Annotated in this window: 44 protein-coding genes and 1 pseudogene; 32 read left to right on the forward strand and 13 right to left on the reverse strand. The window is 42.3% G+C overall.

Going from position 1 to position 49,204, the window contains the following annotated elements; genetic code table 11:
- The 20 genes from J7K40_07385 to J7K40_07480 all read left to right on the forward strand — a co-directional run.
- On the forward strand, positions 1-256 hold a 256-nt coding region (locus J7K40_07385; protein MCD6162220.1), incomplete at its 5' end, for a sulfite exporter TauE/SafE family protein.
- Between the two features lie 693 nt (positions 257-949).
- On the forward strand, positions 950-2,308 hold the full coding sequence (locus tag J7K40_07390) for an NAD-dependent succinate-semialdehyde dehydrogenase (protein MCD6162221.1): 1,359 nt from the start codon (positions 950-952) through the stop codon (positions 2,306-2,308).
- A 377-nt stretch (positions 2,309-2,685) separates the two neighbouring features.
- On the forward strand, positions 2,686-4,548 hold the full coding sequence (uvrC, locus tag J7K40_07395) for an excinuclease ABC subunit UvrC (GenBank protein MCD6162222.1): 1,863 nt from the start codon (positions 2,686-2,688) through the stop codon (positions 4,546-4,548).
- Complete coding sequence (locus J7K40_07400; GenBank protein MCD6162223.1) at positions 4,541-5,167, forward strand: MBL fold metallo-hydrolase; 627 nt, start codon at positions 4,541-4,543, stop codon at positions 5,165-5,167. Before uvrC ends, J7K40_07400 begins: the two co-directional genes overlap by 8 nt.
- Positions 5,155-5,349 carry a hypothetical protein gene (locus tag J7K40_07405; GenBank protein MCD6162224.1) on the forward strand — a complete coding sequence of 65 codons (195 nt, stop codon included), beginning with the start codon at positions 5,155-5,157 and terminating at the stop codon, positions 5,347-5,349. Before J7K40_07400 ends, J7K40_07405 begins: the two co-directional genes overlap by 13 nt.
- On the forward strand, positions 5,336-5,962 hold the full coding sequence (locus J7K40_07410; protein ID MCD6162225.1) for a DNA-3-methyladenine glycosylase: 627 nt from the start codon (positions 5,336-5,338) through the stop codon (positions 5,960-5,962). The genes J7K40_07405 and J7K40_07410 overlap by 14 nt, the downstream gene beginning before the upstream one ends.
- A 264-nt stretch (positions 5,963-6,226) precedes the next feature.
- Complete coding sequence (locus J7K40_07415) at positions 6,227-6,868, forward strand: site-2 protease family protein (protein MCD6162226.1); 642 nt, start codon at positions 6,227-6,229, stop codon at positions 6,866-6,868.
- 16 nt (positions 6,869-6,884) lie between these two features.
- The gene (locus J7K40_07420) at positions 6,885-7,583 is read left to right on the forward strand and encodes a hypothetical protein (protein ID MCD6162227.1); all 699 of its coding nucleotides are present in this window, start codon (positions 6,885-6,887) and stop codon (positions 7,581-7,583) included.
- Between the two features lie 154 nt (positions 7,584-7,737).
- Positions 7,738-10,968, forward strand: a complete 3,231-nt coding sequence (locus tag J7K40_07425; protein ID MCD6162228.1) for a T9SS type A sorting domain-containing protein — start codon at positions 7,738-7,740, stop codon at positions 10,966-10,968.
- A 188-nt stretch (positions 10,969-11,156) separates the two neighbouring features.
- Positions 11,157-12,044, forward strand: coding sequence for a tyrosine recombinase (locus J7K40_07430; protein ID MCD6162229.1), 888 nt, complete (start codon positions 11,157-11,159; stop codon positions 12,042-12,044).
- Complete coding sequence (locus J7K40_07435) at positions 12,044-13,024, forward strand: diguanylate cyclase (protein MCD6162230.1); 981 nt, start codon at positions 12,044-12,046, stop codon at positions 13,022-13,024. The genes J7K40_07430 and J7K40_07435 overlap by 1 nt, the downstream gene beginning before the upstream one ends.
- A gap of 329 nt (positions 13,025-13,353) precedes the next feature.
- Positions 13,354-14,406: a hydroxymethylglutaryl-CoA synthase gene (locus J7K40_07440; protein ID MCD6162231.1), complete on the forward strand. Its 1,053-nt coding sequence runs from the start codon at positions 13,354-13,356 to the stop codon at positions 14,404-14,406.
- Positions 14,407-14,439: 33 nt separating this feature from the next.
- Positions 14,440-15,600, forward strand: a complete 1,161-nt coding sequence (locus J7K40_07445; protein ID MCD6162232.1) for a thiolase domain-containing protein — start codon at positions 14,440-14,442, stop codon at positions 15,598-15,600.
- Between the two features lies 1 nt (position 15,601).
- On the forward strand, positions 15,602-15,994 hold the full coding sequence (locus tag J7K40_07450; protein ID MCD6162233.1) for a Zn-ribbon domain-containing OB-fold protein: 393 nt from the start codon (positions 15,602-15,604) through the stop codon (positions 15,992-15,994).
- Positions 15,995-16,075: 81 nt separating this feature from the next.
- Entirely contained in the window at positions 16,076-16,663 is a 588-nt protein-coding gene (locus J7K40_07455) for a hypothetical protein (GenBank protein ID MCD6162234.1), read from the forward strand.
- Between the two features lie 137 nt (positions 16,664-16,800).
- Positions 16,801-18,408 carry a methylcrotonoyl-CoA carboxylase gene (locus tag J7K40_07460; GenBank protein MCD6162235.1) on the forward strand — a complete coding sequence of 536 codons (1,608 nt, stop codon included), beginning with the start codon at positions 16,801-16,803 and terminating at the stop codon, positions 18,406-18,408.
- A gap of 150 nt (positions 18,409-18,558) precedes the next feature.
- A complete protein-coding gene (locus J7K40_07465; protein MCD6162236.1) occupies positions 18,559-19,359 on the forward strand; it encodes an enoyl-CoA hydratase/isomerase family protein in 801 nt (266 codons plus the stop codon).
- 252 nt (positions 19,360-19,611) lie between these two features.
- Positions 19,612-20,331, forward strand: coding sequence for a hypothetical protein (locus J7K40_07470; protein MCD6162237.1), 720 nt, complete (start codon positions 19,612-19,614; stop codon positions 20,329-20,331).
- Between the two features lie 66 nt (positions 20,332-20,397).
- Positions 20,398-21,903: an acetyl-CoA carboxylase biotin carboxylase subunit gene (accC, locus tag J7K40_07475; GenBank protein MCD6162238.1), complete on the forward strand. Its 1,506-nt coding sequence runs from the start codon at positions 20,398-20,400 to the stop codon at positions 21,901-21,903.
- A 27-nt stretch (positions 21,904-21,930) separates the two neighbouring features.
- Complete coding sequence (locus tag J7K40_07480; GenBank protein ID MCD6162239.1) at positions 21,931-22,458, forward strand: acetyl-CoA carboxylase biotin carboxyl carrier protein subunit; 528 nt, start codon at positions 21,931-21,933, stop codon at positions 22,456-22,458.
- 126 nt (positions 22,459-22,584) lie between these two features.
- On the opposite strand, the gene J7K40_07485 is transcribed toward J7K40_07480, so the two are convergent.
- Complete coding sequence (locus J7K40_07485; protein ID MCD6162240.1) at positions 22,585-23,514, reverse strand: hypothetical protein; 930 nt, start codon at positions 23,512-23,514, stop codon at positions 22,585-22,587.
- 538 nt (positions 23,515-24,052) lie between these two features.
- Between J7K40_07485 and J7K40_07490 the strand changes: the two genes are divergently transcribed.
- From J7K40_07490 to J7K40_07500, 3 genes are all read left to right on the forward strand, one after another.
- Positions 24,053-24,583, forward strand: coding sequence for a M4 family metallopeptidase (locus J7K40_07490; GenBank protein ID MCD6162241.1), 531 nt, complete (start codon positions 24,053-24,055; stop codon positions 24,581-24,583).
- Between the two features lie 61 nt (positions 24,584-24,644).
- Positions 24,645-25,304 (forward strand): hypothetical protein, encoded by a 660-nt coding sequence (locus J7K40_07495; protein MCD6162242.1) that lies wholly within the window; start codon positions 24,645-24,647, stop codon positions 25,302-25,304.
- A gap of 28 nt (positions 25,305-25,332) precedes the next feature.
- Positions 25,333-26,292, forward strand: coding sequence for a hypothetical protein (locus J7K40_07500; GenBank protein MCD6162243.1), 960 nt, complete (start codon positions 25,333-25,335; stop codon positions 26,290-26,292).
- Positions 26,293-26,381: 89 nt separating this feature from the next.
- On the opposite strand, the gene J7K40_07505 is transcribed toward J7K40_07500, so the two are convergent.
- From J7K40_07505 to alaS, 5 genes are all read right to left on the reverse strand, one after another.
- Entirely contained in the window at positions 26,382-27,719 is a 1,338-nt protein-coding gene (locus tag J7K40_07505) for a flippase (protein MCD6162244.1), read from the reverse strand.
- Positions 27,677-27,826: a hypothetical protein gene (locus J7K40_07510; GenBank protein ID MCD6162245.1), complete on the reverse strand. Its 150-nt coding sequence runs from the start codon at positions 27,824-27,826 to the stop codon at positions 27,677-27,679. Before J7K40_07510 ends, J7K40_07505 begins: the two co-directional genes overlap by 43 nt.
- Position 27,827: 1 nt before the next feature.
- Positions 27,828-28,400 (reverse strand): SIS domain-containing protein, encoded by a 573-nt coding sequence (locus tag J7K40_07515; protein ID MCD6162246.1) that lies wholly within the window; start codon positions 28,398-28,400, stop codon positions 27,828-27,830.
- 163 nt (positions 28,401-28,563) lie between these two features.
- Positions 28,564-29,301: a geranylgeranylglyceryl/heptaprenylglyceryl phosphate synthase gene (locus J7K40_07520; GenBank protein ID MCD6162247.1), complete on the reverse strand. Its 738-nt coding sequence runs from the start codon at positions 29,299-29,301 to the stop codon at positions 28,564-28,566.
- The gene (alaS, locus tag J7K40_07525; protein MCD6162248.1) at positions 29,298-31,940 is read right to left on the reverse strand and encodes an alanine--tRNA ligase; all 2,643 of its coding nucleotides are present in this window, start codon (positions 31,938-31,940) and stop codon (positions 29,298-29,300) included. Before alaS ends, J7K40_07520 begins: the two co-directional genes overlap by 4 nt.
- Before the next feature lie 130 nt (positions 31,941-32,070).
- On the opposite strand from alaS, the gene J7K40_07530 reads away from it, so the two are divergent.
- Positions 32,071-33,465: an MBL fold metallo-hydrolase gene (locus J7K40_07530; protein ID MCD6162249.1), complete on the forward strand. Its 1,395-nt coding sequence runs from the start codon at positions 32,071-32,073 to the stop codon at positions 33,463-33,465.
- A gap of 227 nt (positions 33,466-33,692) precedes the next feature.
- Here J7K40_07530 and J7K40_07535 read toward each other — a convergent pair whose 3' ends face one another.
- On the reverse strand, positions 33,693-34,544 hold the full coding sequence (locus tag J7K40_07535; protein ID MCD6162250.1) for a pantoate--beta-alanine ligase: 852 nt from the start codon (positions 34,542-34,544) through the stop codon (positions 33,693-33,695).
- A gap of 284 nt (positions 34,545-34,828) precedes the next feature.
- Between J7K40_07535 and J7K40_07540 the strand changes: the two genes are divergently transcribed.
- The 4 genes from J7K40_07540 (at position 34,829) to J7K40_07555 (ending at position 38,408) form a co-directional block, all read left to right on the forward strand.
- Complete coding sequence (locus tag J7K40_07540) at positions 34,829-35,647, forward strand: ZIP family metal transporter (GenBank protein MCD6162251.1); 819 nt, start codon at positions 34,829-34,831, stop codon at positions 35,645-35,647.
- A gap of 82 nt (positions 35,648-35,729) precedes the next feature.
- A complete protein-coding gene (locus J7K40_07545; protein MCD6162252.1) occupies positions 35,730-36,401 on the forward strand; it encodes a hypothetical protein in 672 nt (223 codons plus the stop codon).
- Positions 36,402-36,546: 145 nt separating this feature from the next.
- Complete coding sequence (locus J7K40_07550; GenBank protein ID MCD6162253.1) at positions 36,547-37,182, forward strand: MBL fold metallo-hydrolase; 636 nt, start codon at positions 36,547-36,549, stop codon at positions 37,180-37,182.
- A 56-nt stretch (positions 37,183-37,238) separates the two neighbouring features.
- A complete protein-coding gene (locus tag J7K40_07555; GenBank protein ID MCD6162254.1) occupies positions 37,239-38,408 on the forward strand; it encodes a pyridoxal phosphate-dependent aminotransferase in 1,170 nt (389 codons plus the stop codon).
- A gap of 230 nt (positions 38,409-38,638) precedes the next feature.
- Here J7K40_07555 and J7K40_07560 read toward each other — a convergent pair whose 3' ends face one another.
- From J7K40_07560 to J7K40_07575, 4 genes are read right to left on the reverse strand one after another with little or no spacing between them, the layout of a single operon-like run.
- Positions 38,639-40,312, reverse strand: coding sequence for an FAD-binding protein (locus J7K40_07560; protein MCD6162255.1), 1,674 nt, complete (start codon positions 40,310-40,312; stop codon positions 38,639-38,641).
- A 34-nt stretch (positions 40,313-40,346) separates the two neighbouring features.
- Complete coding sequence (locus tag J7K40_07565) at positions 40,347-41,102, reverse strand: 4Fe-4S dicluster domain-containing protein (GenBank protein ID MCD6162256.1); 756 nt, start codon at positions 41,100-41,102, stop codon at positions 40,347-40,349.
- Positions 41,103-41,148: 46 nt separating this feature from the next.
- The gene (locus J7K40_07570) at positions 41,149-42,039 is read right to left on the reverse strand and encodes a CoB--CoM heterodisulfide reductase iron-sulfur subunit B family protein (GenBank protein ID MCD6162257.1); all 891 of its coding nucleotides are present in this window, start codon (positions 42,037-42,039) and stop codon (positions 41,149-41,151) included.
- A gap of 8 nt (positions 42,040-42,047) precedes the next feature.
- The gene (locus J7K40_07575; GenBank protein ID MCD6162258.1) at positions 42,048-42,455 is read right to left on the reverse strand and encodes a 4Fe-4S dicluster domain-containing protein; all 408 of its coding nucleotides are present in this window, start codon (positions 42,453-42,455) and stop codon (positions 42,048-42,050) included.
- A 485-nt stretch (positions 42,456-42,940) separates the two neighbouring features.
- Here J7K40_07575 and J7K40_07580 point away from each other — a divergent pair, with 485 nt between their 5' ends.
- Together J7K40_07580 and J7K40_07585 are read left to right on the forward strand one after the other, a co-directional pair.
- Positions 42,941-43,309: a DUF1573 domain-containing protein gene (locus tag J7K40_07580; GenBank protein MCD6162259.1), complete on the forward strand. Its 369-nt coding sequence runs from the start codon at positions 42,941-42,943 to the stop codon at positions 43,307-43,309.
- Positions 43,310-43,336: 27 nt separating this feature from the next.
- On the forward strand, positions 43,337-43,852 hold the full coding sequence (locus J7K40_07585) for a DUF1573 domain-containing protein (GenBank protein MCD6162260.1): 516 nt from the start codon (positions 43,337-43,339) through the stop codon (positions 43,850-43,852).
- Between the two features lie 719 nt (positions 43,853-44,571).
- On the opposite strand, the gene J7K40_07590 is transcribed toward J7K40_07585, so the two are convergent.
- On the reverse strand, positions 44,572-44,790 hold the full coding sequence (locus J7K40_07590; protein ID MCD6162261.1) for a NifU family protein: 219 nt from the start codon (positions 44,788-44,790) through the stop codon (positions 44,572-44,574).
- A 24-nt stretch (positions 44,791-44,814) separates the two neighbouring features.
- Positions 44,815-45,882, reverse strand: a pseudogene (locus tag J7K40_07595) (Mrp/NBP35 family ATP-binding protein).
- 368 nt (positions 45,883-46,250) lie between these two features.
- Here J7K40_07595 and J7K40_07600 point away from each other — a divergent pair.
- On the forward strand, positions 46,251-48,392 hold the full coding sequence (locus J7K40_07600; GenBank protein MCD6162262.1) for a DUF1926 domain-containing protein: 2,142 nt from the start codon (positions 46,251-46,253) through the stop codon (positions 48,390-48,392).
- 167 nt (positions 48,393-48,559) lie between these two features.
- Positions 48,560-48,910 (forward strand): VOC family protein, encoded by a 351-nt coding sequence (locus J7K40_07605; GenBank protein ID MCD6162263.1) that lies wholly within the window; start codon positions 48,560-48,562, stop codon positions 48,908-48,910.
- Positions 48,911-49,204 lie beyond the last annotated feature (294 nt).

Genomic DNA, 49,204 nt, shown 5'->3' on the forward strand with positions numbered 1-49,204 from the left:
TCCCATGCGTATTGCTGTGGGGACAGCGTCTGCGATGGTGGCGGCAACGGCGTTCACTGGTTTTCTAGGACATGCATTGCATGGGAGTTTCAATCCTTCTTGGGCTATACCAATTGCGGTTATAACGATATTTGGCGGAGTGTTAGGAGGTAAAACTGCTCTTAAAACAAAACCGAAATACTTAAAAACACTTTTTGCCGTCACTACTCTAATTGCAGCTTTACTCATGATTCTAAATTCTGGTATTGGTAATTGATTAGTGAGTTGTATAAGGAAGGACTTGAGTTGGTTGAAAGTTTGCTGAGAGTGATAAAAGGTGTACAATCAATTTTGTAACTCATTGGTCATTAAGGGGATATAAAAAGCGGGGGTTGGCTGCGCAAAAGACAAAACTTTTAAATTAACGTTCAGTTTATAGTTGTAGATTTTGGCGTATAGTTGATTGTTGTTGCAACTTCAAGCAGCCTTTTTAGCCATACTCATCTTCTACAGTTCGATTTGTTAAGCAATTTACTATAAGCAGGTTACAAAGCGCAAAAAAGTGTAGTGCCTCACTTTTTCAGCTTATTACAACAAATTCAGACTGTCTGTTTAACGTTTTCCTGCCTGCCGGCGCCCGCCTGTCTGCGGACATGGGGCATGGCGTAAAGTTGGAGGCATCGCCACGCCGCAAACCTGGGCTACCTTGCCTATAGTTCCTTTCGTTTCATTACGGATGATGTAACCTTTGTCGTTGATGGTTTATTATGTATCAGGATGGAGGCTTTGCGACATCCTGATACCAAAGGTACCCTCAGGATGTCACTTCGTTTCCATCATGAGAGATAAGAAAAACTAGTAGATTGTTTTAGATAAAACCTGATATATCTGCTTGATTTTAATAACCAAATATCACTAAATATATCAATAAAACTGATTAATGGACAATAAACCCTAACGAGGTGAAAATATGAAAGCCATCAACCCTGCTACTAATGAACTCATAAAAGAGTATAAAGAACATACCAAAGAAGAAGCCAGCCAAATTATAAATGCCTGCCATAATGAACATCTATCTTGGCGGAAAATACCCTTTGGCGACCGGGCACAATTGATGCATAAAGCGGCGGATAACCTTCGCGAAAACAAAGAGGAATATGCCCGAACAATGACACTCGAAATGGGGAAAATCATCGCCGAAGCGCGCGCCGAAATCGAGAAATGCGCCTGGGTGTGCGATTTTTATGCCGGCAACGCCGAGCGATTCCTTCAGGATGAGATTATCGAAACCGATGCCAGCAAAAGCTTTGCCGCTTTCGAGCCGCTTGGCGTAGTGTTGGCTGTGATGCCCTGGAATTTCCCGTTCTGGCAGGTGTTCCGTTTCGCCGCGCCGGCCCTGATGGCTGGCAACGGCGGCGTTTTGAAACATGCTTCGAATGTTCCCGGCTGTGCTCTTGCTATCGAGAGGGTTTTTCATGAAGCGGGATTTCCGGAAAATATATTCAGAACGATGCTGATAGCCTCCGGCAAAGTGGCTGATGTAATCAAGAACAATCGTATCAAAGCGGTTACTCTTACCGGCAGCGAACCGGCGGGCATGCAGGTGGCATCCATAGCCGGGCAGGCGCTTAAAAAGACAGTCCTTGAGCTTGGCGGCTCCGATCCGTATATCGTGCTGGAGGACGCCGATATAAAAGCCTGCGTCGAGACCTCAGTTACAGCCCGTATGATTAACGCCGGCCAGAGCTGTATCGCCGCCAAGCGGTTTATTGTAGTCGAATCGGCGGCAAGGCAATTCGAGGAGGAGCATACCCGGATAATGAAATCGCTAAAAATCGGCGACCCGCTTTCGGATGATACACAGGTTGCCCCGATGGCGAGGATGGACTTACTCGAGGAGTTGGACGGGCAGGTTCAAAAATCAATCAAGCTTGGCGCTAAGCTTCTCTGCGGCGGTAAAAAAGCTGAGGGACCCGGAGCTTTCTATCTCCCTACTGTTTTGTCTGATGTCAAAAAGGGAATGCCGGTTTACAATGAGGAAACATTCGGTCCGGTAACCGCGATTATCAAAGTGAAAGATGCCGAAGACGCTGTCGAGGTTGCCAATGATTCGGAATTCGGGTTGGGGGGAAGTCTCTGGTCGAAGGATTTGCGCAAGGCTGAATCAATCGCTCGCAGAATCGAGACCGGGTCGGTATTCATCAACGGCATGACTAAATCCGATCCCCGTTTACCATTCGGCGGCATAAAAAAATCCGGTTTCGGACGGGAGCTTTCGCATTATGGCATAAAAGAATTTGTCAATATCAAGACGATTTGGATTGCCTGAGTCAAATGATTTGAAGCATATTTACATAGATAATCATTATTTAATTTAGGCAAGCCGCAGCGAAATATAGCCTGTTAGTTTTGCCCGCATTATTCAAAAAAAATATAAGAAAGTCATTGCTCCGCCTATGGCGGACGACGCGGCAATCTCCTTGTTGCCATGCAAATTAGGGCATACAGATTGCCGCGCTCCCTTTGGTCTCCGCCGTGGCGGAGCAATGACAGATTGGCATGCTGCTGCATTACCCTATAGAGTTTATGAATAATGCGGATTAGAGGAATTTACATAATTTTGTATCGATACTGGAGTTTATGAATAAAACAGGTTTATTTACGCTAATTATTGACTTTATAGCATCTTAAAGCTTAATATTAAGCATGAGCGATTCAGAAAAGCAAAATTTGCAGAACGCCGCCGGCGTTGAATTTTCAACCAAATTGAAAAATATTTCCGATTCACCCGGAGTCTATCTTTTTAAAAACGCCGAGGGAAAAATAATCTATATAGGCAAAGCCAAATCGCTTAAAAAACGCGTAAGATCATATTTTTCAAGAACAATAGCTCATCCGCGTACCCAGAAGCTTGTCTCATTAATTGCAGACATCGAAACGCTGGCTACCGATACGGAACTCGAAGCGCTTATCCTTGAATCTAATCTTATTAAAGAAAATCAGCCGCGCTATAATGTAAACCTCAAAGATGATAAAAGATACCCTTATATAAAAATTACCAATGAAATATATCCCCGACTGCTGGTTGTCCGTCAGGTTAAAAATGATAAGGCGAAATATTTTGGACCATACACGCAAGCCAAAGCGATGCGTTGGACCCTGAAGCTTATTCGCAAAATTTTCCCCGTGCGTTCCTGTAATCTGGCAATACCATCGCCGCGCAAGTATAAAGTCTGCCTCGATTATTTTATAGGTAAATGTCCCGGATGTTGTGAGCCGGGCAGGACAACGCCGGATGAGTATAATGAAATAATCGAAGGGGTTATATTGATGCTTTCCGGCCGCTCGGATGAGGTTGTTGAAACATTAACTGCCAAAATGATGGAACATTCCGATAGACAGGAATTTGAAAAAGCCGCCGCTGCCCGCGATCAAATTAGAGCCTTGCAATCGATAATACAAAAGCAAAAAGTTGTTTCGGGTGATTTAATCAATAGAGATATAATTGTAGTTGCCCGCGCGGTAGCTGATGTTTGCATTGTTGTTCTGCAAATTCGCAAAGGGATATTAATTGGCAGACAGCATTTCTATCTTACCGCCCCTGAGGAGGCTCAAACAGGCGAGATACTATCCTCATTTATAATAAGATATTATAAAACCACGTCATTTTTGCCCTCTGAGATATATACTCCGGAAGAGCTTGAGGAACCGGAATTGATTAAGCTATGGTTTTTATCAAAGAAAAGCTTCGGCATTAAAATGATTCAACCAAAAAAAGGTGAAAAATTTAAACTGATTAGATTAGCCGAGAAAAATGCCAAGCTGCTTTTAAATGAATTGTTGGCGGAAAAAAGCACCATAAAGAAGAAACCGCCGGCAATACTGTTAAGCCTTCAAAGAGACCTTTATCTCAAAACCATTCCCCGCACTATTGCCGCCTGCGACATATCAAATCTTGGCGATAGCGATGCAGTAGGCTCGGTAATCTTTTTCAGCGAGGCAAAACCTCTTAAAAAAGGCTACCGCCGCTTCAAGATTAAAACCGTTGAGGGACAGGATGATTATTCAATGATGGCTGAAGTAGTCGGCCGGTATTTCAATCATCTCGCTGAAAATAATATGGATTATCCTGATTTGCTGTTAATTGATGGCGGGAAAGGCCAATTGGGAGCCGCTTTAAACGCCTTAAGCGAGCTGGGAATAACCTCACAGCAATGCGCCTCGCTTGCCAAGCAATTCGAGGAAGTGTACCTTCCCGGACGACCGGAACCGATTAGCATACCGCGAACATCATCGGCATTGAGGCTCCTTCAGCATGTGCGGGATGAGGCTCATCGTTTTGCGATAAATTATCACCGTAAACTGCGGTCAAAAAATGTTGCGGCATCGGAGCTTGACAATATTCCGGGAGTAGGCGATAAGCGGAAATATATTTTGCTTGGCGCCTTAGGCTCGGTGGAGGCAATAAAAAATGCCCGCTTGCAGGATATTTTAAACATTAGCGGAATTCCAAAGACATTAGCAGTTAAAATATATGAACATTTTCATTCGGGAGATACAGATGAATAGTATTCTAAAAGTTGATTTTATTGAAGTTGGACCGTTTCAAACAAACTGTTATTTAGTGAGGGGTAATAATAAGGCGATTATTATCGATCCGGGCGATGAATTTTTTAGAATCGAAAAGCTGATTAATAAGTATAATGCGGAAGTGGAAAAGATTATTCTAACTCATGGTCATATTGACCATATCGGGGCGGTTTCTCAGGTGAAGAATATCACTAATGCCCTTGTTATGATTCATCCTGATGATGCCGGGATGCTTACCGATGCCAAAGCCAATCTATCGGCATATCATGATACGGAGTTTACTATCGATGCCGCCGATGAATTTATAAATGACGGCGACATTATCGAAATTGGCGGGATTCAGCTTAAAACGCTTCATACTCCCGGGCATACTCCCGGCGGGATTTCCCTTCTAACTGACGGTATAGTATTTACCGGCGACGCCTTATTCTGGGGTTCTATAGGACGCACTGATTTACCCGGCGCGAATCATGAAACATTAATAAATGCCATAAAGTCGAAATTGCTGACTCTTCCCGATGAAACCATTGTTTATCCGGGACATGGACCGCAAACTACAATCGGCAAAGAACGAGAAATAAATCCATGGCTGATATAATACCCTGCGATTTACATGTCCACCCCGATTTTGTGAAGAAAACAGTTGAAATGGGCGCCGCAATTAATGCCATCGGTTCGGGTGCGCATCATGCTGACAGTCTTGGCGCAAATATAAATTCGACGCTTGAATTAATCGGTAATTTCAATATTTCTGTTAAGCCATTTTATGAAAACAAGTAAACTGAATCGCTCATTCTATAAGCGGCCGACTCTTGAGGCAGCTGTAAATCTTCTTGGCAAGATTTTGATATACAATATAAACGGTGAGCAACTTGGGGGACGGTTAGTTGAGCTGGAGGCATATATCGGCGAGGATGACCCTGCCTGTCATGCCTGCCGGGGGATGACGCCGAGAAATGAAATCATGTATGGAAACGCCGGCTATTTATATGTATATTTTACCTACGGCAACCATTACATGCTAAACATCGTAACAGAGAGAAAAGGGTTTCCAGCCGCCGTGCTGATTAGGGGTTTGGAACCGCTTTATGGTATTGAAGCTATGAAGCGAAACAGAGGAGTTAAAAAACTGTCGGATGTAAGCAGCGGACCTGGCAAGCTGGCTAAAGCATTAAATATAACCACGGCGCAAAAAGGCCTTGATGTTGCCGGAAATACGATATATGTACTTGATGATAAGAAGCATATTGATAATATCTGGCATTCGACACGCATCGGTATAGGAGATAACGGCGCCGATAAGAAATGGAGATTTTATATCAATGGCAACCCGCATGTCTCAAAAATGGCGCGTTATGTGAAAGAAACGGCGAAACCTTATGCGGATTGTTGACAGATGGTTATTGACTTGAAAAATTTTATCGATTTTAAATGGTATAAAATCGCTGCCCGTAGGGGCTTATCCTCCGAAGCGGATAAGCCCTCTGGTTGATGATAAAGCAACAAACAACTCTGGTTGCCAAGCGCCGCTTGGTAACCAGAGTGGGAGTATGCAATACGCCCCTACGCGCGGTGCATTTATTATCTTAATACTTGAGATATTGTTTAATAAGGATGGTTTTATTAATACTATTAAAGATTCATTTCGGAGGACAGCTTGTTTAATCTTGAACGCTTAGTTTTATTGGCGCCGGCATTTCTTTTGGCGATAACCGTTCACGAATTTTCTCATGGCTATATCGCCTACAGGCTTGGCGACCCAACCGCCAAGGATATGGGGCGGCTAACATTAAATCCCTTGGTGCATCTGGATTTATTTGGCTTATTGGCACTATTATTTATAGGATTTGGCTGGGCTAAACCGGTTCCGGTTAATACTGCCAACTTGGCAAATCCTCGACGCGATAATATCTGGATTGCCTTAGCGGGACCGGCATCCAATTTTATAAGCGCTTTTATATTTGGCATACTGTTTAGAATTTTAAGCCCGCTGCTAATCGGTTCCGACGTAGGTCAAGTGATTTTATCCATGATATTCTTAGCGGTATGGATAAATTTAATCCTTACTGTCTTTAATCTTTTGCCAATACCCCCTCTTGATGGTTTTCATATTTTGGAAGGGCTTGTGTCCTATGAAACATACATGAAGCTTCAAACTTTTAATCGTATGGGTTCAATGATTCTTTTGGGTATTATAGTTATTTCAACTATGACTCATATAAATATCTTTGGGATTATCTTTGGCCCGTTTCTCAGGATTTTCGGCAGCATATTTACAGGACAAAATCTTGCGTTTTAGAATAACTCCATTGCTGTTGCTAATGTTATTTGCCTGCGGTCCCAAACCCGAGGTGAAAATCAGCAATGTTTCGAATAACCCGCAGGAAATCCGGGATGGATTTTTTCAACGCTATAATGATATTAATTCGCTAGCGATAAGCGGCGATTTATCTATCACCGCTGATAAAGCATATAACTGTAAACTTCAACTGCTTTATGCTTCCCCTGATAGTTTTGCTTTTATGGCAGAGGGAACTCTTGGAGTTGACTTAGCGCGGGGAGCCATTTGCGGCGATTCAGGATTCTGGGAGATTCCTCGCGAACAATATCATGAGAAACTTCATCAGGGCGACCGAATAAATTTCGAAAATGGCAAGTTTCAGATAGATATCGAACAATTATTGCAGGCGGTTTTCTATTTTCGCAAGTACGCAGATGTTGATTTTATTAAACAAACAGGGTCGCGTTTTACTTATTCATACGGCGCTGATAATTGCAAAATAATTATGGAAATAAACAGAGATTCACTAACGCCGGTAAGGCAGACATTTATAAGTTCGAGCGATAAGACTTATGCAGAGTATTACGATTGGAAATTATCTTCTGATAATATAATGTTTCCGGGGCGAATAAAAATATATTCATTTCAGCCAAATACAGTCTTGGAGTACAAAATAGATAAAATAAAAGCTAATCATAGCTTGAAAACATCCTTTTTCCTGCCAAAGTTTTAATATATTATCGTTCAACGGGTTAATGCGGACAATACGCTAAAACAACTTGACAAATATTGGTTTTGTCTTATGTTGATTATATAATGTATGGAATAATTGTAAAAATTCAGGATTTAACTTTAGGGAATTATTAAGGAATTACTGCGCTGTAATAATGAAATTTAAAGCTGTAAATTTTCTATTTTTCGCGATGCTGGCAATTCTCTTTATTCTCAGTTTTGCCAGCGCCAAGGAGAATGAACAATCTCATAAAGCGTATCCGCCTATGACTCTCGATAGCGGCGGCCCGGATGCTTTCGGCTATACCTGGATTGATTCCGATGAACCAGGCGGACCTGTTTTCGGATGGATTGATATTGCTGATATAGGCACTCCGCTTACGTTGGGTGATGATGACAACCAGGGGCCTTTCGATATTGGATTTGATTTCACATTTTATGAGAATACTTTCACCTCAGTAAACATTTGCTCGAATGGCTGGATAACATTCATCGGTACCGAAAATGAATATCTGAATACCTCTATCCCGGATACATCCCGGCCTAATAATTTGCTATCTGTTTTCTGGGATGATTTAGCTCCCAACAATGGCGGCGAGGTTTATTATTACAGTGATTCCGAACAGGGTATTTTCGTTATTTCATATGATGGCGTTCCCTATTATTTTCAAAGCGGCGCTCTTCATTTCCAGGTTATACTTCATGATAATGGCGATATCGTATACCAATATGGCTCTATGGCTGATGCCGGACATGGCAATAATTCCGCAACAATCGGCATAGAGGATGCCATGGGCACGGTAGGTCTTCAAGTTTGCTGCAATCAGGCTTATATACATGGCGATATGGCGATTCTATTCAATCCTCCAGCGGCATTTGATTTTGATGCAGCGCCAACTGCCTTTGTTTCACCTGCCGGTTTCGGGCAGGTTGATAATCCTTTTACGCCGGCTGTAGCTTATGCCAACCTTGGAACGCAGAGAATATCTTTTGATGTTTCCCTTATTATTACATTTAACGAGCAAGAAGTATATAGAGAAACGGGCGTTATCAACAGTTTGGATCCCGAAAGCGAAATTGATTATTCCTTCCCCGATTATAATCCTATCAATGAAGGAACTTATATGTTGTCTGCCATATCTTTTTTTGAGGCCGATGAAGACACTGCCAATGATGTTCTCAATTACGATTTTCTGGTTTTGTCAACTAACTTGCCGCCTCAAGACCTTGCTGCTGTAAGCAATCAGGACAGCGAAGTGCCGTTAGAATGGTCTGAGCCGGGCGGTTCTGCCTGCTCAACTATTGTTTATGATGACGGCGTTATTGATAACATGTATTATTTTTGCTCGGCGGAAAATATTAGCGCAAGCCGTTTCGCGGCAGTCGCGCCGATAGAAATTCATGCTGTTTGGGTGCATGTATTAACTCTGGGCGATACGCAATGGCCATGGCCGGATGATGCTCACGATCCTGTCGAAATCGGAATCTGGCAAGGTTGCAGCAATCCGGAAACGCAGATATATTCGGAAATAACAACCTGCTCGCCGGGTGAGGATATAAATCTTTTTTTCGATCCTCCGTTAATTTGCTCAACTGACGAAATGTGGGTATCTTTTAACAACACAACCAATGTAGGTCCGTATGACGCTCTTTGCCTTGATGCTTATACGGATTACCCGGAAAATAAATGGGCTCGTATTAGCGGCACCTGGTCTTTGTATTCAAATATTGATGGCGACAACTTTATAAGAGCCTCTATACGTTCCAATGGCAACAACATAGTCTTAACACCGGCTAATCCATATATGGACGATAATCCGGTTGCTCTTGATACGGAGCTTTTGCTTGGCTATAATCTTTATCGCTCTCTTACACCAGATGTTCCTGTTGATGAAGAACACAAAATTAATTCCGGCTATCTTGGTGAAACCGAATACAATGACAATGATGTTGAAAACGGCGTTACTTACTATTATGTCTGCACCGCAGTATACGATAATGACGGCGATATTGAAGAATCGGAACCATCAAATGAAGTTTCGGCAACGCCTTGCGCTCCGGGCGAACTAATAGTCAATCCATATGAAATCAGCGATACGGTTGATTTCGGCGGTATTGCTTACATTGCTTTAACCCTGACCAATGATGGCGGCTTACCGGTAAATTTCTCTATCGAAACAACAACCGAAGACAGACTTTACACAGCCGATGCTCCATACAGACATGGCATTGCATCCGCTAAGCGCTACAGCAATAGCTCCGAGTATGACAAGTCATGCACTGCTCCCGATAAGCGCTTCCTGCCGGTTGCTCTTGGTTTTGGCGGTCCTGATGAATTTGGCTACAAATGGATTGATTCGGATGAGCCAAACGGGGCATCTTTTAATTGGCTTGATATTGCCGGCTATGGCAGCCCGCTTTATATGGCTGATGATGACAACCAGGGGCCATTCAATATGGCATTCCAGTTCCCGTTCTATGGTCAAACATTCTCAAGTTTCAGGATTTGCTCGAACGGATTTATCTCATTCACAAGCGACGATAATGATTATAATAATGGAGAAATTCCCGCTTCGGATTCTCCCGAAAACCTTATAGCGCCGTTCTGGGAAGATTTAGCGCCTAATGATGGCGGCATGATATACTGGCTAACCAATGAGAACATGACAGTTGTTTCTTATGTTGATGTTCCCGCCTATGACTATGGTAATGGAACCGGACCGTTTACTTTCCAGGTTATTTTCTATCCTGACGGCAAGATTAAATATCAGTATCTCGATATGAATCCTCCCTTTGACTATTGTACCATAGGCATTCAGGATGCTTCCGGAACAATCGGTTTGCAGGTAGTTTGTAATGCGCCTTATGTCCACAATGATTTGGCTATTATACTCAAAGCTGGTTGGCTAAGCGTAAATACATCTTCTGGCGTGGTGCCGGCAGGCGGCGAGTTTGAGGTCGGGATAATTATGAATGCCTCCGATTTGGATGAAGGCGCCTACTATGGCGATATCCTCATTTGTTCCTATGATGAAAACCATCAGCTTGATGATATTGATGTGCCGGCTACCCTAATAGTAGGTGATACTACAGGTATCGAGAATGAAAATATCGCTTTGACTGCCGCATATTCGCTGAGCCAGAACTACCCCAACCCATTCAACGCCCAAACCGCAATCAACTTTGCACTTCCCGAAGCGTCAGATGTAGAATTGTCTGTCTATAATATACTTGGACAGAAAGTCGCAACGCTTGTTGATGGCTTTAAGCAAGCCGGTTATCACACTGTCAGCTGGAAGGCAGTAAATGTGTCATCGGGCATCTACTATTACAAAATCACTACCGGAGATTTTATTAAAGTTAATCAAATGACATTGCTTAAGTAAATTTTTTGCGTCAGGATAGAGGCTTGCGACATCCTGACGCCAGTGAACGGCTCCGCTATAGGCGGACTCTTCTGCCAGAGCTGTCGGAAGTAGCTTCCGACAGCACAGAAACCCTCTGCAATAAGGTCTTTTTTTATTTTATGCCGATATAATTGACAGCGGCATTGAGTGTAGTTTATAATACAGGTATGCATGATATAGCCGAAATATACTTAGAAAGCATGCGCTTAGAGAAAGGTTCATCGCCCAATAGCATAGAGGCTTACAGCCATGATTTGTATCGGTTTATGGAACATTTCGCGAATAAAAAAATAACAGAGATTTCGCCGCTTGATATAACCGATTACCTTATAACGCTTCAACAAGCAAATCTGTCATCAAGCTCGATTGGGCGAAGTCTAAGCGTTATAAAGGGGTTTTTCAAATATGCAGTCCGGATTGGGAAAATCAACATCAACCCGGCAAATAACATAGCCGGCCCTAAAATCTTTCGGCCATTGCCCGAAACGTTGACGATTAAACAGGTTATAAAGATTCTGGAAATGCCCGATACTAATACTCTACTTGGCATACGCGATAGAGCGCTGTTGGAGTTCTTATACGGAACCGGAGCTAGAATCTCCGAGGCATTAAACTGCCGAAAGGATGATTTAATCCCGGAGATGATGTTGGTGAGATTGTTTGGAAAAGGAAAAAAAGAGAGAGTTGTGCCATTAGGTATGGCTGGCTGGCAGGCATTAAAAATTTATTTAGAGAATGCAAGACCTAAGCTTGCCAATAATAAAAGCGCTGATTATATGTTCTTAGGCAGCCGCGGCAACCCGCTTCAAAGAATGACCGGTTGGAGAATCGTGAAAAAATATTGTCTGATAGCGGGTATTGACAAGAATATTTCGCCGCATACCTTTCGCCACAGTTTCGCCAGTCATTTGCTTATGGGCGGCGCGGATCTTTTAGCTGTGCAGGAATTGCTCGGACATGCCGATATATCAACAACGGAGATATATACGCACTTAGACCGCGATTTTATAATCTCTGAACATCGAGAGTTTCATCCACGGGAGAAATGGAATTAATGCCGACAGAAATGACCACAAAGCCGGATTATAAGGAAAAGGCTGAAACACAGAAATTCCACTGCGCTTTAATCCAGAAAGGCACCGCAGTAGAGGATCGGATTCTGCGGTCAATCGGGTCGTATGAAGTTGTTATCCATAAGATTTCAAATATCGATGAGATATTAACTCATTGCCATCGGGCAAAGCTGGAGATGATTGTAATCGCAGGCAATGGTCCCTCCGATTGGATGATGGAATTCATTCGCAGAATCAAACGCGATTCTACGCTTCAATTTATCCCTATAATTATGTTTCATCCGGCTCCGGCAAGGGATATACTTATCGAAGCATACCGAAGCGGCATTGATGAGGTTATTACAAACTTCTGGGATTATGCGTTGGTTACCGCCAAAATGGAAATGCTCATAAACCGTTCAAAGCGCGATCTTTCAGTCAATCCGACAACCAAACTGCCGGGTCCATCGGCAATTGAAAAAGAAATCAATACCCGACTTCAGAACGATGAAAATATAGCTGTTTGCTATGGCGATTTAGATAATTTTAAAGCCTATAATGATTATCACGGTTATGTTTATGGCGACAAAATAATCTTGCTGGTTTCATATATAATTCGTAATACCGTCCATGATTTAGTTGAAAACGGTTTTGTTGGTCATATTGGCGGTGATGATTTTGTTTATATAATTCCTTTGTCGAAGGTGGATATAGTATGTAAAAAAATTATCGAAATATTCGACAGGGTTATTCCATTCAAATACAGCCATGCCGATCGTGAAGCAGGATATATTGATGTTATCAATAGAAAAGGCGAGATGGAAAGATTTCCTATAATGACCCTATCGATTGCTGTCTTGCCTAATCAAAGGCATACATTTACGCACATTGGCGAAATGTCACATATGATTGCGGACTTAAAAAAATATACTAAAACGCTGTCGGGTTCTAATTATATGATAGAACGCCGGAAAAAGTATTAGCCCGGATTAATCATAAAATCCATTTTGTTATTAGAAGTCAGCTTTTAATCCCATAGACAATAATATAATAGAAGCAATATCAGGAACCAATTAAGAATACAGAGTTTTTTGTGCTGTCGGAAGTTACTTCCAACAATTCTGACAGAAGAGTCCGCCTATAACGGATTAAAATTTATGAATAATCCGGGCTATAACTATATCTAAAAACAGCCAAAACCCATCTATCTAAATCAGTTGACTTTAACCTGCTAAATTTATACATTGAAGCCCAATTGAATATTGGAAATAATTAAACTTTTACGATAATTCCTCAACGAAAGGATTACTGAATGGTTGGAATTGTTGGATATGGAGCTTATCTACCCCGCAACCGAATTAAAGTTGAAGAGATAGCCAAAGTTTGGGGCACGGATGCTGTAAGCTTTAAAAAAGGTATGATGCTTCAGGAAAAATCGGTGCCATGTCCTGATCAGGATACTATCACGATGTCGGTAGAAGCCGCTCGCCGTGCTATAACGCGAGCCGGTATCGACCCATCAAAAGTGGGAGCTATTTACATCGGATCAGAATCTCATCCCTATGCGGTTAAGCCATCCGGCACGACCTTAGCCGAGGCTATCGGCGCAGTTCCCGATTGTCATTGCGCCGATTTCGAGTTTGCCTGCAAAGCCGGCTCGGAGGGCATGTTTGTGGCTATGGGCTTAGTCAAAGCAGGTGAAATCGAATACGGCATCGCAGTAGGCGGCGATACCTCACAAGGTGCTCCCGGTGATGCCTTAGAGTACTCTGCCTCTGCCGGAGCAGCGGCGTTTGTGATGGGCAAAGATAAACTTGTTGCCGAATGCCTTTACACGCATTCTTTTATGACTGATACGCCCGATTTTTGGCGGCGCGAACACCAGTTCTACCCCCGTCACGCCTCGCGTTTTACCGGCGAACCTGCCTATTTTAAGCATACTCTGGGTTGTGCTAATGCTATCATGGAAAAAGCCAATATGAAGCCGGCTGATTTTGATTATGCGGTTTTCCATCAGCCAAACGGCAAATTCCCGATGATGGCCAGCAAAAAGCTTGGCTTTACAAAAGAACAGGTAGAGCAAGGCTGGTTGTCGCCGCTTTTGGGCAACACTTACTCCGGCGCTTCCCCGATAGGATTAACTGCGGTTTTGGATATCGTCAAACCCGGCGATAAAATCCTAATGGTATCTTATGGTTCCGGTTCTGGCAGTGATGGTTTCATCTGGCAGGCAACCGACCGTATTACAGAAGTACAGGATATGGTAGCGCAAACGAGGGCTCAGCTTGAATCAGACCGCCGGAAATATCTTGATTATGGTACTTATTCGAAATATCGCGGCAAGATTAAGAAGCTTAGTTCATAACCCCATTTTGAATAGAATTTTGGAGGATAATAAATGAGAGATGTTGCAATAATCGGTATCGGGATGAACAAATGGGGAGAACTCTGGAAAACGTCGATCCGTGATCTGATTGCCCAGAGCACCATGTTGGCTCTTGATGATGCCGGTTTGGATAAAGTCGAGGCGATGTATATAGGCTGTATGTCATCCGGGTTGTTTACCGACCAGGAGCATTTAGCCGCAATCGGGCCTGATTATTCCGGTCTGTGTCCTATCCCGGCTACTCGCGTAGAATCAGCTTGCGCGTCCGGCGGATTAGCGGTGCGTTCGGCATATATGCATATAGCCTCAGGCATGGCAGATGTAGTCATGGCAGTAGGTGTCGAGAAAATGACCGATGTTGACGGCGCTGGAGCCACTTTCGGCTTAGCCTCCGCCGCCGACCAGGAATACGAAGTATATAATGGCATAACATTCCCCGGCTTGTATGCGATGATGGCTGCTCATCATATGAACAAATACGGCACTACGCGCGACCAGCTTGCTCAAGTAGCGGTCAAAAACCATAAAAACGGCAAACTGAACCCCTTAGCTCAGTTCAGGATGGATATCACTGTTGAACAGGTTAAAAATGCGGTTATGATTGCCGACCCGCTGACTATTTTAGATTGCTCGCCTATTACCGATGGTTCAGCCGCGGTTATTTTGTGTTCTATGGATAAAGCCAAAGAGATATGCAAAAAACGGTTGGTCAAAATAATCGGTTCCGGTCATGCCACCGATACAATCCAGCTGGCTCAGCGTGAAGATATTTCATATCTGAAATCAACTGAACTGGCCGCCAAACAGGCTTTCGAGATGGCTGGCAAAAAACCGGCTGATATTGATTTTGCCGAGGTGCATGATTGTTTTACAATCGCCGAGATTATGGTAATCGAGGCTTTAGGTTTTGTGGATAAGGGCAAAGGCGGCTCTGCTATCGCTGATGGTTTAACTATTATAGAGGGCAAAAAGCCCGTGAATGCCAGCGGCGGTTTGAAATCAAAAGGTCATCCTGTAGGAGCAACCGGAGTAGCCCAGATTGTCGAACTCACCAAGCAGATTCGCGGTGAGGCAGACGAGGGGCGTCAGATAAAGAAAGCGGATATTGGATTGGCTCAGAACATGGGCGGCAGCGGCGCCAGCACAGCCGTTCACATCCTGGAGGGTATGTAATATGTCAGCGCCTAAATACTGGAGAGAAATGCCTCAGAGATACCGCTATGAGGCGGCTAAATGCACAAAATGCGGTAAAGTAAATTTCCCGCCGCGGCTGGTTTGCCCAGCCTGCGGCGCGCGTGAGTTTGAACAACAGAATATTAACACTGCCGGTAAAGTTGAAACTTTCACAATTATTCGTACTGCGCCTTCTCCTTTCGTAGACCAGGCGCCTTATCCGATAGCGATTGTCAATCTTGGCGATGATGTAAAAATCCTCTGCCAGATAGCCGATTGCGATCCGGATGAAATAAAAATCGGCATGCCTGTTAAGCTCGAATTCAGAATGATACAGAAAGAGGGCGAGGACGGTATTATCTGTTATGGCTACAAAGGCGTTCCGGAATTTTAATTGATAAATAACGGTTTGAAAAGATAGAAAGTGTGATGTGTCAGGATGGAAGCTTGCGACATCCTGACACAAGTATGCTATATGAGTAGAAATTGGAAAAACTACTATATCGATAATGCCGTTCATCATGTAACCGGCACAGTTCATGGCTGGCAGCCAGTATTGATCTATCCTGAAATCTTATCAATATTTTTCCTTGATTTTAATCGCATGACAATAAGATGGGATGTTGTTATTATCGGTTTTGTAATAATGCCCGAGCATTTTCATATGTTATTACAAAGTAAACACGCTGAACATATAAAGAAGTTTATTCAAGGTGGAAGACGTTCTGTGTCTGGTAGAGTCCGTCGTTTGATAGAAGCAAAAAGCTGTGTCTTTAAATCTTTCTGTTTAAAAAATGATATTGAACCATCGGTGTTCTATTCAAAAACTGGTGGCAAATCATTGTTCCGGTTCTGGAAAGAAAAGCCCAGAGTTTTACCTTTATCTAAAGAAATTGACATTAAAAATAAGCTGGACTATATTCACAATAATCCTGTGAAGAGAGGATTAGTAAAATCACCCGATGAATGGGAGTATTCAAGTTTTGGGTTTTATGCTGATAGAAGGCCTGTTGGTTTGCCTATCAGCGCCCAGCGTCAGGATGTCGCAAAGCTTCCATCCTGACGCATCAGAATATCGCGTAGGGGCGTATTGCATACGCCCTCTTTGGATTTCGGAGATCAGCGTCAGGATATCGCCCGCCCGAGACGGACATCCTGACGCATAAGAAAAATAACAGCTTGAAAAGATAGAGGGTTCTCGTGTTTCAGATAGAATCGAAAATTGATACCAATAGCCAGGAATTTAAGCAAAACGTTGAGCATTGGAAAAAGAAAACAGCTCTTCTAAAAGAACGTCTCGACAAAATCAAAGAAGGCGGACCGCCTTATGCCCGTGAAAAGCATCTCAAAAGAGGCAAGCTTCTAACCCGCAATAGAGTCAAAGGTCTATTCGATAAAAACACTCCTTTTATGGAGTTTTCATCCTTAGCGGCTTATGATATGTATGATAACGCGGCTCCGGCTGCCGGCATTATTACCGGCATCGGCTGTGTGCATGGCCGCGAGGTTTTAATTGTTGCCAATGATGCTACTGTGAAAGGCGGCACCTATTTCCCGATTACAATCAAGAAGCATGTGCGGGCGCAGGAAATAGCTATGGCAAATCACTTGCCTTGCGTCTATCTTGTTGACTCCGGCGGTGTGTTTTTACCGCATCAAAAAGATGTTTTCCCCGATAAAGGGCATTTCGGCACTATCTTCTATAATCAGGCAAAACTATCGGCCATGGGGATTCCCCAGATTGCAGTAGTGATGGGTTCATGCACTGCTGGCGGCGCTTATGTGCCGGCGATGAGCGATGAGGCTGTTATTATCCGCAAGCAGGGAACAATCTTTATCGGCGGGCCGCCGTTAGTCAAAGCCGCTACCGGTGTGGATGTTACCGATGAAGAATTGGGCGGCGCCGATGTTCACTGCCGTATTTCGGGAACGGCTGACCATTATGCTCAAAATGATGAACATGCTCTGCAGATTACCCGCAATATTATCGAATGTTTAGAGACTCCAAGGAAATTCGATATCGGCAGAACCGAACCTGTCGAACCGAAATATGACCCGAAAGAGCTGTACGGCGTTATGCCAAAAGATATAAGAAAGCCTTTCGATATCCGCGAAGTCATCGCTCGGGTTGTCGATAACAGCGAATTTCAGGAGTTCAAAGAATTGTATGGCCAGACGCTTGTCTGCGGATTTGCCCGCATCATGGGTTATCCGGTTGGGATACTGGCGAATAACGGCGTGCTGTTCTCGGAAAGCTCGGTAAAGGGAGCGCATTTTATCGAACTGTGCACAATGCGTAAAATCCCGCTTATTTTTCTGCAGAATATCACCGGCTTTATCGTCGGCAAGGATTACGAGCATGGCGGTATTGCCCGCAACGGCGCCAAGCTGGTTCATGCAGTCGCTAATGCGGATGTGCCGAAACTAACCGTCATGATTGGCGGCTCCTATGGCGCCGGCAATTATGCCATGTGCGGCCGCGGCTACGAACCAAGATTTATCTGGATGTGGCCAAGCTCCAAAATCAGCGTGATGGGCGGCGAACAGGCGGCAAATGTATTATTAACGGTTAAAAAAAGAGGTCTGGAGGCAAAGGGCAAAACCATGACCAAAGAAGAAGAAGAGGCGTTTTTAAAACCGATTATTGATAATTATGAATATGAAGGCTCACCCTATTTCAGCTCTGCTCGTATTTGGGATGACGGTATAATCGATCCTTTGGATACCCGAACTATTATAGGCTTGGGCTTGTCGGCGGCCTTAAATGCTCCGATTCCGGATCAGCGTTACGGTGTATTCAGGATGTAGTGGATAGATATTGTGTTTAGGAAAAGTGTTTTAATATCGCCAACGCGCAGGGGCGTATTGCAATACGCCCCTGAGCGCGGTGCATATTCATGTTGTGGTTGGCGTACGTTCTCGTGCACCAACAATAATTGATAACCAGGATTTGATGAAATGACAGCAAACAAAAAATACGAAACAATCAAAGTCGAGTTCATAGATAGAATAGCTCGCGTTACATTAAATCGTCCGGATGTGCGCAATGCTTTCAATGCGGCTATGATTGCGGATATGGCCGATGCTTTTAAAACCATCAACAAGGCAGACAATTTACGTGTAGTTGTTCTCACCGGTGAGGGTTCCGGATTTTGCGCCGGAGCCGACCTCAACTGGATGAAGGGCGTAGTCAATTATACCTATGAGGAAAACCTTCAGGACTCGCAAAACCTGGCTGATATGTTCCAGCTGATGGCAAACTGCCCATTGCCGACCGTTGCGCGCGTTAATGGTCCCGCAATCGGCGGCGGAACCGGCATGGTTGCTGTTTGTGATATTGTGGTGGCTTCCCCCAAGGCGGTATTCAGCTTGAGCGAGGTGAAAATCGGCTTGGTGCCGGCCTGTATATCTCCCTATGTCATCCGTCGGATGGGCGACAAAAACTGCCGCGAGTATTTCCTGACCGGCGAACGGCTGACAGCAGAAAAGGGTCTTGCCGCCGGGTTGGTCAATTATGTTGTGCCTGAGGATAAACTTGATGAAAAAGTCGAACAGCTTGTCAAACAATTAATATCCAGCGGACCTGAGGCATTAAGCTGGTGTAAGAAGCTTCTATCGGAGGTGCCCGGCATGGCAAGGGATAAGGCAGGAACCTACACAGCCGAGGTTATCACCAAGCTTCGACTAAGCGATGAAGGGCAAGAGGGCATGAAAGCCTTTTTCGAGAAACGGAAACCGGATTGGTGCGGGGATGTTTAGTAGTCATTGTGAGGAGCGAAAAGACGAAGCCCCAAGGCACATCTGTGCAATCTCATGCAAGCAACGTGTCGGGTTTCTCCCTCCGGTCGGAACCCGATCTACATCTTGCCATTATGAGTGGCTGAGAGAATTATCTAAGAAATATTTGCTTTTAACAACAGCCTCGCGTAGGGGCGTATTGCATATGCCCTCTTTAATATTAGGTCGGTTTTCTCCGTTCGGCAGAAGCCGACCTATAAAGGACTAAGGAAAATGTCTGAAAATTGTAAATGGTTGCATACACAATTAAATGAATTGCCAATTATTCAATATCAATTTGATGAAAATTGTCTTCCATTAAATGGGATTTACTTTTTTTATGAAAAAGGGGAATATTGGGGACATGGTAGAAAAAAACAAAGGATAGTTAGAATTGGAACAGCTAATAATTGTAACTTCGGAAAACGGATTAAAGAACATTATTTATTAGATAATTCGAAAATGAATTTCAATAAAAATAATCCTAAGCCATCTGATAGGAGTATTTTTAGGAAAAATATTGGAAAAGCAATATTAAGTAAGAATAATGATAGTTATAGTAATATCTGGGAAATAGACTTTATTAAAAAGAAAAATAGAGAAGAACACAATAATAGGCGTAATATTGAAAAGGAAAGAAAATTAGAATTAGATATTACAAAAATTATAAGAGACAATTTCTCTTTTAGATTTATAATAATAGATAATCAGATTATAAGAAAAAACTGTAAAGGACTTGAAGGTTTATTTATTGGAACTATTGCACAATGTAATTTATGTAAACCCTCAAAAAATTGGTTAGGAAAAGATTCACCAAAAAATAAAATAGTAAATAGCGGCTTATGGCAGGTTCAATGTCTTAATGAAATTGGAATAGATGATAATAGTAAAAGTGATATTCTATATGCTATTGATAACACTATTAATTGGTTAAAAAATATGAAGTGTTTTTAATTATTTTGTAGACAACATCCGCCAAAGGCGGATTCGTCTGCCCCTAATGTGAGTTAAGGAAACAACATGTTTAAAAAAATACTAATCGCTAACAGAGGCGAAATCGCAGTCCGGGTGATGCGCGCCTGCCGCGAAATGGATATCGAATCGGTCGCCGTCTATTCGACTATCGACCGCGATGCCCTGCATGTGCAGATTGCCGATGAGGCTGTCTGTATCGGCGAAGCGCCCGCCAACGAAAGCTATCTTAATATCGATGCGATTATCATGGCCGCTAAGAAAACAGGCGCCGAGGCTATCCATCCCGGCTATGGCTTTCTCTCGGAAAATTACCTGTTTGCCGAACGATGTGAGAAAGAGGGAATTGTCTTTATAGGTCCAAACTCCAAAGCGATAAAATTAGTAGGTGATAAAGTAGCCTCCCGTGAAGTAACCGAGAAAGCCGGCATACCTTTAATTCCGGGCATGAAAGGCACTATCACCGATGCTGCGGACGGCATAGCTCAGGCTGAAAAAATCGGCTACCCCGTGCTGCTCAAAGCCTCAGCCGGAGGCGGCGGCAAGGGTATGCACATCATCAACTCTGAAAATGAGGTGCAATCCGCTGTAGAATCCGGTATGCGCGAGGCAAAATCCGCTTTCGGCGATCCCTCGGTTTATCTCGAAAAATATATCGAACAGCCCCGCCATATCGAGTTTCAGGTGCTGGCTGATAATCACGGCAATGCCATTCACCTTTTTGAAAGGGAATGCTCGATTCAAAGAAGGCATCAGAAGATAGTCGAGGAAACCCCCTCGGTTGCGCTCGATGACGACCTTCGGCGCCGCATGGGTGAAACAGCCCTGAAAGTGGTTGAGATATCGGGCTACACCAACGCCGGCACTGTCGAAATGCTTTTAGATATAAACAACAACTACTATTTCCTTGAGGTTAACGCCCGTCTTCAGGTGGAACATCCGGTTACAGAGATGGTTGTCGGTATCGACTTGGTTCATGCTCAGATTAGAATCGCCGCCGGTGAAAAGCTATGGCTTAAGCAAGCTGACTTAAAGCAAAACGGGCATGCTATCGAATGCCGTATATATGCCGAAGACCCCGAAAATAACTTTCTGCCATCTGCCGGAAAAATCCTGTATATGAAAGAGCCAACCGGCCCGGGTGTCCGTCATGATTGCGGCATCTATTCGGGATATGAGGTTTCGGTGTATTATGACCCGATACTCTCAAAGCTGGTAACTTGGGCGCCCAATCGAGAGGTTTGCTGTAAACGGATGGTCTCCGCATTGAAAGACTTTCCGATATTGGGAATTAAAACCGGCATCGAATTTCTGCGCGAAACAGTCAGCCATCCCGAATTCATAGCAGGCAATACTTATACGGATTTTATCAACAAGAACATGCCATCATGGAAACCGCAATCCGGCGAAAATATATTAGATGAAGCTTTGATTGCGGCGGCAGCATATTCCAAATACGGCAAAAAAGGTTCTGGCTATTCAGCTAAAACTACCGAGATGCCCTCGCCTTGGCAGCAAATCGGCGATTGGCAGATTGCCAGCGGCATGGTCTGAAATTGAAAATAGATATGGAGCGATAAAATGGAACAGGAATTTTCCTATCAGAATGAAGTTAATAAGATAAAATTCGATGCTGACAATGAAGATTGTCTCAAAGCTGACAGCTTCAAAGCATTGATAGGAGAAAAGGAATACAGATTCAATATCTCTAAGATTTCAGCCAACAGCCTTTCTATAATCCTTGACGGCAAAAGCAGGCTGGTTTATGCCGCCGAATCCGATGACGCAATTTTCATTAACCTTGACGGCAGGAATATCAAGCTTGATAAAGTCGGCGATGACATGCAAAAATTCGCGCAGGATGATTCCGTGTTTGGCGATAAAGATAAGATTACCACTCCCATGCCGGGCAAGGTTATAAAAATCTTAGTTGGTGAAGGCGACAGGATTGAAGAAGGTCAACCGTTAGTGATTGTCGAATCGATGAAAATGGAAAATGAGATAAAATCGCCTACAAACGGGTCTGTTAAATCGGTGCATTTCGAAGCCGGCGATCTTGTCAATCCCGACCAGCCGATTATCATGCTTCAGCCGGATGAAGAAGAATAATAATTGCAATTTTATGTTTTAGAATAATGCAGCTGCCAGTTTTCCATACTATAGTATCAGAAACAGCCTTAGACGTTAGACTTCACACATATCTTATAAGCCAGTTCAACAGCTATACGTAAATAATTATTCGCAATCTCCCCTGATTGGAGAATCGCCGCAACCTCTAAAATAGTTGTGGAGGTAAATAACATCCGAGCTTATTACATCGCAGTCGCCATTGGCATCACCCGCTAAAAATGGTATCGGCGAAGGATTTGAACCGCAAAAATAGGCAATAAGATATGTTATATCAGATAGAATAACAACTCCATCGCCATTAGCATCCCCGGGAATAAAATCAGTGGTAAATGCTGCGGCAACATTTAAGCTGCTTGTAATAACGACAGTAACGGGGTTATCATCACCCTCAATATCGCCGCCCCATTCTACAAATTCCCAAGATTCGCACGGCTCAGCTGAAAACACCACCGTATCACCATAATCATAACTTTCTTTGTAGGGGGAATAAGAAATTGAGCCGCAGCCATTTTCCTCAGTGTCAATATAATAATAGCTGGAACTCGAATCGACTACGGTAAAAACCGGCGAATTGGAAAGGTCGGAGAAATTACCGGCTTCATCAAATGATTTCACAGCAAAATAATAGCTGGTGTATAATTCCAACCCGGCTACTATCATGGTTTCGGCTTGTCCTGCCGGGGCTGGTGTCGGTTCGCCATCCGCCTGAATCGCATTCTGCCATCTTTGCTCGGTATTAATCGGTCCGGAGCTGTAGAGGATATAGCGGACATCATAACCAGCCGCCTGCCCGTAATTGCCATCATCGCCGGGCGCTGTCCAGTTTAGTGTGATTTCGCCGTAATCCAAAGATACATGACCAGAGTCGCTATCTCCGGCTGGCTTGACGATATAACCGGGATTGGGCTTATTATCACCGCTAATATTTGCCGTTAATATATCCTGCTTATCTGATTGCGCATGCGCAACAGAACAGACCGACATTATAAAGAAAACTGTAAATACACTTACAGCTTTAGCTACCGAATGCTTCATTTAAATTTCAGCTTCGATCCCTGAAGTAAAAAACCGCGTTTTATATTTTTTCTAACTACCGCTCTCAACAGTGAAGCCCCGTTATTCCATCCTTGATGCTTGCGATATTAGCTTGATGAGAGCCGTTCAAGCCATAGAAGCCATCGGGAGATATGGGCTTACAAACTCAGCATTTATCTTACGAAAAACCAGAGCATGCTGTCAAGCTATTTTAGCTAAAAAATCGGAATATTCTGAAAATACTTGACATATTAGGCAAGTAATTATTAAATTCCCGATGAGTGAGTGATCGCTTTTAAGCAAACAGCTTAAGCTTCTGTGATAATTGAATATGAATAAGATGGTAAGATAATTAGCCGTTAACTTTTAAACGAAAGGGGATTTATGCTTAAACGATTCAAACGTAGAGTTATGGGGGGGGCATTGCTATTATTAGCATTCGGTTTATTTGCGCCCATTATCAGAACTAAAAAATGGGTAGCAATATTTGTACTATAGCCCGGATTCAGCTAATGATTATTGCTACGTTCATTATAATATGGGCGTACCGAGCTACATGTTCTACCTTTTGGCTCAGGGCGGATATAATCAGTATTATCCGCATCTCGATACCGTTTCGGGTAGTGGCATTGAAAACGCAATGGAAATTATGTATAAGTCAAACACAATTCCAAGATGGAGATGGAATGCCAATTTCTTTCAAGCCAAAACTGGATGTCTTATAGCGGCTATTTTTGATTGTGGTCAGCCTGATTGGGCAATACAAGTTGATAAAGCCTGGAATGCTGTAAATGTTGGATGCAGATATATGCCTGGTGATGCAAACTGTGACGGTATGTTTATAGGTGGAGATATAGTCTATATTGTACAATTATTCAGAGATCCTGATCCATGTGATAGACACATACAGTGTTTAGACACAACTGGAGTATTGTTTCAACCAGCATTAGATATAAGTGGTGATTGTCTAGTAACACAAGCTGATATAACACATGCTGTAGGGTATTTTAGAGGAGAAATTCCAGCAATAGAATTCTGCCCTGCCTTTCCTGATACAATTTCACCATAAGTCATGCAGAATTTAGGGAATAAAATAGTGTTAATAATTGTAAATTAATTAAGGAGAAGTAATGAAAAAAATAATATTCTTTTTAACAATTTCTTTAGCGCTGATATTAATCAACTTTGTTAATGGGCAGGAAGATTCGACAAAAACAATTCCCAGTATTTATGACCCCCTGCCCGGTTACGAAGAGTGGTTAAAGAACAGAAAACTTAGCGCTGAAGATGCATCACTTGTTGAAAAAGCTTATCAATATATGGAAAAACGGAAAGATTATTGTAAAACTGATGATCCTCGTTCTGACTTTAAATTTAGATATATAGATAGATCTTCAGGGTATTCTATCAAAGTAAAATTCTGGCAAATAGTAAATGGAATAATATTAAAGCACTCATTCATATATATTGGTATAAAAAGTGATGGCAGTATAAGAAATATAAGCGGCAGGTTTTACCCGCAAGCCTGGAATGTAAATACAACGCCTACTATTACCAAAGAACAAGCTAAAAAAACAGTCTTTAACGATTCCCGATGCGTACCAACTGCAAAATATCATGGAGAGGATATTTTATCGTTTGAACAGGTTCATGCTGATAGCCTAATCATATTAGAGCATGAGAATGATTTTCACTTATGCTGGAAAGCATTTATACCCGGTTTGACTTACTATGTTGATGCTCATACAGATAAAATAATTAGAACAGAAGTCAATATGATACCAAATTAATTTAATAAATAAGTTTGAGGTTTATGAAATGTATAGCAAAATTAGAATAACAAAGCTGTTTTTAATGGCTCTATTGATTACATGTTTTTTTACTATCTCATCAGCATATTGTGCTGAAGATCCCGGCTTACCGGATTCAATCATGGTAGGCAATCTTGACGGCAGTTTTATTGCCGCCTGTCCGGGAGATACAATCGACGTTCCTGTTTGGGCTAAATGTGATGAAAATGTCGGAGGCATGCATATCCCTATAGCTACAGATGATCAATATATTGCAGAACACTTAGATGGTTCGTTTTATGATCAGCTAATATATTGGTGGATTATTGAATTTTTGCCAACAAGGCCAGATAGACCTTTTGAAAATTTCACTACACAAACGATATTGGGTGTAAGTATTCATATGGAAGGACCTGATATGGATAGCTTATTCAACTCTCAATACAATTGGGTCAAAATTGCTGAATTTAAAATGATAATAAGTTCAGACACATCCAACATTGGATGTACAACTCAAATAACAAAAGGCAGGGAACAACTTGCTGGTGGAGTCCATTTCAGCAATGAGATGGGAAGCCTTGACTGGTCGACTGCATTAGTTGCCGGCGGAATCGCCATCGTCCCCGACGGCTACGCCTACCTCCCCGGCGATGCCAACATGACTAACGGCTTATGGCCGCCAATGGTTTTAGGCGGCGATATAACCTACCTCGTTAGTTATTTTCGAGGGCTGCCCTCAAGCCAACCCTGCCTGCTCGACGGTTTCTGGGCCTCCGCGGATGCCAACGGCGACTGCCTTGTATTAGGTAGTGATATAGTCCGTTTGGTTAACTTTTTTAGAGGTTATACTACAATCGAATACTGCTCGGATTATGAACCGCTATGGCTAACACCTGATGATATATCAGGCAGCGCGCCATTAGGCTGGCCTAATTGCGAGACGCCGCCTGTATCCGGCAGAGTTACCCCATCCGGTTTTGGCAAGTAAGATTCTATAACGGTTGGTGTATGTCTAAGACATTTATGGTTGGCGTCCCTCCCGGTGCACCAACCGCTCAAACCTGAGCCAATCGTCCCCTAATCCTTCCCCCATGACAACAACCCCATGAGCGTTCTAAAATCGCGCCTGTTTAAACCGCCTGTTATTACTAAGGCAACAACCAAAACCGCCGCGCCGATTAATATGCGCGGGATAATCATCACGCTTTCGGTAAACTTTATCGACAACACCATCAGGGCAAGCGCCGGCAGAAGCCGCCAAAGCAGGGAGGCAAACATCCTGTAGGGCAGGCTGCTTCTCAGCGTAATTATAAAACCTGCCGCCGTTATCAGCTCGGAAGCTACTGTAGCCAAAGCCGCCCCGGCGAAACCATACGGCGGGATTAAAATCAAGTTCAGGATGATATTGACAAACGCCCCGGCGCCGGTTAGATACATCAGCCGCTTTTTCAAGTCGCGGGCAATCATAAGGGCATTCTGAAGCGTATTGACAAACATCATCGCCATCGCCCAGATTAAAATTTTTAGGGCATTAGCGCCGGGAAGATAGGCTTCAGGATAAATCAGCCTATAGATAGGCTCGGCTAAAAATGCGGCGCCGAATGCCGCCGCCATACCGAAAAATAGCAGGTACTTAAAACCGGTCTGATATAATACATCCAGCTTATCCGGCTCGCGCTTGAAATAGCTCGACATCCGCGGCAGAAGCGTCGAGGAGAATGTCGCCGACACCAAAAGCAAGCCATTAACCAAAGCATAAGCCGAATTGTAGCAGCCCACCGCCTGATCGCCTTTGATAATCGACAGCATGATTAAATCAGCCCGATAGTAGATAGTTATCAGAATCGCGGTAATGCCAAGCGGCGCCGACTGCTTTATTATATCCAACGCCTTAGTTAATTTTCCCCTCAATGAAAAACCGCCAACAACCCGTCTTGCTGTAATAGCTATGGCAACCGCCGATAATACAGCTGTGATAAGATGCGTTACACCGATGCCAGGCAGACTATAGCCCAAATATAAAACCAGTATGCCCAGCATAGTTCCAGCCATCTGCGTGCTAAGAGACAGCATGCTGAAATATTTAAACTTTTCATAGCCAAGCAAGATGCTAATAAAGCTTCCCGCCAAGCAGTTAAGTATCATAGTGAATGACAATAGCCATAAGAATATTTTCAACGGCAAAGGTTTGTTTATGATAACAGATATAACGAATATAATTATTGCAGAAAGAGCGCTTAATATTAATCGGGAGATAAACGAATCAGCTGCTAATATTCTGGCTTTGTTCTTGTCATTGAAAATTGCGGTCTGTCTGGTTTGATAATTTTCGATGCCAAAATCAGATATGACTGTAAAAAAGGCGAATACGGCTAAGGCAAAACCATATTGTCCGAAAGTTTCAACACCGAGCATTCGGGCGGCATACAGGGTAAAAAAAAACCGAGAATTTTAACGCCTGCCTGAGCCGATAACATTACTAAAGAACTTTTAGCGATGCTTTGCCGGGCAGGTTCCGACATATTAAAAAGCCTCCTTCTCAATTATACCGATAATAATATGTCCGATAGTTATATGGGATTCCTGTATTCTTTGCACACAATCCGAGGGAATGATAATTGGCTTATCCGCAAGAGCGGATAACTGTCCGCCATTGCCGCCTAAAAAACCGATAGTATGGATTTTCATCTTTCGAGCAGTCTTAACCGCTTCTATAACATTGGCAGAATTACCGGAAGTTGAGATAGCAAATAATATATCGCCTGATTTTCCAAAGGCCTCAATCTGGCGCGCAAATACTTGCTCGAATCCATAATCATTAGCGCAAGCGGTGAGTGTTGCGGCATTTGCGGCTAAGGCTAATCCCGGTAAAGCCGGACGGTCGAATTTTCCGGTGAGACGCACTACGAGTTCGGTTGCCAGATGCTGGCTATCGGCGGCAGAACCGCCATTGCCGCAAAACATGATTTTGCCATTACGCTTCATCGCATCTACGCACATCATGGCAGCTTCATATATAATTTTAGCAGATTGCTCCGCTAATTTTATTTTCAATTCAGCTGATTCTATAAGTTGAGCTTTTATTATATCTTCCATATAACCTTATCTTTCAGATTGTTGACACAGTAGTTCTTATTAAAACTAAGTGGCGTCTGCTATTACGCGTAGGGGCGTATTGCAGCACGCCCCTATGGCTTGCGTTTTTACAAAGTCCGAAAATATCAACGAAATAGCAATCAATAATCATCTTTCTAAAGTCTTATCTTCCGTGTATAGCCCGGGCAAATTTCTTCACCATATCGGGATTATCCTCTAAGGTGTTGCCTATAATTATAAATGAGGCTCCGGCTTTAGCAACTTTACCGGCATATTCGGCATCAGTGATGCCGCCGCCGACTATAATAGGCACATCAACATATTTACTGACAGCTTTAATCATCTCCAACGGCACCGGTTTCTCTGCTCCGGAACCTGCTTCGAGATAAACTAATTTCATGCCGAGATACTGTCCTGCTAAAGCATGAGCGCAGGCAATATCCGGTTTATTACGAGGTATGGGCAAAGTGTTAGACATAAACGACACCGATGTTAACACTCCCGATTCAATCAGCATATAAGCGGTAGGGATTACCTCAAGGCCTATCTTTTTTAACACCGGAGCGGCTTTAACATGCTCATCAATCAGAAGGTTCGGGTTTCGGCCGGATATCAGCGATAAAAACAGAATGGCATCAGCATGACCGGAAACCATCGAGGATGAACCCGGAAATATAAGCGTTGGTTTTTTAGCGGCTTTTTTAACAGCAATAAGAGCTTTCTCAAAATGGTTTTTCACCATTAATGATGAGCCGAATAAGAAAGCGTCCGCGCCGGCTTTTTCGCACTTTGAGGCGTAGTTAGCGATTGCTTTCGCTGACTTGCGGTCGGGGTCAAGCAGGACTAAAAAACCGCAGCCTTTTTTCTTTTTGATGTTTAATAGCTTCTCAAATACCTTCATAGGGAATACTTCTTTTTTAATGAATCTAAAGCAGTCTCGATTTTATCAACAGGCATAGCGCCCCTGATAGTCGGTTTGCCGCCGCCTTTCGCTCCAACCGATTCAAATAGCGTATTTTTTACCTTAACCGCAAAGTTATAATCAGAAGAGGCAATAGCATACTGGCCATTTAAACGCGAGCATACTACAATCGTCTCATTCTGATGAACGCTTTTAAAATTATCGAAATATGTCATGAACTCTTTTGGTGATTTGTTCTTAACTACAAAGCCAAGCAAATTTCCCTTATCGGTATCAATATTGATCTTCGGTGAAAGCTCTTTAGCTTTTTGAGATATATCCTTCGCCGCTGATTTGCTCTTATCTTTTTCTTGTTTTTTGATTATATCCAACAGGTCAGCAAGCTTGCTTGCCAGATTTTCCTTAGTCAGAATCCGGGTATGTATATAACCCTGTAAATTTTTTATCTCAGCAATATCGCTATCGTCTATCTGCTCAATTGGCTTATCAAAATATCTTTTCAATTTGTCTATATAACCATTTTGCTCCGAGATAAATTTCTCAAAAGCATCGCCGGTGATAGCCTCAATCCGCCTTGTGCCGGCGGCAATTGCGCCCTCGGAAATAATAAAGAATCCGCCGATATCCTTTGTATGGTTAACATGGGTGCCGCCGCATAGCTCCATTGAAAAATTGCCGGTTTTTACTATCCGAACATCATCACCGTATTTTTCGCCGAACAATGCCATCGCGCCCATTTTCTTAGCTTCGGCAAAACTCTTATTTTCCCATGTAACCGGCAGGTCGGTATTGATCTTTTCATTGACAATATTTTCCACTTCATTAAGCTCATCATCAGTCATTGCCTTGAAATGCGAGAAATCGAAACGCAGTCTATCGGGGGCAACTAACGAACCGGATTGGTAAACATGCTCGCCCAGTGTCATGCGCAAGGCTTTATGCAGCAGATGTGTGGCGGTATGGTTGCGCTGGATGTCGGCGCGGCGGGATGAATCGATTTCGGCGGTTACCCGACCGGTATATAATTCAGGCACTATTCCGTTTACAAGTTTGCCTATATGTATATGCTCATCATTAATCTTAATTGTGTCCGTTACCTTGATTTTAAAATTGTCAGCCAAGATAAATCCGGTATCGCCTACTTGACCGCCGCTTTCGGCATAAAAAGGTGTTTGGAAAAGTATAAACTCGTATTTTTTATCATCAATTGATTTTCCTGCTAAAACCTCGGTATCAATTTTTTCATTGTCATAGCCAATAAATTTTTCGATTTGCGAATCTCTCTTAATTTCAATTCCGGCACTGCAAATAATTGCTTGAAATTTACTGCCTTTTTTTGACAACTCTTTCCGTTCCTCGAAGCATTTCTCACAGCCGTTCATATCAATTCCAAGCCCCTTTTCACGCGCCATAATTTCGGTTAAGTCAACCGGGAAACCGTAAGTATCATACAGTTTGAAAACCTGCTCGCCGGGGATAACCTTACTGCCGGTGCCGACTGCTTTCTCGGCAATATCATCGAACAACTCCAAGCCGATATTCAGACATCGTCCGAATTGTTCCTCCTCGGTTTTAACAACCAACTCGATATGACCGCGCTGGGCTTTTATCTCCGGAAAGTATGCTCCCATATAATCAACAAGCGGCTGGACAATCTTGTATAGAAACGGCTCGTTCAATCCAAGCTGATGGCCATAGCGGGCGGCTCTGCGAAGTATCCGCCTTAGAACATAACCGCGTCCCTCATTTGATATAGTAGCATTGTCGGCTAAAGCGAATGTTAGCGCCCTGACATGGTCGGCAATCACCTTATGCGGCGTGCCCTGTACGCCGGAATAGTATTTCTTGCCGGACAATTCAACAACTTTGTTAATAAGCGGCGTAAACAGATCGGTTTCGAAATTTGATTCCGCATTTTGTAAAATCATACTAAACCGTTCCAGTCCGCCGCCATAGTCAACCGATGGCTTAGGCAGGGGCGTCATCTGTCCGCTTTCATCGCGGTTATACTGCATAAACACAAGGTTTCCGAGTTCCATAAACCGGTCGCCATCGCCGTTAAGTTCGCCGGGTATATGCTCGCCGCGGTCGATATGGATTTCCGAGCAGGGCCCGCAGGGACCGGTATCGCCCATCGACCAGAAATTATCTTTCTCGCCGAAACGAAGCACCCTATTGCCAAGTTCCGGGGCTATTTTTTTCCAAAGTTTTTCAGCATCATCATCGTCTTTATAAACAGTGGCATAAAGCTTTTTTGTATCCAGACCTAATGTTTTAGTGAAAAATTCCCAGGCAAAATATATCGCTTCTTCCTTGAAATAATCGCCAAATGAGAAATTACCAAGCATCTCGAAGAATGTCTGATGACGCGCTGTCAAGCCGACATTATCGAGGTCGTTATGTTTGCCGCCGGCGCGGATACATTTTTGGGAGGAAGCAGCGCGCTTATAATCGCCCTTTTCAAAGCCTAAAAATCTGTTTTTAAACTGGACCATGCCGGCATTGGTAAATAAAAGTGTCGGGTCATCCAGGGGCACTACCGGCGAGGAGGGCACAATACGGTGTCCCTGTTTCTCAAAATAATCTAAAAAAGCCTGTCTTATTTCATATGATTTCATGATGGCTTAAATAATTGATTTTTACAATAATATCAAGGGTTAAAAATGAATATTGTATATTGTATAAATTAATAGTATCTTAAACTATGATGCTAATAAAATTTGAGAGACCTTATAATAAAGGATTGATATGGGCAGACTGACATTTTATGGCGCGACAGAAACAGTAACCGGGTCGAGATATATCCTTGAGCTGCAGGGTATGAAACTGCTGATAGATTGCGGGTTATTCCAAGGCTCCAAAAAAAATCGGCTTAAAAACTGGGAACCGTTTCCGGTTCCGCCTAAGGAAATAGATCGAGTCTTATTAACTCATGCTCATATTGATCATACAGGATTCCTACCCCGTTTTTGCAAGCACGGTTTCAAAGGGCAGGTTCATTGCACTCACGCTACCGCCGACCTTTGTGAAATTTTGCTTAAAGACAGCGCTCATATTCAGCAGGAGGATGCCCGCTGGGCTAATAAGAAGGGATTTTCCAAGCACAAACCTGCGCTTCCCCTATATACTGTCAAGGATGCCGAGAATGCTTTGACGCATTTTTCGCCGCTGTATTATGGCGAGGATTTATATCTGGGAGATAATTATCGCTTAAAGTTCAAGGATGCCGGTCATATTCTCGGTTCGTCATTTATCGATATAAAAACAACCGAAGGAAAAGATGCCAAAAAGATTTTTTTCAGCGGCGATATCGGACGGCCTGCTAAACGGATACTAAGAGACCCGATACAGGCGTTTAATGTCGATTATTTAATACTCGAATCAACCTATGGCAACCGTCTTCATGGGGACAGTTATCCAATCGATGAGCTTGCGCGCGTTATAAACGAAAGCGTTGAGAGAGGCGGAACGCTTGTAATCCCCTCATTCGCTATTGGTCGAACTCAATCGCTTCTATATATAATCAGGGAATTGGAAGAACAAAATAAAATACCGGACTTGCCGATATTTATCGACTCGCCAATGGCCATTGATGCCACGGAGATTTTCAGGAAGCGAATATCCGACCAGCATCTGACCAGCAGGATACTAACGCTTGAAGGGAAGAGGATATTCCATCCTAAACAACTTCATATCTGCGAAACAAGACAGCAATCGAAAGCTATCAACCAGCAAAAAACACCGGCGATAATCATATCCGCCAGCGGCATGGTTACGGGCGGACGTATTCTGCATCATTTACTGCAGAGATTGCCCGATTCAAAAAATACGATATTGTTCATAGGCTTTCAGGCTTACGGCACTCGCGGCAGGACAATTGTTGAGGGCAGCCAAGAGGTTAAAATTCACGGCCGGCATATTCCGATTAATGCTAAGGTCGAGTCAATATCGGGTTTTTCAGGACACGCTGATTATAATGAAATCCTTGCCTGGCTTATGGGTTTTAATAAACCGCCGGAAAAGACATTTATCGTGCATGGCGAACCGGAAGCCGCTGCATCAATGGCGGAAAAAATCCATACTCATTTTGGTTGGGATGTTGTTGTACCAAAGTTTGGCGATAGTTTCGAGATAAACCTATAGCATGCTCCTATACGCAATGGCATAAAAATTTCATGACTTAAAGGAACTGCTTTATCACCAACACGTCTCGATTATAATATTATCAAACACAGGTTGTTGACAGAATGTAATTTTTTAGAATTATTTTAAAATATTAATTTTTATATTAACGCAACGCGTAGGGGCGTATTGCAATACGCCCCTACGCAAGGCACATATAGTATCTTATAGCTTTTATTATTACTTTATTAACGACCCGTCTTGATTATAATATTATCCAGCAGTCTGATTTTATTTATAACAACGACTAACGAAATTAAAACACGGCCGTCAATTGTCTTAATCTTCTTAAGGTCATCCCAGCGATTGAACGAAATGTATTCAATGCTTACATCAGGTATCGAATTAATAAGCTCTGTCATCTTTGATTGGATAATATGAACCCGAGTCTGACCTGAGTTAATTAATTTTCGAGCCAGCCTGAGGGATTTATAGATAACCTCTGCTTTTTTTAAATCGTCCTTTGATAGATAGGAATGTCTGGAGGACATGGCAATGCCTGTTTTAGTCCTGATAATCGGACATCTGACAATTTTCATATCGAGATTCAAGTCGGCCGTAATCTGTTTAATAATTGCCAACTGCTGGGCATCTTTCTGGCCAAAATAAGACCTATGCGGTTTAACTATATTGAACAGTTTTATGCAAACAGTAGCCGCGCCGCGCATATGGTTAGGGCGGGCGGCGCCTTCAAGACAATCATTTATGGAACCAGGAGTTATATAAGTCTGAAAGCTTTCGGGATACATATCATCGGCAGAAGGATTAAATATTATATCGGCGCCGGCAATTTTAGCTTTTCGACAATCCGATTTAAAACTCCTTGGATACTTTGCATAATCCTCATCCGGAGAGAACTGAACAGGATTAACAAAAATTGAGACAACTGTTAAGTTGTTTTGTTTTGCAGACTTTCTAATAAGCGACAGATGCCCCTCATGCAAAGCTCCCATAGTTGGGATAAAACCGATTTGTTTGCCGCCCTGACGGTATCTATCAGCTAATTTTTGCATCGATTTTAAGGATTTGACTATATTCATAATCTTGAAATAATTCAAATTCCTAACAATTATGCAAGAATTATTTTTACTTAAATTTAGCGGTTCATTGTAAAAAGCAATTTTTTGCCATATTTTCTTCTTCTTTATTTTTATGCGAATTCTCACTTGATGGTATTATACAATCTTCCTCTGGTTGCTAAGCGGTGCTTGGTAATCAAAGCTAAACAGAGTGTCCGTTAAATCGGGGTAATATCAATCAATATAAGTGTTGAGATATTTTTTAAAATAAAGTATAATACTGAAGGTGTTAAAAGGAGTATGCAATGGATATTTTAAGTTGGTTTAAAGAAGCAAACCCTATACTACAAGCTTTCCTGGCGACATGTTTTACTTGGTTTATAACCACTGCGGGAGCCGCAGTAGTTTTTGCGGCAAAGGATTTAAGCCGGAAAGCACTTGATGCCATGCTGGGTTTTGCCGCTGGTGTGATGATTGCCGCCAGCTACTGGTCGCTTTTGGCGCCGGCAATTGAAATGTCGGAGGGGCTATCAATTCCAGTCTGGGTTCCGGCAGCATCGGGGTTCCTTCTCGGCGCTTTTTGCCTCCGTTTAATTGACTGGCTGCTGCCGCATTTGCATTTTGGCGCGAAAATGGAAGAAGCTGAAGGAATCAGCACAAAATGGAAACGAACAACACTGCTCGTGTTAGCGATAACCCTACATAATATCCCCGAGGGATTGGCGATTGGCGTTGCTTTCGGAGCGGCCGCCGCCGGCTACCCATCGGCAACGCTGGCAGGCGCTATGGCGTTGGCGCTTGGCATCGGCATCCAGAATTTTCCTGAAGGCACTGCGGTTTCGGTGCCATTGCGGCGAGAGGGCGTTTCACGTTTAAAAAGTTTCTGGTATGGACAGCTTTCAGGCGTGGTCGAACCGATAGCAGGCGTTATTGGCGCGGCATTAGTTATAATTGCTCGCCCGATTTTGCCCTATGCTTTGGCTTTTGCCGCCGGTGCTATGATTTTCGTAGTCATCGAGGAACTCGTCCCGGAATCACAAACAAGCGGCCATTCACATGCCGCCACGATGGGGGCTATGATTGGTTTTGTGGTTATGATGATTCTGGATGTGGCGCTGGGGTAGGATAGATTTTAAAGATATGCGTTTTGAAGACCTTTATTTGTTTTAAACTACGCAACTGTTATTAATGGAGAAAACCGAGCCAATGAATAAACCTGAAACCTCACCATCAAACATTAGCCGCCGCAAAACCGCTGTACGCAGCATTCTTGATGATAGAAATGCTAAAAAGCTGAATCAATGGGCGGAAAAAGCTCGCAATCCCCATAGAATTCTTACCTCCTTTATATTTGATAATGACCCGTTAATCTGCTTTCGCGCCGCAGAGGCGATAGGTATAACGGCAATATTATCAGCTCGAGAAAACATGGAAAGCGTGCGACGTATAATACGCCGTTTTTTCTGGATGATGAATGACGAATCAGGTAATTTCTGCTGCTATGCCCCTTATGCTATCGGCGAAATAGTGCGAAATGTGCCGAAATTGATTGCAGAATACGGTCACCTTCTGCCGCCCTTTTTAGTAGAGGAACCATTCGAGAAAGGCACTCGTTTGGCTATCGCCAGAATAGCCGAGATAGATAAAACATGTTTTAGCCCTACCGTAACAAAAAAACTTATCCAGACGCTTGATGATAATAGTCCGGACATCCGCGGAAGTTCGATAATTGCGCTTAAGGCTTTGAATGCCTCCGATGCCGACGATAAAATCAGTTCCTTAGTCGATGATAATACGCAAATTGAATTATATGATTTTAATACAGGAAAATTAACACGGATAACAGTGGGTGAAGCGGCAAAGAGCTTCTCAGAATAAACAATCGAAATGCGATATTCGGTGTAATTGCTTAGTGTGGAAAAGAGCATTCAACTTGCATCAGGAAATAATGATGAAAGCGCGGCTTGCCCGCTATTTGGAAAAACTGCCTTGAAATAAACTAAATATATAAGCGAGGAGCGAAATGAAAATAACAATAACTTATGACAACGAAGTATTTAAAAAGGGGCTTCAAGCCGACTGGGGATTCTCCTGTTTTATAGAGGCATACGGCAAGAGAATTCTTTTTGATACAGGCGCCAAGGGCGCGATACTTCTTGATAATCTCAATAAGCTTGATATAGATCCTCTCACTATAGATGAAGTAGTTATTTCCCATGACCACTGGGACCATATAGACGGGCTTCCTGATTTCCTTAGTATAAATCAAACCAAAGTCTATATTCCATTATCTTGTCAAACCCCAAGCGGCGCCAGTGAGATAATCAGGGTTGATGAATCTTTAAAAATCCATGACAATATCTTTTCAACTGGCGAGCTTGATAAGTTTGAGCAATCTCTCGTAGTCAATACGGAAAAGGGGTTGATTGTAATTGTCGGATGTTCCCACCCCGGTGTCAAGCTTATCTTGAAGGCCGCATCCCAATTTGGCAAACCATACGCGCTTGTAGGCGGCTTGCATGGGTTCGATGAATTTGAGTTGGTTAAGGACTTACGGTATATATGCCCCACTCATTGCACTCAGCATATATCAGAGATAAAGTCGCTTTATCCGGATAAATATATTCAAGGCGGAGCTGGCCAGATAATAGAATTTTAAGAGGAAAAATTAATCCGATAATATCTGTTTAATATTTGCGGAGAAAGGATAATAAGATGAAAGATAAAATCAGAATATCGAATAGGGTTTCGCAGATTGGTAAATCTGCCATCCATGAAATGACCAGGCTGTCGAAAGAGGTGGATGATGCGGCGTTTTTGTCATGGGCAAAACCAACCTCCGATACGCCTGAACATATCAAAGAGGCGGCAATATCTGCAATAAAAAATAAACTGGCAGGCGGCTATTCTGAAAATTCAGGTCTGTTGGAATTAAGAAAAGAAATCGTCAAAAAGCTCAAAAGGGATAATAATATTGATGCCAATCCCGCTCAAATTTTGACAACCGTAGGCGCTATCGAGGGATTGTCTGCCGCTATAATGGCTTTAGTTGACCCCGGCGATGAAGTTATTCTGCCATCGCCAACATATTCCACTCATATTCGTCAGGTAGTTATTGCCTCAGGAAAACCGGTTTTGGTTCCCACACTCGAAGAAGAAGGATTTATCCTCGATATTAAGGGCATCAAAAAAGCGATAACTCCCAAGACAAAAGCTATTCTATTTTGCTCGCCAAGCAATCCAACCGGCGCTGTTTTTAGTGAGAAACAGCTCCGCCAATTAGCCGAGATTGCCTTAGAGAATAACCTGGTGATTATCACCGATGAAGCGTATGAATATTTCGTTTATGATGGACACAAACATTTCAGCATAGCCTCTATTCCCGAAATAAAAAAGAATGTGATTAGCTGTTTTACATTCACCAAGACCTATGCCATGACAGGCTGGCGAATTGGATATTTGCATGCCGATGAAGAATTGATTCCGCAAATCACCAAGGCGCATATTCCATTTGCAATCTGCGCGCCGGTAGTCTCTCAATATGCTGCGCTTGGCGCTTTACAGGGGCCTCAGGATTGCGTCGCCAAATTCAGAGAGCATTATCTTTTGGCGCGCAACTTGATGTGTGAGCGTCTTGATGCCATGAGTTCAGTATTTCAATATCACAAACCGGAAGGCTCTTATCTCATGTTTCCCAAAATACTCTTAGATGAGGGCAAGGATTCGACAGCTTTCTGTAAAAATTTATTAAAAAAGGGCGGAGTATCAACAACACCCGGAATCGCTTTTGGGCCAACCGGTCAAAGCCATCTAAGGTTGTCATTTTGTGTTCCCGAAGATGAGGTAAATAAGGCGTTCGATAGAATGGAAGCTTATTTCGGTTAGTTGATATTCAAATCTATTGCCAAAAGATGCTAATGGAAATACGATATCGCCCTCAGGATGTCGTCCGCCTTAGGCTGACTCTATACTGAGGGATAGCTAAATAAAATAGGCAGGTCTCGGGGAGACCTGTCCTACTGTTTCATGCGTCGTCAGTCCGACACAGCGGATTTCCTGACGACAACGTGGTTGGTGTAAGTCCCCGTGCACCAACATGGCTTATGTGTAAATTACTATGACCTCATCGTGCCCAGATATTTGGTCGTAAGCTGTTTCTCGCGGACATGCTTTTCAGTATAATCCGGTAATAACATCGGCGCCACACGGTCGCCCTCGATACCGGTTTTTTCGACTTCTTTATTATACTTCACTACATGCTTTAAAGAAAGCTTCGAACCATTGGCTTTGTCTTTGGCATAAACAGCGGCGCTCTTACCGGCTATACGGCCAAAAACCATGATGTCTAAAAGCGAATTGCCCATCAGACGGTTTTCGCCATGCACGCCGCCGGCTACCTCGCCAGCCGCAAACAAACCGGGCAGGGACGTTTCGGCTTTGCTGTTATATTCCAAGCCGCCGTTCTGGTAGTGAAGTGTCGGGTAGATTAGCATCGGCTCTTTAGCTATATTGATGCCAAAGCGTTTATAAAGTATATGCTTGCCGGGGAATTCCTTTTTAACTGTTCCCTCGCCTGAAAGCATTTCAATCATCGGAGAATCGAGCCATATGCCAAATTTGCCCGTAGGTGTCGGCACACCTTTTCCCTTAACCGTACATTCCCTAATAATCGCCGAGGCTTCCACATCGCGCGGCTCGCGTTCGTTAACAAACTGCTGGCCATCGATGTTAACCAGGTTTGCGCCCGAACCTCGGAATTTCTCGGTGATTAATATGCCTTCAGCTTGTTCCGGGAAGACAACACCTGTCGGATGATACTGGACGGTATGTAGGAAACAAATCTTAACACCGGCGCGGTATCCCATCACGAGGCCGTCAGCGGTTGCGCCATAGTGATTGGTAGTCATGAACCCTTGAGTATGAAGGCGTCCCGAACCGCCGGTAGCCATAACGACCGCTTTTGCCTTCACAACGATATATTCTTCAGTTTCCATATTGTAAAGGACAGCGCCAGCGCAATGGCCTTTTTCATTAAGAATCAATTCAATTGCCGGAGAAAACTCGATTACCTTTATATCATTGACGCGGTTGCGGGCTTCATCACGAATTGTTCTCATCATCTCTGCGCCGGTAATATCGGCAGCATAATGCATCCGTTTACGGCAGGTACCGCCGCCATGTTTCGTCTGTAAAGTGCCGTCCGACATTTTTGAAAAATTACAGCCTAAGGATTCTAACCAGGCTATAACATCAGGAGCTTTGTTAACCAGCGTTTCCACTAATTCTGGAACATTTTTAAAATGACCTCCACCCATCACGTCAATGTAATGATAATAGGGTGAGTCTTTAAAACCCTTGCTAGCGGCTTGAATTCCACCCTCAGCCATAATAGTGTTGGCATCGCCATGGCGAAGCTTAGTAGCGATTAGAACTTTTGCGCCTTGTTCCTGTGCCAGTAAAGCTGCTGCCGTACCAGAACCGCCGCCGCCAATTACAAGAACATCCGTTTCGTAATCGATATTTGATAAATCAATTAAGGATGGATCAAGACGGCTTTTGGCTTCGATTAAATCGGCCATCTCATGAGCGATTTTATAACCTTTATTAGCACCAATTTTCAGTTCGCGGCGTCCTGCTTCCTTGAAATCAGGATGATGTTTGAGAATATCTTTGCGCTCATCAAGTGAAAGAAAAGTAACTTCCTCATTGCGTTTTTTGCGTTCCACTCTTTCTGCGCGCGTACTTTCGACAATTTTAGCAAGTTTTTTTAATTCTTCCGGATATGGCATAATCAACCTCTTTTATTTGGTTATATTTTCGATTTTAAAGGCCCTTGTTATCTTTAGGAATCCAACCTTCGTCCCCTACTGCGGGTTCAAGTTCGCGCTCCTGATAAACTTTTTTCAATGTGCTTTCATCCATGGCTTTAAGTTCATTTAAACCGTCAGTGAAATGACCGCCTTTAATATTAGCTACCATTTTTTCAAGATGTTCAGCGCGGGGAGTAAGAAACGCGCCATTAATTCGCCGCGCCATCTGGGCGATATGGTATTGCGGAAGTTCGCCAAAGCATCTGCTGGCGCACAAGCCGCATTGAATACAATCGAACGAAATGTGAGCCGCCTCGCCAATATCACCGCGTTTAAGGCAGGCGATATAATCCATCACCTCTACATCCATCGGGCAAACTTTGGTGCAAGCATTGCAGGCTACACATCGAAAAAGCTCGGGATATATTTCGAATATCTCCTCTGGCTTACCGGTTAGTTTGTCGAAATCATAAATAGCGCGATTTGCCGGATAGAACGGCAGCTGCGTTAAATACATCTCCGGTTCGACCACTGTTTGACAAGCCAAACCCGTATAGATTTTATAATCACCGGGTTTGCGATAAACAGTGCTGCAGGCGCCGCATACACCGCCACGACAGCCAGCGCCACGGATATACTTGTAGCCGGCGTACTCCATAGCTTTCATGATGGTTAACGTTTCCGGAACCTCGTATTTTTTCCCCATTATAAAAATTGGGATCATTTTTGCTTCTACTGATGTTTTTGTTTCTTCAGAAACGCTGCTCATTTCAACCTCTCTAAAATTTATCAAATTAAATAAATCAACATACTTTTTATACAGGAACTTCAGCGATTAGATTTTTTTTAGCGAGAAGCTCCAATGAACTTTTACGATTTAGCTCAAAATGACACTTATCCGGAGAAACTCCAAGCGCCAAAGCCAACAATTGTGAAAAATAGAAAACAGGAACATCTTTCGCATCGGCGTATTTCTCAAGCATAGCATCCTGCCGACGGGATAGATTGTAATCGCATAAAGGACAGGTTAAAACCAGCGCCTCAGCATCATTGGCAGCTGCGCTGCTTAAAATCTCATGCGATACTTTCAGTGCAGCATCAGGATTGCCCAAAACCTGATAACTGCCGCAACATTCGGTAGCCATCGAAAAATCAACCACTTCTGCGCCCAGTGTTTCCATAAACTGATGAAATATCTGCGGGTTGTCGGGCGAATCTAAAGCCACATCCTTAGGCCGCAATAAAGTACAGCCATAATAGGGAGCTACTTTCATTCTGTTTAATGGCGCTGATATTTTATTTTTGAGCTTTTCCCAACCGTAATCGTCGCGAATATAATCGAGAAAATGAACTACGCGAACATCGCCGAAATAATCCGGCTCTTCGTCCATAAACGAATTGATAGTATTTCGCTTTTCCTCATCATTTTTCATCAATTCATTAGCGCGGGCAAGCGTGTTGTAGCACATCGAACATAAAGTAATGACAGTATCGTTGCCGCGTTCTTTAACTCTAATTAAATCTCTTACCGGGGCTATAATGTGAATAAGATCATCGTCCGCTAATGAATAAACTGCCCCGCAACAGTTCCATCTCGGTAATTCTTCATATTCAACTCCAAGAACATCAAGAGATGCCAGAGCGGAAGTTTCAAGATTTTTTGCCTTAGTTTTAAGCGTACAACCGGGATAATAACTTATCTTCATAATTCACCTCATGATGTCATTTTACGAAAGCCGGAAACCATAGCAATTTGCGGCAACTCATCGATTTTTTCCGGTTCAAGTTTGGCTAATTCTACATGGTCGATATTTTGGCGAAGTTTTATCAAACGGAGAGCTTCCATAACCTTGGCAATATCGATCCCCCTGGGACAGCGAACCACACATGAATGACATGAAGCGCAAATCCAGGGCATATTAGACTGATTCAGTGCTTCCGCTTGGCCATATTGAATCATTATCATCACCTGTCTTGGCAGCAGATTAGCCTCCTCATTCATCGGACAAGAACCTGAACATGTTCCGCATTGGAAACATTGCTGAACATTCTGGCCGCTGATTTCCATCACCTTTTTACGTAATTGCTCATCAATAGTGCGTTGCGATATTTTTAATGGCATTACAACCTCTTGCGTGTTAATATGTTAATAATAAAAAAACACCCTAAACCCTTTGCTCTGATAATAAAACTTTTTCGTTATTTATTAACTTAAAAGCATATTATCAATATCATCACCTATCCAAACTCATGTCAATATAGAGTATTTATTTTTCCAGCACAACAACTTTGCGAAATTTTTCACAAGTCTTTTTCAAAATTCATTTAGTATAATTTTAAATAATGGGTTTAGACTTAAAGAAAATAGACTATTAATTGTAGCTGAAAATTTTTTTATATTAAAGATAGTTAAGATTAATAAGAATTTAATCGAATGCCGACAATTAATTTAGTATTCAGGAACATAAATGTAAGGAAGAATGTATAATATGTTTAATGTTGTATTAAAATGACTTGACTTTTAGGCAGGTTTATTTTTTCTTAAAACAATAGAAACAGGAGATAATTGGATTTTTCTTAGAATATAGAAAAAGGAGATAATTAAACATGCGAACTACTAAAATACTAATTATTGCAATTGCCGCAAGCCTGTTAATCACATCAACAGTTTTTGGTCAAACTACTATTAAACAAAAAACAGATCAGATCGCTAAGGAAAAGAAACTTGATAATAAGGGTGAATTAAAGAAAAAAGGACTTGATATAAAGGGTGAATTAAAGAAGAAAAAACCCAAATCAGTCAAAAAACGCAAAAGCAATATTCCCGAAATCGAGTTGAAAAATTCAAGAATTACCTATGAATACACTACTTTTAATTTCGGCTTGGTTTCTTCCGGCTCAAAGGTTTCTCACTATTTTCCGGTAAGCAATACCGGCTCGGATACGTTAATAATCACTAAAGTTAAACCAACGTGAGGATGCACAACCACAAAAAGAAGCGGAATAGTTATTCCGCCAGGCGAAACTTCATATATAGATGTAACTTATAGAACTTCTAAATCGGGAAAGAGAAAAACTCCGGTTACTAAAACTATCAAAGTTTATAGCAATGATTCATCGAAACCTACTTCTCAATTGAAAATAACTTCGACAGTGAATAACGAGCTTTTGAAATTCACTTGCCTCCCTCTTCAAGCTGATTTCGAGGACGTGGTTTCCGGCAAAAAAAGTAAAATATCTCTCGAATTAACAAATATAGATACCACTATTTCAGAAATTATAACAGTTTCTAATCCGATTTCAGAATATATTAAGAAAACCAAGATTAAAAAGCGGAAACTGAAACCGGGCCAAACTACGAAAATAGAATTCGAGTTATCGAAAACAGCGCCTATTGGCAACTTTTCTACATCACTGACTATTGAAGCCGCTAATAAGAAGAATTCCAGGATGACAATTCCTGTTATAGGATCTATCGTTGCTAAAACTATTAAGTCAAAGGAGCAATCCGGTAAATAAAAAGTTTATGTTATAAAATTTGGTTTTATACCAAGATTATTTTTCAAGGCGCTGGTAAATAAACGGCGCCTTTTTTATATATAAATATTTTTAGGATGTATATTTCCTGGCCTTGTAATAGAATACTATGGTTGTTGTGTAATGTTTTGCGTATTAATGTTTAGGATACCATACCGATTGGGGGAGGGGATGCGGGTATATCCCTACTGCCATTTTATTCGTCTGGCTTGCTTGGGGCGTTTATTGATGACCATTTAGAATAAAATTAATTATATTATTGCTAATTTCTCGTAATTTTCGAATCACTCGTTTTGCTTTTGAAAAACCTGACGAAAATGTTAATATTTATAATAAAATATCATTTTTTTCTTGCAATTATAATGGATTTGGATTTTATTTAACATAAGACAATTAATACTTCATAAAAATGGGGATCAATGGACCTTGTGTTGGTTATTATAGTAGTAGCATTAATCGCAATAAGCGTTTTTTACATTGTCGTTAAAATTATACTTATTATAGCCTTCAATATTTTAAAATTAGCGGTATTGGCCTTTATAAGTGTCTGGATATTAAATCATTTTAGTGAAATAATTAGCTTTTTAAATCGTATAAATATCCAAAGTCCCTAAACGATAGAGTCTTGGATATAATAAATGGCGCTTGCCTGTTTTAAATATCAGGCAAGCGCCTATAATTTTGCATTTACCGCAGAATTATTAAGTTGTAACTTCTTTGACTTCAGGTATGGCTGATTTTAATACTTTTTCGATACCCATTTTAAGCGTTATTTCAGACATCGGACAACCATGACAAGCACCGGTAAGCTTCACTTTTACAACGCCGTCATCACTAACATCCACTAATTCGCAGTCGCCGCCATCGGCTTGAAGTGAGGGTCTTATTTTGTTTAAGGCTTCCTGAACTCTCTCTTTCAATTTATTCTCCTGTTGAAAAAATTATTAATTTCCATTCAATCGTTCAACTATTTTTTCAGCAATATGTTTAAATTCAATAGCAGCCTTTCCGTTACCTGTTAAACCTACAGGTTTGCCTTTATCGCCGCTTTCACGCAAAGCTGTTTCTAAGGGAATTTGTCCAAAGAGAGGCTGATTGAGTTTTTTCGCTAATGCGACGCCGCCGCCTTTGCCAAAGATGTATTGTTTATTGCCGTTACCGTCAGAGTAATAGGACATATTTTCCACAACACCAATCATTTTCAAATCGACTTTAGAAGTCATTTCGGCGACGCGTTGAGCGACATTTGCAGCTGCCGGTTGAGGAGTTGTTACTACTAAAAGTTGAGATTCTTTGGCAGTTTGTGCGACTGAGATTGTAACATCACCAGTGCCAGGGGGAAGATCGATTAGCAGGTAATCAAGTTTATCCCAATAAACCTGTGTTAAAAATTGCACTACGGTTTTGTGAAGCATTGGACCGCGCCATATAACCGCCTGGTTTTCCTCAATGAAAAAACCCATAGAAATAATCTTGATCCCATTCTTAGTAACAGGAATCATGGCGTTATCTATGACAGTAGGCAAATCGTTAGTCCCCATCATGCGTGGAATAGAAAATCCGTAGATATCAGCATCGATAATACCAACAGAATAGCCTAAGTTTTTAAGAGCATAGGCGAGATTTACCGTTACTGTAGATTTACCGACACCGCCCTTGCCGGATGCGATAGCTATTATATGTTTTACTTTGGCATTATCGAAAAGCCCGGATGAAGTTTGACCGGTCATTTTTTTTGTTAAATCTGCCCGTTCCTGTGGATTCATACTGGTGAAATTTAGTTCAACTCCCTTTACGCCTTCAACTTGCATCAGGGCATTTGATATATCTTCGCGGAGTTTATGTTTTAACGGATGACCCTCAATAGTAAGTTTTATGGTTACAATAACTGTTCCATCTTGTTGCTCGATATTATCAACCATCCCCAGGTCTACAATTGAGCGTCCTATTTCAGGGTCATTAATTGGCTTTAAGGCCTCAATGATTTTTTCTTTGCTTATTACAGCGCTATTTTCAGACACGACAATCCTTTCTCCTTATAAATAGACTAATATTGTCTATATATTACTTTTGAAGATATACTAAAGGTTCCCATTGTCAAGAATTAATATATTGATAGTTTCCCAGACTTTTTGATATTTCCGCAGCAATACGCATCTTGATTTTTAAATGAATCTTAAGTATAATTTTATAATGGTAATCACTAAGAAAAGGAATTTTCAGGATTAGCTATAATAATAAACCAAAAATGAAAAAAAACGATTAATAAAAAAGTAAGAATAAATAATGAAAATTTAACAGCCATTGTTTAATCATCAAAGGTTATGTAAAATAATTTAACAGGATTAGCAATTAAAATAAATCCGGAATCGAGAATAATTTGATTAACTTTTGTTTTGGCATTCACAACCATCAACCGGTAGGCAATTTTGACTTCGTGTTTGAAAAAGCTTATCAGCAATGCTATCTGCCGTTTGTAAAACTGCTGGCTGAATACCCCGATATAAAAACAACCCTTCACAATACCGGTGTTCTCTGGCAGTGGCTGCAGAATAACCATCCTGAGTATTTCGAGCATATTAAAATGCTTTTAGATGCAGGTCAGCTTGAACTTCTAAGCGGCGGTTTCTATGAGCCGATTCTGCCGGTAATTTTTGATAGCCATAAAATCGGTCAGATAAAGATGCTCAACGATTATATCAAGAGGAATTTTTCAGTTAAGTCACGCGGAATGTGGCTGGCGGAACGAGTCTGGGAACCGCATTTAGCGGGAACAATAAGAGACTGCGGCCTTGAATATACTATCCTTGATGATACCCATTTCCGCTGGGCCGGATTGACAGAAGACCAGCTTGACGGATATTTCATCACCGAGGAACAACATAAAAAATTGGCGTTGTTCCCAATCTCGAAGGAACTTCGCTATGCCGTCCCATTCTATACTGTTGATAAGGTTTGCGATGTATTTAAGCGTATGGCTAAGAGTTCGCCGGGCAAGCTGGTTGTTTATGCCGATGATGGCGAGAAATTCGGTATCTGGCCGGATACATACAAGCTTTGTTATGAGGAAAAATGGTTGGCTGATTTTTTCGAGATGATATCAAAAAATTCCAATTGGCTGAAAATGAAATTTTTCTCCGAGGCAATCGATGATTTCGAGCCTAACGGCAGGATATATCTTCCCACAGCATCCTATGCCGAGATGGGTCAGTGGTCTTTGCCATCGCAGGGATTTAATCATTATGAGGAAATCGAAAAGCATTTCAAGCAAAATAATCTATGGGAAAGCCGCGGATACTTGGTGCGCGGCGGATTCTGGCGAAATTTCCTATCGAAATATCCCGAATCGAATAATATGCATAAGAAGATGTATCGAGTCGCTTTAAAAATTGAACGGCTTGAGGAGAAGCTTCCGACTTCAAAGAAAAAGAAATTAGCTAAGGCTATTGATTTGCTTTACCAGGGACAATGCAATTGTCAATACTGGCATGGCGTATTTGGCGGGCTGTATTTAAACCATCTGAGGTATGCCGCCTATAATCGTCTCATTCGGGCTGAAAATATTGCTGATAACCTGGGCGCATTGCCCAAAAGCGGCAGCTTGGAAATAGTTGATTTTGATGATGACGGCAGGAATGAAATTATAGCTGAAACAGGTTATCTGAACGCCTATTTCTCTCCACGGTTTGGCGGTTCGATGTTTGAATTAGACCTTAAAAAGAAAGGCTTTAACCTTTTGGATACGATGACACGCCGCGAGGAAGGATATCACAACAAACTGTTTCAACTTCAGAATCAAAATGAAAGCGATAGTAAATCTATCCATGACCGAATCGAGGCTAAAGAAGAAGGTTTGGAGAAATACCTTATATATGATTGGCATCGACGAATATCATTTGTTGACCATATTATGCCAACTGAAACGGGTTTTGAGCAGTTTGCCTCGAATGATTATCAGGAGTCAGGCGACTTTATTATTGAGCCATTTACATATAAAACCAGAAAAACTCCCGCTAAGCTGATAGTTGAGTTTCTGCGTGAAGGGCGAATCAAACATGAAGACAGCGCTAACAATCTGTCAATAGAAAAGGACATTTCAATAATGCTTAAGCAGCCGGTAATTGAGGCTGTTTATACGCTTGAAAATCAGTCGGCTGCAGAGCTTCATTTTGCTTTTGGGGTTGAGTTCAATTGGTCGATGCTTGCCGGCGACTCGGCCGACCGATATTATTATATCGATAACCATAAATTAGAACACAGCAGGATGAACAGCCATGGGGAAACCCCGGACGTGAATGTTTTCGGGCTTGCAGATAAATATCATAAGCTTGATATCAATATCAGCTTATCGGAGTCTTGCCGATTATGGCGTTTCCCGATTGAGACTGTGAGTTTATCGGAACATGGTTTCGAGAGAGTGTATCAATCCTCGCTTACCTGTCCTTGTTTTGAGATAAAGCTGACGCCGGGTGAGTCGCGTAAGCTGGTAATCAAGATAGAATTTAAAAATTTGCAGGAATAATGCTGATAGTTGTTGCTTTTTCGACAACCTGACAAGCTTACGGCTTGATCTGCTTTAGATTTAGGATTATGGGAAATATCCAGCTAAATAAAATGTTGACATTCGGTTAATTATTCCTTTTATATATTAAAGTATTTATATTTAGATTATCTATCAAAGGAGGAACTATGAATGGTATATGTCACATCGAGATTCCCTCGAAGGATTTTGAAAAAGCCAAGAGATTCTACGGTGATGTTTTCAATTGGAAATTTCAGGATATTACCGAAATGAGCTATATGACTTTCATGGCTCCCGATGGTGTTAATGGCGGGTTTACTAAGAAATTTGCAATCGCTTCTAATCCGGGTATTGTTTTTTATATTGAGGTTGAGGACATTCCGGCGGCAATAAAAAAATCAGAGAAAGCCGGTGGAAATACTTTGGTTGCCAAAACTGAGATTTCATCTGAATTTGGCTATTTCGCTTTCATAAATGACCTTGAGGGCAACAGGATAGGTCTCTGGGCTAAGAAATAATTTTTATTTCAGGCTGATTAACAAGCGCTGTTCCAAACCTGCCCGAATATTTTAACCAGATTTTGCAGCCCTGCCCGCCGGCAGGCAGGTTGGAATTTTATTTTGGCAGTGATTATCATATAAAGCATGCTATAAATCGATATCATTCTCTGGTTGCCAAGCGCCGCTTGGTAACCAGAGGAAACATAATTCCGAATAATTTATTAATTTATTTCACTACTGTCCGGCTTTTTTATAGAATTCTTAAAATAATACCCAACAATCGAAGCTTGCTTATTTCATAACCCATAGAGC

This window comes from Candidatus Zixiibacteriota bacterium (assembly GCA_021159005.1).
GTDB lineage: Bacteria > Zixibacteria > MSB-5A5 > UBA10806 > 4484-95 > JAGGSN01.

Coding starts and splice junctions, on each gene's coding strand:
- J7K40_07405 (MCD6162224.1), top strand. CDS start 5,155: ATGGCTGATATAATACCCTGCGATTTACATGTCCACCCCGATTTTGTG.
- J7K40_07510 (MCD6162245.1), bottom strand. CDS start 27,826: ATGTCGGAACCTGCCCGGCAAAGCATCGCTAAAAGTTCTTTAGTAATG.
- J7K40_07530 (MCD6162249.1), top strand. CDS start 32,071: ATGGGCAGACTGACATTTTATGGCGCGACAGAAACAGTAACCGGGTCG.
- J7K40_07410 (MCD6162225.1), top strand. CDS start 5,336: ATGAAAACAAGTAAACTGAATCGCTCATTCTATAAGCGGCCGACTCTT.
- J7K40_07500 (MCD6162243.1), top strand. CDS start 25,333: ATGTATAGCAAAATTAGAATAACAAAGCTGTTTTTAATGGCTCTATTG.
- J7K40_07485 (MCD6162240.1), bottom strand. CDS start 23,514: ATGAAGCATTCGGTAGCTAAAGCTGTAAGTGTATTTACAGTTTTCTTT.
- J7K40_07555 (MCD6162254.1), top strand. CDS start 37,239: ATGAAAGATAAAATCAGAATATCGAATAGGGTTTCGCAGATTGGTAAA.
- J7K40_07400 (MCD6162223.1), top strand. CDS start 4,541: ATGAATAGTATTCTAAAAGTTGATTTTATTGAAGTTGGACCGTTTCAA.
- J7K40_07445 (MCD6162232.1), top strand. CDS start 14,440: ATGAGAGATGTTGCAATAATCGGTATCGGGATGAACAAATGGGGAGAA.
- J7K40_07570 (MCD6162257.1), bottom strand. CDS start 42,039: ATGAAGATAAGTTATTATCCCGGTTGTACGCTTAAAACTAAGGCAAAA.
- J7K40_07515 (MCD6162246.1), bottom strand. CDS start 28,400: ATGGAAGATATAATAAAAGCTCAACTTATAGAATCAGCTGAATTGAAA.
- J7K40_07580 (MCD6162259.1), top strand. CDS start 42,941: ATGCGAACTACTAAAATACTAATTATTGCAATTGCCGCAAGCCTGTTA.
- J7K40_07605 (MCD6162263.1), top strand. CDS start 48,560: ATGAATGGTATATGTCACATCGAGATTCCCTCGAAGGATTTTGAAAAA.
- J7K40_07440 (MCD6162231.1), top strand. CDS start 13,354: ATGGTTGGAATTGTTGGATATGGAGCTTATCTACCCCGCAACCGAATT.
- J7K40_07470 (MCD6162237.1), top strand. CDS start 19,612: ATGTCTGAAAATTGTAAATGGTTGCATACACAATTAAATGAATTGCCA.
- J7K40_07390 (MCD6162221.1), top strand. CDS start 950: ATGAAAGCCATCAACCCTGCTACTAATGAACTCATAAAAGAGTATAAA.
- J7K40_07435 (MCD6162230.1), top strand. CDS start 12,044: ATGCCGACAGAAATGACCACAAAGCCGGATTATAAGGAAAAGGCTGAA.
- accC (MCD6162238.1), top strand. CDS start 20,398: ATGTTTAAAAAAATACTAATCGCTAACAGAGGCGAAATCGCAGTCCGG.
- J7K40_07575 (MCD6162258.1), bottom strand. CDS start 42,455: ATGCCATTAAAAATATCGCAACGCACTATTGATGAGCAATTACGTAAA.
- J7K40_07520 (MCD6162247.1), bottom strand. CDS start 29,301: ATGAAGGTATTTGAGAAGCTATTAAACATCAAAAAGAAAAAAGGCTGC.
- J7K40_07545 (MCD6162252.1), top strand. CDS start 35,730: ATGAATAAACCTGAAACCTCACCATCAAACATTAGCCGCCGCAAAACC.
- J7K40_07560 (MCD6162255.1), bottom strand. CDS start 40,312: ATGCCATATCCGGAAGAATTAAAAAAACTTGCTAAAATTGTCGAAAGT.
- J7K40_07495 (MCD6162242.1), top strand. CDS start 24,645: ATGAAAAAAATAATATTCTTTTTAACAATTTCTTTAGCGCTGATATTA.
- J7K40_07550 (MCD6162253.1), top strand. CDS start 36,547: ATGAAAATAACAATAACTTATGACAACGAAGTATTTAAAAAGGGGCTT.
- J7K40_07425 (MCD6162228.1), top strand. CDS start 7,738: ATGAAATTTAAAGCTGTAAATTTTCTATTTTTCGCGATGCTGGCAATT.
- uvrC (MCD6162222.1), top strand. CDS start 2,686: ATGAGCGATTCAGAAAAGCAAAATTTGCAGAACGCCGCCGGCGTTGAA.
- alaS (MCD6162248.1), bottom strand. CDS start 31,940: ATGAAATCATATGAAATAAGACAGGCTTTTTTAGATTATTTTGAGAAA.
- J7K40_07465 (MCD6162236.1), top strand. CDS start 18,559: ATGACAGCAAACAAAAAATACGAAACAATCAAAGTCGAGTTCATAGAT.
- J7K40_07450 (MCD6162233.1), top strand. CDS start 15,602: ATGTCAGCGCCTAAATACTGGAGAGAAATGCCTCAGAGATACCGCTAT.
- J7K40_07490 (MCD6162241.1), top strand. CDS start 24,053: ATGGGCGTACCGAGCTACATGTTCTACCTTTTGGCTCAGGGCGGATAT.
- J7K40_07505 (MCD6162244.1), bottom strand. CDS start 27,719: ATGCTCGGTGTTGAAACTTTCGGACAATATGGTTTTGCCTTAGCCGTA.
- J7K40_07430 (MCD6162229.1), top strand. CDS start 11,157: ATGCATGATATAGCCGAAATATACTTAGAAAGCATGCGCTTAGAGAAA.
- J7K40_07540 (MCD6162251.1), top strand. CDS start 34,829: ATGGATATTTTAAGTTGGTTTAAAGAAGCAAACCCTATACTACAAGCT.
- J7K40_07480 (MCD6162239.1), top strand. CDS start 21,931: ATGGAACAGGAATTTTCCTATCAGAATGAAGTTAATAAGATAAAATTC.
- J7K40_07535 (MCD6162250.1), bottom strand. CDS start 34,544: ATGAATATAGTCAAATCCTTAAAATCGATGCAAAAATTAGCTGATAGA.
- J7K40_07565 (MCD6162256.1), bottom strand. CDS start 41,102: ATGAGCAGCGTTTCTGAAGAAACAAAAACATCAGTAGAAGCAAAAATG.
- J7K40_07455 (MCD6162234.1), top strand. CDS start 16,076: ATGAGTAGAAATTGGAAAAACTACTATATCGATAATGCCGTTCATCAT.